Origin of the sequence: Chitinophaga sp. YR573 (genome assembly GCF_900110995.1) — a bacterium.
GTDB lineage: Bacteria > Bacteroidota > Bacteroidia > Chitinophagales > Chitinophagaceae > Chitinophaga.
In genome coordinates, this window is the sequence record NZ_FOJF01000003.1 from 1,326,443 (window position 1) to 1,384,113 (window position 57,671).

At 43.0% G+C, this 57,671-nt stretch carries 48 protein-coding genes (2 of these 48 running past the window's edge); 23 read left to right on the top strand and 25 right to left on the bottom strand.

Annotation, left to right across the window (positions count from 1 at the left end; genetic code table 11):
- A protein-coding gene (lepA, locus tag BMW86_RS31645; protein ID WP_089787861.1) for a translation elongation factor 4 crosses the window boundary here: on the top strand, nt 1-320 show its 3' portion. It extends 1,471 nt beyond the left edge of the window; only the last 320 of its 1,791 coding nucleotides appear in the window; its start codon lies off the left edge, out of view; its stop codon occupies nt 318-320.
- Between the two features lie 224 nt (nt 321-544).
- Here the strand turns inward: lepA and BMW86_RS31650 are convergent, their stop codons facing one another.
- A complete protein-coding gene (locus tag BMW86_RS31650) occupies nt 545-1,129 on the bottom strand; it encodes a DUF6580 family putative transport protein (protein ID WP_089787863.1) in 585 nt (194 codons plus the stop codon).
- A gap of 26 nt (nt 1,130-1,155) precedes the next feature.
- A complete protein-coding gene (manA, locus tag BMW86_RS31655) occupies nt 1,156-2,364 on the bottom strand; it encodes a mannose-6-phosphate isomerase, class I (protein WP_089787864.1) in 1,209 nt (402 codons plus the stop codon).
- Between the two features lie 62 nt (nt 2,365-2,426).
- Between manA and BMW86_RS31660 the strand changes: the two genes are divergently transcribed.
- Nucleotides 2,427-2,783, top strand: a complete 357-nt coding sequence (locus BMW86_RS31660; protein WP_089787866.1) for a YraN family protein — start codon at nt 2,427-2,429, stop codon at nt 2,781-2,783.
- A gap of 4 nt (nt 2,784-2,787) precedes the next feature.
- On the opposite strand, the gene purB is transcribed toward BMW86_RS31660, so the two are convergent.
- Nucleotides 2,788-4,125 carry an adenylosuccinate lyase gene (gene purB / locus BMW86_RS31665; protein ID WP_089787869.1) on the bottom strand — a complete coding sequence of 446 codons (1,338 nt, stop codon included), beginning with the start codon at nt 4,123-4,125 and terminating at the stop codon, nt 2,788-2,790.
- 106 nt (nt 4,126-4,231) lie between these two features.
- Between purB and BMW86_RS31670 the strand changes: the two genes are divergently transcribed.
- Together BMW86_RS31670 and BMW86_RS31675 are read left to right on the top strand one after the other, a co-directional pair.
- Entirely contained in the window at nt 4,232-4,969 is a 738-nt protein-coding gene (locus BMW86_RS31670) for a menaquinone biosynthetic enzyme MqnA/MqnD family protein (protein WP_089787871.1), read from the top strand.
- Between the two features lie 99 nt (nt 4,970-5,068).
- Nucleotides 5,069-5,731 carry an NADPH-dependent F420 reductase gene (locus BMW86_RS31675; protein ID WP_089787873.1) on the top strand — a complete coding sequence of 221 codons (663 nt, stop codon included), beginning with the start codon at nt 5,069-5,071 and terminating at the stop codon, nt 5,729-5,731.
- Here BMW86_RS31675 and BMW86_RS31680 read toward each other — a convergent pair whose 3' ends face one another.
- On the bottom strand, nt 5,732-7,366 hold the full coding sequence (locus BMW86_RS31680) for a M1 family metallopeptidase (protein WP_089787875.1): 1,635 nt from the start codon (nt 7,364-7,366) through the stop codon (nt 5,732-5,734).
- A 134-nt stretch (nt 7,367-7,500) separates the two neighbouring features.
- Between BMW86_RS31680 and BMW86_RS31685 the strand changes: the two genes are divergently transcribed.
- Both BMW86_RS31685 and BMW86_RS31690 read left to right on the top strand, forming a co-directional pair.
- Entirely contained in the window at nt 7,501-9,120 is a 1,620-nt protein-coding gene (locus tag BMW86_RS31685; protein WP_089787877.1) for an ABC transporter substrate-binding protein, read from the top strand.
- A gap of 145 nt (nt 9,121-9,265) precedes the next feature.
- Entirely contained in the window at nt 9,266-10,033 is a 768-nt protein-coding gene (locus BMW86_RS31690; protein ID WP_089787879.1) for an acyl-CoA desaturase, read from the top strand.
- Nucleotides 10,034-10,180: 147 nt separating this feature from the next.
- On the opposite strand, the gene BMW86_RS31695 is transcribed toward BMW86_RS31690, so the two are convergent.
- The 4 genes from BMW86_RS31695 to BMW86_RS31710 are packed head-to-tail and all read right to left on the bottom strand — an operon-like array spanning nt 10,181 to nt 13,746.
- Nucleotides 10,181-10,771 carry an HAD family hydrolase gene (locus tag BMW86_RS31695; protein ID WP_089787881.1) on the bottom strand — a complete coding sequence of 197 codons (591 nt, stop codon included), beginning with the start codon at nt 10,769-10,771 and terminating at the stop codon, nt 10,181-10,183.
- A 1-nt stretch (nt 10,772) separates the two neighbouring features.
- Nucleotides 10,773-11,504, bottom strand: coding sequence for an SDR family oxidoreductase (locus tag BMW86_RS31700; protein ID WP_089787883.1), 732 nt, complete (start codon nt 11,502-11,504; stop codon nt 10,773-10,775).
- Between the two features lie 20 nt (nt 11,505-11,524).
- A complete protein-coding gene (locus BMW86_RS31705) occupies nt 11,525-12,859 on the bottom strand; it encodes an FAD-binding oxidoreductase (RefSeq protein ID WP_089787885.1) in 1,335 nt (444 codons plus the stop codon).
- Nucleotides 12,859-13,746, bottom strand: a complete 888-nt coding sequence (locus BMW86_RS31710; RefSeq protein WP_089787887.1) for a decaprenyl-phosphate phosphoribosyltransferase — start codon at nt 13,744-13,746, stop codon at nt 12,859-12,861. Before BMW86_RS31710 ends, BMW86_RS31705 begins: the two co-directional genes overlap by 1 nt.
- Nucleotides 13,747-13,886: 140 nt before the next feature.
- On the opposite strand from BMW86_RS31710, the gene BMW86_RS31715 reads away from it, so the two are divergent.
- Nucleotides 13,887-15,569 (top strand): hypothetical protein, encoded by a 1,683-nt coding sequence (locus tag BMW86_RS31715; RefSeq protein WP_089787889.1) that lies wholly within the window; start codon nt 13,887-13,889, stop codon nt 15,567-15,569.
- A 327-nt stretch (nt 15,570-15,896) separates the two neighbouring features.
- Nucleotides 15,897-16,649: a TIGR03915 family putative DNA repair protein gene (locus tag BMW86_RS31720; RefSeq protein ID WP_089787891.1), complete on the top strand. Its 753-nt coding sequence runs from the start codon at nt 15,897-15,899 to the stop codon at nt 16,647-16,649.
- Here BMW86_RS31720 and BMW86_RS31725 read toward each other — a convergent pair.
- Complete coding sequence (locus tag BMW86_RS31725) at nt 16,638-17,837, bottom strand: DUF763 domain-containing protein (protein WP_089787893.1); 1,200 nt, start codon at nt 17,835-17,837, stop codon at nt 16,638-16,640. The genes BMW86_RS31720 and BMW86_RS31725 overlap by 12 nt on opposite strands.
- An 86-nt stretch (nt 17,838-17,923) precedes the next feature.
- Here BMW86_RS31725 and BMW86_RS31730 point away from each other — a divergent pair, with 86 nt between their 5' ends.
- Both BMW86_RS31730 and BMW86_RS31735 read left to right on the top strand, forming a co-directional pair.
- Nucleotides 17,924-18,178: a hypothetical protein gene (locus BMW86_RS31730; protein WP_089787895.1), complete on the top strand. Its 255-nt coding sequence runs from the start codon at nt 17,924-17,926 to the stop codon at nt 18,176-18,178.
- 236 nt (nt 18,179-18,414) lie between these two features.
- Complete coding sequence (locus BMW86_RS31735; protein ID WP_089787897.1) at nt 18,415-20,181, top strand: ABC transporter ATP-binding protein; 1,767 nt, start codon at nt 18,415-18,417, stop codon at nt 20,179-20,181.
- Between the two features lie 2 nt (nt 20,182-20,183).
- Here BMW86_RS31735 and BMW86_RS31740 read toward each other — a convergent pair whose 3' ends face one another.
- The gene (locus BMW86_RS31740) at nt 20,184-20,660 is read right to left on the bottom strand and encodes an acyl-CoA thioesterase (protein WP_089787899.1); all 477 of its coding nucleotides are present in this window, start codon (nt 20,658-20,660) and stop codon (nt 20,184-20,186) included.
- Between the two features lie 53 nt (nt 20,661-20,713).
- A complete protein-coding gene (locus BMW86_RS31745) occupies nt 20,714-23,182 on the bottom strand; it encodes a TonB-dependent receptor (RefSeq protein WP_089787902.1) in 2,469 nt (822 codons plus the stop codon).
- A 141-nt stretch (nt 23,183-23,323) separates the two neighbouring features.
- Between BMW86_RS31745 and BMW86_RS31750 the strand changes: the two genes are divergently transcribed.
- Together BMW86_RS31750 and BMW86_RS31755 are read left to right on the top strand one after the other, a co-directional pair.
- Complete coding sequence (locus tag BMW86_RS31750) at nt 23,324-24,085, top strand: DUF695 domain-containing protein (RefSeq protein WP_177189460.1); 762 nt, start codon at nt 23,324-23,326, stop codon at nt 24,083-24,085.
- 201 nt (nt 24,086-24,286) lie between these two features.
- Nucleotides 24,287-26,161 (top strand): BamA/TamA family outer membrane protein, encoded by a 1,875-nt coding sequence (locus tag BMW86_RS31755; protein WP_143056751.1) that lies wholly within the window; start codon nt 24,287-24,289, stop codon nt 26,159-26,161.
- On the opposite strand, the gene BMW86_RS31760 is transcribed toward BMW86_RS31755, so the two are convergent.
- Nucleotides 26,154-28,460 carry an FdhF/YdeP family oxidoreductase gene (locus BMW86_RS31760; protein WP_089787908.1) on the bottom strand — a complete coding sequence of 769 codons (2,307 nt, stop codon included), beginning with the start codon at nt 28,458-28,460 and terminating at the stop codon, nt 26,154-26,156. The genes BMW86_RS31755 and BMW86_RS31760 overlap by 8 nt on opposite strands.
- Nucleotides 28,461-28,462: 2 nt before the next feature.
- Entirely contained in the window at nt 28,463-29,266 is an 804-nt protein-coding gene (gene fdhD, locus BMW86_RS31765; RefSeq protein ID WP_089787910.1) for a formate dehydrogenase accessory sulfurtransferase FdhD, read from the bottom strand.
- Nucleotides 29,267-29,333: 67 nt separating this feature from the next.
- Between fdhD and BMW86_RS31770 the strand changes: the two genes are divergently transcribed.
- Nucleotides 29,334-30,185, top strand: a complete 852-nt coding sequence (locus tag BMW86_RS31770; protein ID WP_089787912.1) for a KPN_02809 family neutral zinc metallopeptidase — start codon at nt 29,334-29,336, stop codon at nt 30,183-30,185.
- A gap of 24 nt (nt 30,186-30,209) precedes the next feature.
- Here BMW86_RS31770 and BMW86_RS31775 read toward each other — a convergent pair whose 3' ends face one another.
- Nucleotides 30,210-32,246 (bottom strand): tetratricopeptide repeat-containing sensor histidine kinase, encoded by a 2,037-nt coding sequence (locus tag BMW86_RS31775; RefSeq protein WP_089787914.1) that lies wholly within the window; start codon nt 32,244-32,246, stop codon nt 30,210-30,212.
- Between the two features lie 189 nt (nt 32,247-32,435).
- Here BMW86_RS31775 and BMW86_RS31780 point away from each other — a divergent pair, with 189 nt between their 5' ends.
- The 3 genes from BMW86_RS31780 to BMW86_RS31790 all read left to right on the top strand — a co-directional run bounded on the left by BMW86_RS31780 (nt 32,436) and on the right by BMW86_RS31790 (nt 34,962).
- Nucleotides 32,436-32,714 (top strand): Rdx family protein, encoded by a 279-nt coding sequence (locus tag BMW86_RS31780; protein ID WP_089787915.1) that lies wholly within the window; start codon nt 32,436-32,438, stop codon nt 32,712-32,714.
- 41 nt (nt 32,715-32,755) lie between these two features.
- Nucleotides 32,756-33,886 (top strand): BamA/TamA family outer membrane protein, encoded by a 1,131-nt coding sequence (locus BMW86_RS31785; RefSeq protein ID WP_143056752.1) that lies wholly within the window; start codon nt 32,756-32,758, stop codon nt 33,884-33,886.
- A gap of 71 nt (nt 33,887-33,957) precedes the next feature.
- Entirely contained in the window at nt 33,958-34,962 is a 1,005-nt protein-coding gene (locus tag BMW86_RS31790) for an outer membrane beta-barrel protein (RefSeq protein WP_089787919.1), read from the top strand.
- Between the two features lie 67 nt (nt 34,963-35,029).
- Here the strand turns inward: BMW86_RS31790 and BMW86_RS31795 are convergent, their stop codons facing one another.
- Genes BMW86_RS31795 through BMW86_RS31805 form a run of 3 tightly spaced genes read right to left on the bottom strand, consistent with a single transcriptional unit; the run spans nt 35,030 to nt 36,335 of the window.
- Nucleotides 35,030-35,560, bottom strand: a complete 531-nt coding sequence (locus BMW86_RS31795; protein WP_089787921.1) for an NADPH-dependent FMN reductase — start codon at nt 35,558-35,560, stop codon at nt 35,030-35,032.
- Nucleotides 35,557-35,979 carry a helix-turn-helix domain-containing protein gene (locus BMW86_RS31800; protein ID WP_089788322.1) on the bottom strand — a complete coding sequence of 141 codons (423 nt, stop codon included), beginning with the start codon at nt 35,977-35,979 and terminating at the stop codon, nt 35,557-35,559. Before BMW86_RS31800 ends, BMW86_RS31795 begins: the two co-directional genes overlap by 4 nt.
- 23 nt (nt 35,980-36,002) lie before the next feature.
- Complete coding sequence (locus BMW86_RS31805) at nt 36,003-36,335, bottom strand: type II toxin-antitoxin system HigB family toxin (RefSeq protein ID WP_089787923.1); 333 nt, start codon at nt 36,333-36,335, stop codon at nt 36,003-36,005.
- A gap of 444 nt (nt 36,336-36,779) precedes the next feature.
- Here BMW86_RS31805 and BMW86_RS31810 point away from each other — a divergent pair, with 444 nt between their 5' ends.
- Both BMW86_RS31810 and BMW86_RS31815 read left to right on the top strand, forming a co-directional pair.
- The gene (locus BMW86_RS31810) at nt 36,780-37,076 is read left to right on the top strand and encodes a hypothetical protein (RefSeq protein ID WP_143056753.1); all 297 of its coding nucleotides are present in this window, start codon (nt 36,780-36,782) and stop codon (nt 37,074-37,076) included.
- Between the two features lie 185 nt (nt 37,077-37,261).
- Entirely contained in the window at nt 37,262-38,110 is an 849-nt protein-coding gene (locus BMW86_RS31815) for a DUF4349 domain-containing protein (RefSeq protein ID WP_089787927.1), read from the top strand.
- Between the two features lie 41 nt (nt 38,111-38,151).
- On the opposite strand, the gene BMW86_RS31820 is transcribed toward BMW86_RS31815, so the two are convergent.
- Nucleotides 38,152-38,508 (bottom strand): toxin-antitoxin system YwqK family antitoxin, encoded by a 357-nt coding sequence (locus BMW86_RS31820; protein WP_089787929.1) that lies wholly within the window; start codon nt 38,506-38,508, stop codon nt 38,152-38,154.
- Between the two features lie 589 nt (nt 38,509-39,097).
- Between BMW86_RS31820 and BMW86_RS31825 the strand changes: the two genes are divergently transcribed.
- Nucleotides 39,098-40,897 (top strand): ATP-binding protein, encoded by a 1,800-nt coding sequence (locus BMW86_RS31825; protein ID WP_089787931.1) that lies wholly within the window; start codon nt 39,098-39,100, stop codon nt 40,895-40,897.
- A gap of 20 nt (nt 40,898-40,917) precedes the next feature.
- Here the strand turns inward: BMW86_RS31825 and BMW86_RS31830 are convergent, their stop codons facing one another.
- A complete protein-coding gene (locus BMW86_RS31830) occupies nt 40,918-42,468 on the bottom strand; it encodes a hypothetical protein (protein WP_143056754.1) in 1,551 nt (516 codons plus the stop codon).
- 146 nt (nt 42,469-42,614) lie between these two features.
- Between BMW86_RS31830 and BMW86_RS31835 the strand changes: the two genes are divergently transcribed.
- The 3 genes from BMW86_RS31835 to BMW86_RS31845 all read left to right on the top strand — a co-directional run bounded on the left by BMW86_RS31835 (nt 42,615) and on the right by BMW86_RS31845 (nt 47,068).
- Entirely contained in the window at nt 42,615-45,212 is a 2,598-nt protein-coding gene (locus tag BMW86_RS31835) for a M1 family metallopeptidase (RefSeq protein ID WP_177189461.1), read from the top strand.
- A gap of 349 nt (nt 45,213-45,561) precedes the next feature.
- Nucleotides 45,562-46,617 (top strand): ParM/StbA family protein, encoded by a 1,056-nt coding sequence (locus tag BMW86_RS31840; RefSeq protein WP_089787935.1) that lies wholly within the window; start codon nt 45,562-45,564, stop codon nt 46,615-46,617.
- Nucleotide 46,618: 1 nt separating this feature from the next.
- Nucleotides 46,619-47,068 (top strand): bactofilin family protein, encoded by a 450-nt coding sequence (locus tag BMW86_RS31845; RefSeq protein WP_177189462.1) that lies wholly within the window; start codon nt 46,619-46,621, stop codon nt 47,066-47,068.
- A gap of 77 nt (nt 47,069-47,145) precedes the next feature.
- Here the strand turns inward: BMW86_RS31845 and namA are convergent, their stop codons facing one another.
- Both namA and BMW86_RS31855 read right to left on the bottom strand, forming a co-directional pair.
- Nucleotides 47,146-48,222, bottom strand: coding sequence for an NADPH dehydrogenase NamA (namA, locus tag BMW86_RS31850; protein ID WP_089787939.1), 1,077 nt, complete (start codon nt 48,220-48,222; stop codon nt 47,146-47,148).
- Between the two features lie 90 nt (nt 48,223-48,312).
- Complete coding sequence (locus BMW86_RS31855; protein ID WP_089787941.1) at nt 48,313-48,516, bottom strand: cold-shock protein; 204 nt, start codon at nt 48,514-48,516, stop codon at nt 48,313-48,315.
- A 280-nt stretch (nt 48,517-48,796) separates the two neighbouring features.
- On the opposite strand from BMW86_RS31855, the gene BMW86_RS31860 reads away from it, so the two are divergent.
- Entirely contained in the window at nt 48,797-49,900 is a 1,104-nt protein-coding gene (locus BMW86_RS31860; protein ID WP_089787944.1) for a fatty acid desaturase family protein, read from the top strand.
- A 142-nt stretch (nt 49,901-50,042) separates the two neighbouring features.
- Here BMW86_RS31860 and BMW86_RS31865 read toward each other — a convergent pair whose 3' ends face one another.
- From BMW86_RS31865 to BMW86_RS31880, 4 genes are all read right to left on the bottom strand, one after another.
- The gene (locus BMW86_RS31865; RefSeq protein ID WP_089787946.1) at nt 50,043-51,143 is read right to left on the bottom strand and encodes a family 20 glycosylhydrolase; all 1,101 of its coding nucleotides are present in this window, start codon (nt 51,141-51,143) and stop codon (nt 50,043-50,045) included.
- A gap of 128 nt (nt 51,144-51,271) precedes the next feature.
- Nucleotides 51,272-54,019, bottom strand: coding sequence for a glycoside hydrolase family 78 protein (locus tag BMW86_RS31870; RefSeq protein ID WP_089787948.1), 2,748 nt, complete (start codon nt 54,017-54,019; stop codon nt 51,272-51,274).
- 11 nt (nt 54,020-54,030) lie between these two features.
- Nucleotides 54,031-55,518, bottom strand: coding sequence for a RagB/SusD family nutrient uptake outer membrane protein (locus BMW86_RS31875; protein WP_089787950.1), 1,488 nt, complete (start codon nt 55,516-55,518; stop codon nt 54,031-54,033).
- 12 nt (nt 55,519-55,530) lie between these two features.
- Nucleotides 55,531-57,671, bottom strand: partial view of a SusC/RagA family TonB-linked outer membrane protein gene (locus BMW86_RS31880; RefSeq protein ID WP_089787952.1) — the 3' portion only. Its footprint extends 991 nt past the window's final position; 2,141 of the gene's 3,132 nt are visible here — the last part of the coding sequence; the start codon falls outside the window, past its right edge — the gene reads right to left on this strand; its stop codon occupies nt 55,531-55,533.

Sequence of the window (57,671 nt, forward strand, 5' to 3'; positions counted from 1 at the left end):
AAGTGGATGCTTTGAGTGCTTTGATTCACCGCGGTCGTGCGGCTGAATTTGGCCGTAAGCTCTGCGAAAAGCTGAAAGAGCTGTTACCACGCCAGCAGTTCCTGATTGCCATACAGGCAGCAGTAGGTGCTAAAATCCTTGCCCGTGAAAACATCAGCGCAATGCGTAAAGATGTGACGGCCAAGTGTTATGGTGGTGATATCTCCCGTAAACGTAAATTACTGGAAAAACAGAAAGAAGGTAAAAAACGTATGCGTCAGATAGGTAATGTGGAAGTACCACAGGAAGCATTCCTGGCAGTACTGAAACTGGATGATTAACGTCTTACATCAAATTGGGATAAAGTAAAAGGGAGCGCTTGTTATAAGCGCTCCCTTTTTATTTTGGGGTGCAAGGCGAAGCCCTGCAAAATCCCTTCAATCAATTTGTGATGGTGCGAAGCACCATCACAAATTGATCAATCTTTGCCGGTTTAACACAAAGAAGCCAGCTTAAAGTATAACTTCAAGCTGGCTTCTTATTAATTATTTATCAATGACTTATACTAAGCCAGTTGTTTATTTGGCTGAAGAGCAGTTTGTTTGATCAAAGCCCATGCTCCAAACAAAACTCCTGTAAAAAACACATTACCTAAAACAGTATTCAGGGCAAAACTTCCAAACAGATCATTTCTGTAAAAAGGAATAGCTGCCGCATAACAGGCTATAAATCCCTGCGCCGTATGAGGATACAACGGTGAAAGTATCCATACTCCCAGATTGGAAATAAGGAAGAACAATACCCCGGTACCAATAGCAGCCAGTACCAGATTCACCGTATTTGCCTTTTTGATATTAGTACCAATCCAGGTAATGAGCAGGAACGCGCCATAAACAAAGATCATCTGGTTACCATAAAATCCCTGAATATTGGTGAACAGCTGAAAGAAAACGTCTGTAATGAAGAGCGTTGCTAAAGGCAGTATATAAGCAAGACGTTTATTTCTGATAACAATCCCGCCAAATAATGCACTGGCTCCTATAGCGTTAAAGTTCCACAATTCCAGCTTGTTGGTAGCAAGCCGGCAGATAATTGCCAGGAATATTAACGAGGCGATAACCAGCTTTTCCTGTATGGAATCCTTCTTCATGGTGTTGATTATTTGAACAAAGATACTTATTTCACAGGTACACTTGCCTTATAAATAATGGTACCTGCCTGACTCTGAATATGATACCCGGCGTTATAATAGGTAACAACTGATTGTCCTTTCTTCAGGTCAATAGCTTCACCATCTTCTCCTGTAATCACTGCATCACCTTCCAGTACCAGCATAATCTCAGTAGCTTCACTGGTATGCTCATACTTCTGTCCGGCCTTCAAAGTTATCTTACTTACCACAAAATCAGGAGCAGGAGAGTTATAGATAATTTCCAATCCACCTTTCACTGTATCACCCTGAAGGATCTTAGGATGTACCGCTTCGAAACGCGTGTGTTTCAGCAACTCAGGAACATCAATATGTTTAGGCGTTAAACCACCACGTAAAACATTATCAGAATTAGCCATCAGCTCTACATTCTGTCCTTCCAGGTAAGCGTGAGGAATACCCGCATCCTGGAATACCGCATCACCAGGATGTACTTCCATGATATTAAAGAAGTAGATAGAGAAGATACCTCTATCCAGATTATCCAATCCTTTAGGATCGTTTTCAATCACTCTACCTGTCCAGAATGCCGGATCTGACTTTGACAGTTTATCAGCCTCATAAGCAGGGAATGCTCTTTCTGCCAAAGGACGTAACACTTTGTTCACTTCTTCCTGTGGCATTTCCATTACCACCTTATACAGGCCATAATATCCCTCTTTCTCAAACACCGGTAACAGGAAAGAAAATTCTGGGACAGTCTGTAAAACGTGTTTCAGTTTGTCTTCCGGTAAAAAACCATGCAACAGCCAGAACTCGCTGAGTGCCACCATGATCTCCGGTTTATGATTATCATCTTTATAGTTACGGTTAGAAGCATTCAGTGCAATACCTTCTGCATTCTCACGTGCAAAACCCTTCTCTGCCTCCACTTTGGTAGGATGTACCTGTATAGATAACATATCATTTACATCCAGTATTTTCAACAGGTACGGCAGTCCGCCAAACCGTTCCCATACTTTAGCGCCCAGTACTTCTTCAGGATTAGCTTTCACGAGTTTATCCAGCGTTGAGCCATTTACTACAGAGGGAGCGCTCTGGTGTGCCCCCATCCAGTATTCAGCGCTGGGTTCTCTGCTTTCAGGACGCCCCAGCAGGGAATTAATATAGTACATGCCGCCCCAGGCATAGTGTTGAACCTTACCTTCCAGTCTGAATAATTTCTTCTCACTCATATAATATTGTTTGTAATTTCAATGATTGTTAACCACAGCGGCTCAAAATTAGTCAAATTTAAATGGCATCCCACCTCGATTTAGGTAAAAAAGGAGAACTCCTGGCACAGGAATATCTTTTGCAGCAGCATTACCATTTATTGCATACCAACTGGCGGCATGGCCGCCGGGAGATTGATATTATTGCCAGTCAGCCGGGCTGCCTGGTATTTATTGAAGTCAAGACCCTGTCAAATAATCTGTACGGTTGGCCCGAACAAAAAGTGAATGCCGGTAAAAGGCGTTATTTACAGGCGGCAGCTGAAGCCTATATTGATCGTATGCTTCAGCCACCACCCGCCATCCGTTTTGATGTAATATCTATCACATTTCAGCCGGATGGGACTCATGAGTTGTTACATATGGAAGATGCTTTTTAGCATACTACCAGATGCCTGTATAATTATGTGGCGTAATCGCCTTTAATTCTTTTTTGAGAGAAGCACTGATCTTCAACCCCTCTATAAACTTATGCATCGTCTTCTGTGTAATCTGCTCTCCGCCACGTGTCAGCGCTTTCAACGCCTCATAAGGCTGCGGATAATTCTCCCTGCGCAACACCGTCTGTATAGCTTCGGCTACAACCGCCCAGTTATTCTCCAGGTCATCATGCAGCTTCGCTTCATTCAGGATCAGCTTATCCATCCCTTTCTGTACAGACTTCATCGCCAGCACCGTATGCCCAAAAGGCACACCCACATTCCTCAGTACTGTAGAATCGGTAAGATCACGCTGTAAACGGGAAACAGGTAATTTAGCGCTCAGGTGCTCAAACAGGGCATTCGCCAGTCCAAGATTACCTTCTGCATTTTCAAAATCAATAGGATTCACTTTATGTGGCATCGCGGAAGAACCTACTTCATTGGCCTTAATCTTCTGCTTGAAGTAATCCATAGAGATATACTGCCAGATATCCCGGCAAAAATCCAACAGGATAGTATTGATACGTTTCAGGGTATCAAACTGCGCTGCCAGATTATCATAATGCTCTATCTGTGTAGTGAATTTCATACGCTGTAATCCCAGTGTATTATTCACGAACTTATCGCCAAAACGCTCCCAGTTAGTCTTAGGGAAAGCTACATAATGCGCATTGAAGTTGCCGGTCGCGCCGCCAAACTTTGCCGCAAAAGGAATCGCACCAAACAACTGTATCTGTCCTTCCAGCCTTTCCACAAATACCAGTATCTCCTTACCCAAAATAGTCGGAGACGCTGGCTGACCATGTGTACGAGCCAGCATAGGCACCTTCATCCATGATTTTCCCATCTTCTTCAACGCCAGTACCAGGTTGGAAATAGCCGGCATATACACATGCTCCACCGCTTCTTTCCAGAACAAAGGCGTAGCTGTATTATTAATATCCTGGGAAGTAAGCCCGAAATGCACCCATTCCAGCCTGTCTTCCAGTCCCAGTTTCTTCAATTCATCTTTTACAAAGTATTCAACTGCTTTCACATCATGATTAGTGATCTTCTCAGTATCCTTGATCTGTTGGGCATTCTCAATAGTAAACTCCTGGTAGATCTTGCGCAACGCCGCTGCCTGTGGTTTAGGCAAAGTGAACAGCTTCTGTTCAGACAATGCAATGAAGTATTCAACTTCTACCAGCACACGGTAACGGATGAGTGCAAATTCTGAAAAATAAGGGGCCAGTTCTTCCAGTTGTTTACGGTAACGCCCGTCCAGTGGGGAAATAGCAGTTAAAGATTGTAATTGCATAATGTTATTTTATCTATTGATTTCCAACCTGCAAGATGAGCTCTTTCAAGGAGACTAACCGCCGGTAGCTAAAATTTGCCTAATTTAGCCCGCAAAATTACTGAAATTGGAACGGAAAGTAAAAGTAGCGGCAGTAAGTTATTTGAATACCAAGCCATTATTATACGGATTCAAGGATCACCAGGTGATGAAAATGATCGATTTAAGCATGGATTACCCGGCAAAGATAGCGCAGCAACTGATTGACGGAGAGGTAGATGTAGCGCTTGTACCGGTAGCAATTATTCCAAAATTAAAAGAGTATCATATTATTTCTGATTATTGTATAGGAGCGGAGGGACCAGTAGCATCTGTTTGTCTTTTCAGCGAAGTACCCCTGCATGATATCAAACGTATCTTCCTCGATTACCAAAGCCGCTCCTCAGTGGCTCTGATAAAGATCCTGATCCGCGACCACTGGAAGTTAAATGTAGAACTGGTAGAAACGATCGGCGGTTACGAAGAGAGGATCAAAGGCACCGACGCCGGACTGGTTATCGGCGACCGTGCACTGGCCCAACGCCGCATCTCCCCATACATTTACGACCTGGCCGAACACTGGATACGCTTTACCAACCTTCCCTTTTTGTTCGCAGCCTGGATCAGCAACAAGGCCCTGCCTGTTGAATTCATTCAGCAGTTCAGTAATGCAAACGCTATCGGTATCAACAACATACCGGCAGTAGTAGCAGAAAACCCTTACGCTGTTTACGACCTTTCCACTTACTACACACAAAACATCAGCTTTCCGCTCACCCCGGCTAAAAGACAGGGTTTGCAGAAGTTCCTGAGTTTTTTACAATAGAACAGCACTTAATAGTAAAGCTGAATGTATACTGTGGGCATACATTCAGCTTTTTTATTTATATTAGTTGTCCTTTCTGTTCACTCAAATACCTGACAAATGAAAATTGGCATCCTTGGCAGTGGCCCGGTAGGACTTACGTTAGCTGAAGGTCTGGTGATGGCAGGTCATGATGTTGTTTTGGGTACCCGCAATCCCTCTAAAGATTCACTACAACAGTGGTTAAAGAAAATAGGCCCAAAGGTAACTACCACCACTTTCCGCGAAGCAGCTGCCCAGGGAGAACTACTTGTCATATGCACCAGTTGGGCAGGTACCCAGAAAGCAATTGAAGCTGCCGGTTTATGGAATTTCAAGAATAAAGTCGTTGTAGATGTTACCAACCCTCTGGATGGTAAAGGTCCGGATAAACAGGGACGCTTATCTTTTTCCCTGGGGCATACTAATTCTGCCGGTGAACAGCTGCAGGCCTGGTTACCCCCAGACTCCCATGTAGTAAAGGCGCTCAGTTGTATAGGTCATGAGTCCATGTTCCGTCCAATGGAAGAACAGAACGCACCTACGATGTTCATCTGCGGGAATAAACGCGCTGCCAAAACAGCGGTTACCACACTACTGGCTGAGATGGGCTGGCATGATGTGGTAGATATGGGCAGTATAGAAATGAGCCGGAACATAGAACCGCTCAGTATCCTCTGGTATGCCTACGGCTTCAGAACAGGCACCTGGACACATGCCTTTAAGCTGGTCTTAAAGGGATAATTATCTCTCCTTTATATTGATAAAGAAATTAGGATCTACCTTAAACTGCTTTTTATCGGACATGGTGAAAGTCGTTGTCTGCCACTTCTTTCCAGGATAAATAAACCGGTAACCATCATCACTCAGTGTCACCTTCACAGGCATATTAAAGTCAATAACGTCCGTCACCCAACGGAACTGTAACTGTGTTCCATTAAAGTGATATTCCAGAGTAGGGATAGAGGTATGCAACAGGTATTGCTCAAATACCTTGTCGAAATTCATACCGGTCATCTCGTTAAAATAATCCGTTATCTGCCTGGCAGTCACTGTCTGATGATAGAATCGCTGGTTCATACCCCGCAGAATATCCCGGAAAACATTGTCATTGTTGACGATCTGCCGGATAGTATGGATCATGTTAGATCCCTTATAATACATATCCCCGCTACCTTCCTTGTTCACATCATAAGGCCCTACGATCGGGATATCATTCTTAATATTCTTACGGATACCGGTTACGTATTCAAATGCTGCTTTAGGGCCATACTCACATTCAGTAAACAGTGTTTCCGAATAGTTGGTAAAGCTCTCATGGATCCACATATCAGCAATATCCTTACTGGTGATGTTATTCCCAAACCACTCATGCCCGCTTTCATGTATGATGATGAAATCCCATTTTAATCCCCATCCACTGGCAGAAAGGTCCCTTCCGGAATACCCCATCTGGAACTTATTACCATATGCCACAGCACTCTGATGCTCCATACCCAGGTAAGGTGCTTCCACTAATTTGTAACTGTCCTGGTAAAAAGGATACTTCCCGAACCAGTATTCAAAACAGCGAAGCATAGGTTTTACCACCTCAAAGTGTTTAGTAGCTGTATCCTTGTTATAATCTATTACCCAGTAAGAAAGATCGAGTTTTCCGCCTTCTCCCTGGTAAGAATCTTTGATCTCTACATAACTGCCCACATTCAATGCAACGTCATAGTTATTGATTGGGCTGCTCACATACCAGACGAAAGTGGTGGTATAGTCCTTATTATCAAACTGCTTTTTCAAGCGGCCATTAGATACTGCTGTCATCAAAGGCGGCACGGTGATAGAGATGGTCATATCATCCGGCTCATCACTCTGATGGTCTTTATTAGGCCACCAGGCACTGGCGCCTAAACCCTGACAGGCAGTCGAGATCCAGGGCCTGTTCTGTTCATCCTTTTTCCACATAAAACCACCATCCCAGGGTGGGTTGATGGCAATTTTAGGTTTGCCCCGGTAGTAAATGCCAATCTTTTTAGAAGTAGAGGCCAGCTGTTTCGCCAGAGTACGTACAAAGATGGCACTGCCTTCCCGCTCATAAGCCAGCTTCACACCGTCCTGGGTAATACTGTCAACTTCCATTGGCGGCTGCAGATCAATCTGCATGATACTGTCGGTTTTTAATATCTTGTAGGTTATTATGTTGTAACCGGTAATGGTACTGTCCCCGGTAAATACATTTACGTGCAGGTCGTAATTCTGTACATCCCACCAGGCACGTCCAGGTGTGATACTGCCTCTTAACGAATCTGCACGGGTGAATGTTTCCTGCTGGGCATTAGCTGTCAGCGCTATCATCAAAACCATAAAAAGCATAGGAATGCCACGCATAGAAAATGGTATTTTATAACGGAAAGATAATTAATTTTCATTTGAATGCTAAACGGTTAAGAATAAATGCACAACATAATGCTAAATATTAGATTTAATCCGTACTTCACATTTTACATGAAGCTAAACAGAATATGCAGGTAAGAGCACTCATTATCATATTAATTAGCACTTTAGTTGCCTGTAAAAACACGCAACGGACTGATAAACAAGTGTTCAGGTATAATGTAACGGAAGGGATCGCTACTATGGATCCTGCTTTTGCTAAAAACCAGTCCGTTATATGGGCTGTAAAGCAAGTATATAACACCCTCGTAGAGCCTGATAATCAGTTAAATATCCGTCCATGTCTGGCTAAGAGCTGGGAAGTGGCTGTAGACCATAAAACCTTTATATTTCATTTAAGAACAGACGTTTACTTTCATGATAATGAATCATTTATAAGAGGAGAGGGGCGTAAAATGGACGCTCATGATGTGGTATATAGCTTAAAACGTATCATGGACCCTGCCACAGCCTCTCCGGGTGCCTGGATCTTCAATGGAAAAGTAGATATCAATAAAGGATTTACTGCGCTCGACGACTCTACTTTCCAGCTCACCCTGCTACAACCTTTTCATCCCATCCTGGGTATTCTCAGTATGCAGTACTGTTCCATTATCCCGCATGAAGTAGTGGAAAAATACGGTAAAGACTTCCGTAAACATCCCTGCGGTACCGGACCCTTCCAGTTCCACCAATGGGAAGAAGGGCAAAGCCTCATCCTGCATAAATATCCCCGTTACTTCGAAAAGGACAGCGCTGGCAATCGCCTGCCTTATCTGGATGCGGTAAAAGTGGGCTTCCTGGATAATAAAGCCACAGAGTTCCTCTTATTCCGGCAGGGACAGCTCGACTTCATGAATGATATTGATGCTTCCTTCAAAGACGAAGTCCTTACTAAAAAGGGATCACTGAAAAAGGAATGGGCAGGTAAAATGGTACTGGAGAAAGGGCCTTACTTAAACATAGAATACCTCGGCTTCCTGTTAGACAGCACAAAGGAAGTGGTAAAAGGATCCCCCACACGCCTGAAAAAGATACGACTGGCCATCAACTACGGCATAGACCGCGTAAAAATGATCACCTATCTCCGTAACGGAGTTGGCACACCTGCCAATGCTGGTTTCGTCCCTGCGGGTTTGCCTTCCTTCGACACCACTAAAGTAAAAGGGTACGCCTACAATCCGGCACTCTCAGCCCGGCTCTTAAAAGAAGCCGGTTACCCGGAAGGCAAAGGACTGCCTGTAATAAAGCTCTTATCGATCCCCATTTACGAAGACTTTGCCAATTACGTGGCCAACCAGTTACAGCAGGTAGGCATTAAAATACAGGTAGAAGTGATGCAAAAGGCCTTATTACTGGAGCAAACGTCCAAATCAGAAGCGCTTTGTTTCCGGGGTAGCTGGATGGGAGATTATGCAGACGCGGAGAACTACTTAGCCGTATTCTATAGTAAAAACCCGGCTCCACCCAACTATACCCGCTACGCAAACCCGGTTTTTGACCAGTTATATGAACTGTCGCTCCAGGAGAATAACGACTCCATCCGTTACAGCCTCTACCAGCAAATGGACCGTATCATAGTGGCCGATGCCCCTGTAGTACCGCTGTTTTATGACGAGGTCATCCACCTCATCCAACCCAATGTACATGGATTGGGTAATAACGGGCTCAACTCATTAGAGTTAAGAAAGGTTTACATCACCCGGTAAATTTAACATTTTATCAACATGGCTATAGTAGCTATTTGAGGTAGTATATAAACCATATCTATCCGGTGTACGTAATTATCAATATGATTTACAATCATTTTGGGCTACCTTTGGGCCCTAATTATTTACATTTTATAAATTTGAAATGACTGCGATTTTAATATTCTTTTTTGTACACTGGTTCATGTCCTTGTTTTTTCACACCTTTTTCCTTCATAGGTATGGATCCCACCAGATGTATACAGCAACTAAAGGTTGGGAGAGAGTGTTTTATTTTAGTACATGGTTTTTCCAGGGTACCTCTTATTTAGTGCCACGCGCTTATGCTGTGATGCACCGTATGCACCACGAGTACAGCGATACTGAAAAAGACCCGCATTCTCCACACTTCTTCAAAGACGTATGGCATATGATGGTACAGACCCGTGCTATGTACAACGACTTCGTTACACGTAAAAACACACCTGATCCTAAATTCACTGAAGATCCATTACCAGAGTGGGATGCAATGGACAAATTTGGTGATCATTTCGCTACCCGTATCGTATGGGCAGCAATATATATCGGTTTCTATATCGTATTTGCTCCAAGCTGGATCTGGTTCCTGCTGTTGCCAATCCACTTCCTGATGGGCCCGATCCAGGGTGCAGTAGTAAACTGGTGCGGTCACAAATACGGTTATAGCAGCTTCGATAACCATGATCAGTCTAAAAACACCAGTCCCTGGGGTATCCTGTTAATGGGTGAGCTGTTCCAGAACAACCACCACAAATTCAAAGACAGTCCCAACTTCGCAAAGAAATGGTTTGAGTTCGATCCAAGCTATCAGGTGATGAAGGTGTTTAACTTCTTGGGCATCATTAAACTGAAAACAGCAAAAGTTAAAGTAGTGAAGATGAAGGCAGCTGCCTGATGCTACTAAAGATAAACTGAAAGGCTCCGTTCATTTAGAACGGAGCCTTTTTTAATTTTATTCCCGGTATAAGACCTGGCTAATGCATACCTGCGTCATGTCTCCTTCATGTCTCCGTCGTACCTGAGCCATATTAACCGCGCACTTTTAGAATCTCCTGAAGTACCCATAAGTTGCCATCTGCAACATCGGTTTATCTCCAACAGTATCCCCGTAAGCATAAATATCATCATACCCGGAGAGATCAAACTGCTGTTTAATACGGTTCACCTTTTCAACCCCGTTACAATTCACCCCATATATCCTGCCGGTAATCTTTGAATCCCTGATCTCCAGACGGGTGCCGATACACCCGATCCCCAGACTTTCACACCAGGGCGCTACCCACTCCTGACCAGAAGCCGTTACCACACTCACCTGATGTCCTTTGGCCAGATGCTGCCGGATAGCATTCAACGCACTATCCCGTACAAGAGAAGGCAAACGCTCCCGGCAAAACTCCGCACAGCGCTCACGAAAAACTTCTTCCGGCATATTCCGGAAAAAGTATTGCAGCACTAACTGCTTGATAGCCTGGTTAGAAACCAGCTTCATCTTAAATAATACCAGCGCAGGGGAAAGGATCAGCAGCCCTGTATACAGAGACGCTTCACCCTTATGAAAGCGGATGATCTCGAACAGTGTATCCTTCCGCGTAATAGTACCATCAAAATCAAAAAAAGCAATAGATGGTTTCATATCAGAGCTTTAATTTTTTGAAAATACCTTCCGGTACAGATTTGATAATCAGCATAATATAACGCCAGAACCATTTGGTATAAACCGTATTCTTTTTAGCCTTTGCTGCTTTATAAACAGCCACAGCTACCTGTTGTGGCTGTGCCGTTAATAGCGGCGGTAAGGTGAGATTTTCTGTCATACGGGTATATACGAAACCAGGTTGTACACTCAGCACATGCACGCCTTTGTGAAACAGGCGGTTACGTAAGCCACTGAGATAAGCAGTAAAACCTGCTTTGGCGCTTCCATATATATAATTACTCTGTCGTCCACGCTCACCGGCTACAGAACTGATGCCAATGATAGTACCATTTCCACGGGCGGCATAATCATCAGCTACGATATTGAGTATAGAAACAGCGCCGGTATAATTAGTATTGATAATGCGGGTAGCTTCGGTCCAGTCGGATTGTGCCTTTTCCTGGTCGCCCAGGTATCCGAACACACAGACAGTGACATCCGGCTTCACCGGTAAACCCGCATAAAAAGCAGCATGACTGGTAAAATCAGTGGCATCAAAACTATAAGAACCTGCCTTCACATGATAACGGATCTGAAGGTCCTGTTGCAGGGCATTCAGTGAAGCGCTATTACGGGCAGCTAATTGTATATCGTATTTTTCAACGGCAAACTGACGGGCGATGGCTATCGCCATATCGGAGCCAGCTCCCAGAATAAGAACAGTAGGCATATAAAATATTTAAAATCAGGCTATTTTTCGGTTAGTAACAGCCTGTCAGATTGTACGGAGCGGAATAACTGATCTCCATTATACGTTTTAACAATAGCAGCGAATTTCTGTGCATTGGGGTAACTGCTCCAGAACACTTCCTGTTTCATTCGCGCGTCTTTAGAGAGATACAACCGGCCACCATATTGCAGTACCAGGGTATCCAGCTCATCCAGGAAGGCAAAAAGACCTTTCCGCACCGGGAAATCCAGCGCAAGGGTATAACCCTCCATTGGGAAAGAAATCAGGCTTTCCTGTTTGCCGAATACCTTTAGTACAGCCAGGAAAGATCCCCAGCCTTTGTCGCTGATCCTTTGGAGAATCGCAACCAGACCGTCTTTCTTTTCCAGCGGTAATACAAACTGGTATTGTACAAAGCCTGCCTTGCCATAACCACGGTTCCAGTGCAGGATCGCATCCAGTGGATAGAAAAATGGCTCGTAAGGCACTACATTGTTGATCTCACGTTTGGTATTCTTGTTATAATATAACCAGTTGAATGCCTTGACCGTGAACGTATTAAGTATAAAGGACGGGAGATTAAACGGAACTCTCAGTTTGCCTTTGCCCGGAACTTTTAAAATAGCTTTCCGCTGGCTTTCGCTCAACTGATCTGCAGTGGCATGTTCGCCTACTATCAGGATACTCCGGCCAAAAGCATCGCCTTTCTTCAGGCAATCAATCCAGGCCATGGAGTAAGTGTAATCATTATATTCTTCAAACAAACGGATCAGGTCTTCCAGGTTACGGGCCTTGATCTGTTTTTGTTTAATATAAGCAGTTTCAACCTTCTTTAAATAGAACTTCACCCGCGTAATGATACCCGTTAATCCCATACCGCCACAGGTAGCCCAGAACAGATCTGGTTCCACCAACGCGGAACAGGTAATAGTATCCTTATTACCGGTAATCACGTCCATACTGATGATATGACTGGAAAAAGAGCCATCCACATGATGGTTTTTACCATGTACGTCAGAGGCTACCGCGCCACCTACCGTAATGAATTTTGTACCAGGAGTAACAGGGAGGAACCAGCCTTCAGGAACGATAATCTCCAGGATCTGGTCTAAAGTAATACCGGACTGGCACTCAAAAATACCATTGACGGTATCAAAAGCCAGTACTTTATCATACTTAAGGGTAGATACACTGAAAGTTGCCAGAGAGGCGTCTCCATAGCAGCGGCCATTGCCACGCGCTATTATTGATGAATGAGAGGATATAAAATCCTGTATCTGTTCTTCCTGCGAAAATGTTGTTTCATCGCAGGAGAGAGCTGGGTAGTTGCCCCAGTTTGCCAACCGTTTTTCCATTACTCAAAAAAACTTTTGTTAGTGGGTAAATAAATAAGCACATAAAAACTAAGCACCCACAGGAGTATGGTTAATTGAATAAAACGGTCTTTATATAGGATTTTGGTGGGAGAACCTGTATTGTTCTCTACGTATGTTATTTGCAAATATCGTAATAATCCGCCAATAACAAAAAGGCAGGTATAGTAAAGGCGATAAGTATGAAAACGTTCCATGGTCTCCGGCGCCATGGTATACATCAGATAAGCCACAATGATCACGGCAGATACCAGGGCCAGCATCACATTCATGAAATCCATATTGTACCCTTTGGACGCTTTCCGCATGTCTTTTCCCAACTGACTCTTGATCAGCACATCATCCCTGCGTTTGGCGATAGCCATAAACAATGCCAGCAGAAACACCATGATCATCAGCCATTCAGACACCGCAACATTAGCAGCTACACCGCCCGCTTTGATCCTCAATACAAATCCAATTGATAAAATCAGGATATCCAGGATCGAAATATTCTTCAGTCCAAAAGTATATAATACATTGATAACAAAGTAAATACCTACAACGAATGCGAATTTTGGTTTCACATGCCAGGCCAATGCGCCACCTATTACAAGGCATAACACAAAGAAGATCAATGCCGCCGGTTTGGACACCGCTCCGGATGCCAGAGGGCGTTTACATTTAACCGGATGGTTCCGGTCTGCCTCTATATCCTTATAATCATTGATGATGTAAATGCTGCTGGCAATCAGACTGAATGCGAAAAACCCAATCAGTATTTCAACTATTTTTGACAGATCGAAGATTTCTCCGGCAAAGAACAGCGGTATATACAAGAAAAGGTTCTTTACCCAATGGGAAGGTCTAAGTAATTTAAAGTATTGCACGGGGATTAATCTTTATATCTTGCCGCCAAGATACGATGGATTATGGAACAAATGGTAACTAAAAACATCATACTTCCGTTAATTCTACTATTTTTGAGGCCATTCTGATAAATTATTCATCAATATTTCCCCCTTTGGTTATGCCACCAGTTTATACTCCATTCAGTAAAAAAAGCGCTTTCATCACTGAATTGATCATCATTATAGGATTGGCGCTTGTACCCCTTTTTGTTACATTCCCTTACCGCGTGAACATTTTTCTCTCCTGGGAAGGAGCTTACCGCCTTTCTCAGGGACAGGTTCCCTACAAAGATTTCGGATTACCATTAGGATATGGCTTCTGGTTAATGCCTGCCTTATTCTTTAAACTCTTTGGCGCACAGCTCATTTCCCTGGTAAAAGCCCAGGTATTAATGAATATCCTGGCAGGATTGGCTTTCAGATCTATTCTTAAAAGCCTGGATGTTAAGCCGGTACTGCGTATCGTTTCAGTATTACTCTTCGTATTATCTTATTCCTTCTTCAACTTCTGGCCCTGGTATAATCAGACGGTCATTGTATATGAACTCATAGGACTGGCATTCCTGTTCCGTTTCCTTACAGGTTCCAAAGGCCGTATACAGTTCCTCTTTTTATTCCTCTCCGCATTTTTCACCTTCCTGTCTTTCTTTACAAAACAGGATGGGGGTGGACTCGCACTCTTACTGTCTCTTGCTTTACTGGCCTGTAACAGCTTACAGGAAAAGAGATGGTGGGACATCCCTATGTTCCTGATTTTCTACGGATTAGTGGCTGCTATCATCATCCTGCCTTTAGTCCCTTATGGTTTCGGTTACTGGTTCAATCACGGACAGGCACCACATAATTCCCGTTTATCTTTATATGATATCATCTCCGAAATACTGGCCCAATCCCAGTGGATCAAGTTATATGTGTTGTTGTTGGTATTATGTTTGATCCCGGCTTTCCGTGAATGGAAATCCTTCTGGAGTAACAAGAAAGAAGTATTATTCGCATTGCTCACCCTGGGCATTCTGGCAGAAGCAGCCATTTTCCAGGTAACCAGTTATACTCCTCCTGATAATAACATCTTCTTCCACGCCTTTGCCTTTGCATTTATCGCTTCCCGTTTACAGGAACAATTGAAAATCAATCTTTCAACCTGGAAACCTTTTGCTATAATGACCTTGCTGGTAATGTTCTGGTGGTCCGGCACATTCTGGAAATACCTGGATAAAGTAGTGTCCCGTGTATTACCACCAAAAGGGCAGGTGAAGGAAAATGCAGATGCTGATACCACTTATGCAAAGTTCAATCCCCAGGTAAGTAAAACTGGTGAAAACGTGGTTTCCCGGAATAACTATATGAATGAAGGAGATCCGAATGATGTACCTGTTTCCGAATGGATTTTCTCAAAACTGGAGCCTTTCAAACATATCTATATGCCACCTTCTACAGTATATGGTATGGAAAGAGTGATGGCATTGCCTATTGTAAAGGAAAAGAAGGATAGCCTTAAGATGTTGAATATGACTGAATTAACACCATTGGCTAAAGCGATGCCTTACAAACTGGAAACAGGATCTGATATTCCTTTATGGTATCATCTGGGTGTAGGGATGTTCAATCAGCAGTTACACACTTACGCACAAAAGATCAGGGCGCATCATTACGATATAGTCTTATACGAATATGCGCCCGCCAATAATAACTTTTATCCTTTCGCTATTCAGCAGGAGCTGAGGGAGAATTATCACAGGATAGATACCTTCCTGGCTCCGCGTCGTCCAACCAATGCTACTATTGAAGTCTATGTGCGATAAGCACCTGAACTCTCTCTGAACAGTATTATCCAATGCCCGTTCTTCGCTTTTTAGCGAAAGATGGGCATTGGATAATATTCTTTTAAAGCCTTTTAGAAGCTTTTCAGATACTGATCATCTACTTTCTGTGAATAACTTATTTGCCAAAATAATTAGTAATACTAAATTAATTAGTATTTTCGCATTATGATAAGTGCGGAACGTTAGCACCCTTTATTGAAAAACCGACCTCTTATTTAATGATAGATTGATAATAAACTTCAATATCCATTAATTCGCACAAAAGATTGTCTATTAATTTATTAGATTAATTTAATACCTGCAATAATGACTACGTGGTTGTATGATGGCACTTTTGACGGTTTCCTATCCTGTGTATTTGATATGTACTGGCAGCGGAAAATGGACATCCGTATCCGCAAGGAACAGGAACATATCCGTGGCGCTTATGAAGATGTAATTTTCATGCCTACCATTATCGCAAATGCTGAACGTGTATGGGCCGGTTTAAATAAGAAAGTATCTCCGGATCACCTGCAGCAGTTCTTCTCCTGTTACCTCTCAGAGCTGCCTGCTGAAGAGGATAACATGGTAGGATACATCCGTTATGTACTTGGTAATAAACTATCTGATGAAAGTAACTTACATAGCAACCACATAGCGCAGCTCTCTAAAAAAGTATACCGGGAAAAACACCGTATGGAAAGCCTGGTGAGCTTTCAGCTGACCAAAGACAATATCTATTATGATATTATCTCTCCGGATTATAATGTATTACCCCTTATCGCCGGGCATTTTAAAGAACATTACACAGATCAATACTGGCTGATTTATGATAAGCGCCGCCGCTTTGGTATCTATTATAACTTACAGCAGGTAGAAACGGTGAGATTACAGTTTAATGAGAACCAGGAAGCCCGTTACCATCATTCAGGGAACATCTGGGCCCCGGAAGAAGTATTTTATCAGCAGATATGGGAAGCCTGTTATAAAGATCTGCCCATTGGTAACCAGCGCTTACAGATGCAGCATATGCCCAGGAGATACTGGAAGTACCTGGCAGAAAAATCAATCAAATAAACTCAACTGCGGGTCTGGTGGTTTGGATTTCCCCATCACCGTCCTGCCGCCATGCCTCCAGGAATCATTCCTTTCCCTGGCTATCACCTGATCAAAATTCTCATTCGGGATAAAGTCCTTTTCAAGCTGTTGAGATAACACAGATAATTTCCGGATCGCATCCTGTTTATCCGTCTGCCCAATCTTGGCCTTATTCACCGCATCCCGTAACGTATTAATTGTCTCATCATACACATTCACCGGTACCGGAAAAGGATGCCCATCCTTCCCGCCATGCGCAAAGGAAAATCTTGCAGGATCCGTAAACCGGGAAGGCGTACCATGAATCACCTCACTTACCAGCGTCAACGACTGCAAAGTGCGGGGACCTAACCCTTCCAGCAACAACAAAGACTCAAAATCAAGCAGTTCTCTTTCATGTGCCAGCGCCAGCACACTTCCTAATCGTTTCAAATCCACATCCTTCGCCTTTACATCATGATGTGAAGGCATCACAATACTCCGTATTTCAGGTAGTAGTTTAGCAGGGTTCTCCTTCACCAGTTGTAACAACCCCGCTTTGGTAGACATCGCGTCCTTATCCGTTAAGTTAAGGATCAGCCCCTGGTTCTGTCCATATATAAAAGTATGTGGTGTCTCCGTAAAGTGCTGAAAAGCAGCAGAATGCCAGTGATAACGTCTGGCCATGCCGCTGGCATCATTCATTCCCTGCTGTACCACAGACCAGTCGCCTTCATCAGAGACAATAAAAGAGTGTAAATACAACTGAAACCCATCCTGCACGGCCGTATTATCTACTTTAGCCGCCAGTTTGCTGCTACGCACTAACATCTGGGCATTCAACCCCGTCTTCTCCGCCACCAGCAACAATTCTTCCGGTGTTTGTTTGGAATGTTTCCCTTTACCGCCACAAATGTAAATCCCGAACTCCTTTGCATGCGGGTTCACGGCCTTCTTCAACGCACCCATCACACTCGTCGTAATCCCGGAAGAGTGCCAGTCCATTCCCATTACACAACCCAGGGCCTGGAACCAGCAGGGATCACTCAGACGGCGCAATACCTCCGCCTTACCATAATCCGCAAGGATGGTTTCCACAATGGCGCCACCCAGCAGGCTCATTCGTTTTGCGAGCCAGAGGGGAACATGACCATAATGAAGGGGGAGATCTGCGTAAGCACGTGACATAGGTTACAAAAATACGCATTGGCACAATTCTTTCCAGCATTGGGGGTAATCATTCAATTATTGTTTTAACCTGATAATAAGAACTCATGAAAATGCAAACGAGGGATCTCAACAACAAATCAATAACAGTACGTCTCGCTTTATATAAGGTAGGTATCACTGCCTGTCTGGCCATCATCATCAGTATATTCCTTTTCGCCTGTGGTAGCGCGAATAACAGCAGCAATACAGATACTACTGCTTCTATGCAGAGCGATACATCCTCCATTGCGCCGGTAGATACTGCAGCCGTGTATCCGGACACAACAGGAGTGAAGCCAGATACCACACCTGTACACTAATTGTGCGCTAACGTCTACTAATTGTGGAATTTGGTTCCACCAATGTGTTGACCTTTATAAGATCTTGTTGACTGTAAAAAAAAAATATTTGTGTGCGATGCACACTATGTAGAGAAAGGTAAAAGAAGGGGACCATATTGGTTCCCTTTCTTTTTTTGTACAGGCTAAAATATTTACCTTTCCAGCCCGTCATAACCTATAGTACTTCTTTCAGAAGTTATCCCTAATAACAGCTCATGCAACAAAATACTAAGGTTAACATCAGTTCATTTAAGAAAACGTTTCGCTTATACAAATACGTAAAGCCTTACTGGCCAGCCTTCAGCCTGGGTTTGCTGTTCCTTTTCCTCTCAAGCATAGCCAACCTGGCCTTCCCAAAGCTACTGGGCCAACTGGTTGATTCCGGTACCGGTAAACAAATGGCTGAAGCCATTAATCATACAGGTCTGCTGCTGGTTGGAATACTGTTAGCACAGGGCGTTTTCGGTTACCTGAGGATCATCCTCTTCGTAAATGTGACAGAGAAATCGCTTGCCTCATTACGACAACACATTTATAACCACCTGATCCAGCTGCCAATGCGTTTCTTCTCCGGCAGGAGAGTGGGAGAGCTGGGCAGCCGTATCTCTTCAGATATTTCCCTCTTACAGGAAACATTCACCACCACCGTCGCAGAATTCATCCGTCAGCTGATCATCATTGTAGGAGGAATTATCCTGTTGCTGCATACTTCCCTGTATCTGACACTGCTGATGCTCTCATCTCTTCCCGTAATCATGGTAATCGCCTTTTTCTTCGGACGTATTTTCCGCCGTTATTCTAAAAAGGCACAGACACAAGTGGCTGAAGCTAATACGATTGTAGAGGAAACCTTACAGGGAATTCTCAATGTGAAAGCCTTCGCGAATGAGTTCTTCGAAATGAAGCGCTATAAGAAGAAAACGACCGAAGTTGCCCATACCGGTATCAAAGCGGGTACCTTCAGAGGGGTGTTTGCTGCCAGTATGATCCTTGGTATTTTCGGCGCCATGATAGCCGTCATCTGGCAGGGCGCATTGATGATCGCTGCTGGTAAACTGGCTGCGGGAATGCTCTTTTCCTTCATTCTCTATTCAAGTTTTATAGGTGCCTCTGTAGCGGGACTGGCAGAAGTATATGCCAGTATTCAGAAAAGCATTGGTGCTACAGAAAACTTACTGGAGATCCTCGATGAACCGGCAGAACCTATTACAGACAGCGCTAAAATTGCCCCTGAACATCAGCTTACTGGTCAGATCTCTTTTAATCACCTTACGTTCCGTTATCCTTCAAGAGATGATTTACAGGTATTGGAAGATATCTCTTTTGATATCACTGCAGATCAGCAGGTTGCATTAGTGGGGCCAAGCGGTGCGGGCAAGAGTACCATCGTATCCTTACTGTTACGCCTGTATGATCCTGTTGCCGGTAACATACTATTCAATGGGAAAGATATCAGCTCATTCCCTTTATCTGCTATCCGTAGCCAGATGGCCATCGTTCCTCAGGATGTATTCCTGTTCGGTGGTACTATCCGTGAGAATATTGCCTATGGCCGGCCGGATGCTCCTGTAGAAGAATTGATAGCGGCTGCTGAAAAGGCCAATGCCTGGGAATTCATACAACGCTTCCCGGACGGACTGGATACGATTGTTGGCGAACGTGGCGTACAACTTTCCGGTGGCCAGCGCCAGCGAATTGCTATCGCCAGGGCGGTACTTAAAAACCCCCGCATCCTGATCCTGGACGAAGCTACTTCTGCCCTCGATGCTGAATCCGAAAGACTGGTGCAGGATGCACTGGAGAAACTGATGGAAGGAAGGACCTCTATTGTCATTGCTCATCGCCTGAGCACTGTACGTCAGGCAGATAAGATTATCGTACTGGATAAAGGGCAGATTGTAGAGCAGGGCACCCACCAGGAACTGGTACTAATGGAAGGCGGACTGTATAAGAATCTCAGCGAAATGCAATTCACTCACTAAGACTACATATACGGTTTCATCTCATCCTCAATATTTTGTCTCAGGTCCATTAACTTTCTTGCATAAGCTTCCATTTCCCTGGCAGCAGGTGTTTGCGGTGTCCACTTAGGTACAGCAACCGTTTTACCTTTATCATCCACCGCAGCAAAAACCATCACACAATGCGTGGTTTTAATCCTCGTCTGATGACGGGGATTTCCCGCCTGTACATTGATAGCAATATGCATACTGCTATTCCCTGTAAGGATAATAGTAGCTGTAATCTCTACCATATCCCCGATAGCGATCGGCTTAAAAAAACGGATCCCCCCAACATAAACGGTTACGCAATATTGCCCGCTCCAGTTGGCGGCACAGGCATAACCTGCCTGGTCAATCCATTTCATTACTGCACCTCCATGTACTTTGCCTCCAAAGTTCACATCAGATGGTTCTGCCAGAAAACGTAGCGTAACGGTGTTTGTGGTGGTATCTATCATCAGCCCTAAAATAATAAATGCAAGTTAATAACTTGCATTTATTATATAATGTTTTAAATATCATTATTATTCTCCGGCTGATCCTCTTTCTTATTCTTTTTCTTCGCCGTTTCCATCTTCCCGAACCTCCATGACATATTCAACCGCAGTTCACGACTCGCTCTCTTCCTGTAATACTCCTGATCCGACAAGTCCGTAGTAGTATAAGAAAGTGTTCTATCAGTGTTAAATATATCATTCAAACCCAGGGATATAGCCAATGTACGTTTCTTCAAAAACTCCTTCCTTACCGCCATATCCACACTGTATTTAGCAGCTCTTTCTCCCTGTGGCAATATCTGCTTCGACTCATAATTCCCCGTTACCTGCAAACTTAAATTATACGGCAGTTTGGTATTACTGTTGATCTTACCAAACCAGGCAAATCCCTGGTTAGATAAATTACTCTGTAAATTCCCCGCATTGATCTTAGTTTGAAACAGGTTGAGGTTAGTCGTTACATCCCAGTAACTTGTGATCTGATCACGTACTGTAAACTCAGCTCCATAAGCATTCCGCGTATCCGCATTTACAGGATAAGTCAAGACCACTTTCTGAGATTGCCCATTAATCGTCAACACCGTATCTGTAGAGAAATCAGTAATCGCATTATTCGTATTTCTATAATAAAGTGATACTAAAACATTATGCTTCTTATTGAAATCCTTCAGATAACTCATCTCAAAAGAGTTGGTATACTCCGGTCTGAGTGCCGGATTACCACGGCTCGCACTCTGCGCACTATATTGAAGATCCGGCAGCAGATCCCTGAACCATGGACGTCTCACACGACGACTATAATTCAACTGCACCTCATGATCTCCTTTAAACTTCTGGGAAAGGAATAAGCTGGGAAACAAGCTGATAGGATATTTTATCTCATAATTGTTTTTACCAATACTTTTCATCTCTCCGTTATAGTTAGACTGCTCCGCACGTAAACCCGCCATGTATCCAAAGCTACCCGCACTACCGGTATAACTTACATAAGCTGCATTGATCGTTTCACGATAATGATAATCATTGGAAAGAGAAGAGTCTAAAACATAATCACCGGAAGAGAAATCTTTCCCCATAGTATTCAGCTTATTATTGAAAATACGGCTGGTAGTACGTAACCCCGCTTCCAGTTTAGAAGTCTCTGAAAAAGGATTCACATAATCAATCTGGCCGGTCAGGTAAGTGGTATTTCCTTTACCAACACCATAACGGGTCTCTGGCTGATTAGGCGTATCAATGGCTACATGGTCCATCGTATAATACTGAAGATCATAGTTAGAACCATCTTTACTGGTAGCATAGTTATAAGTGAAATCACCGGTCAGTTCATGCCCCTGTCTGGCAAAAGTATGTTTGTAACCCATCTGGGTTGTATAGTTACGCCAGCTATGTGTACCATTATCTATACCGGTACCAAAACGTACCTGCTGTTGTTGCTCGTTTAAATTATATAAAGTGAGATTACTGTAATCATTAAAATCTCCTCCCATAATTCCCTGGGAAATACTGATAGTATTCCGGTTATCAGCAAACCAGTCAAACCCTATACGTCCAAACTGGAACTTCCTCGTATTATCGCCATTATTGTACTGGTCCAGGTAAGTGGTCGTATCCGTACCAATATTCTTACGGAACAAATGTGAATTGGTAGCACCTTTACGGGTCCTCATATTCCAGCTCAGGGAAACAGCATATTTCTCACGGCGAACGTTCAGATCTAAACCGCCATTCACACCACCCAGAGTAGAAACACCTGCACTTACCTGTCCGTTAATCCCCGCTTTCCTGTTCTTTTTCAATACGATATTGAGGATACCGCTCACACCTTCCGCATCATATTTCGCTGAGGGATTAGTCACCACCTCTATATTGGCGATGGCATCTGCAGGGATCTGATCCAATGTAAGCGTGGTAGGACGCCCATCCACAAATATAGTAGGCGTACCATTTCTTACACTCACATTACCGTCTATATCCACACTCACAGATGGCACCTGTTTCAACACATCAGTAGCCGTACCGCCAATACTTGACAGGCTCTTTTCTACATTAAAGACACGTTTGTCAATTGCCATAGTATAAGCAGGTTTTTCACCCACAATTTCCACCCCGGCCAGCGACCTTACATTTGCCTTCAGTTTGATATTCCCAACATCAATACTATTAGTTTTAGCGTTGAGGCTAACTGTTTTATAAACGGTTTCATATCCTATGAAATTTACCTTCACCAGGTACTTGCCAAAGGCTACCTCAGGAAAATTGAAGTCTCCGTTTGTTTTAGATAACATCCCCGTAAGTGTAGTTGAATCGGCAGAACGTAATATAGATACGGACGCATATTCTACCGGGGCATTGGTTTGTGCATCCACCAGTTTTCCGTATAGAACACCGGTCTCCACCGGTTTAGACCCTGATTGCTGGGCATAGGAGTGAAAAAAGAATGATAATGTCATTCCCAAACATAAAGTGACAACTTTCTGCATGATTCAAAATACTTTTCTAAAGTGAGCCTGTAACGGTATTAAAAGTAATAGTAATTGGAAAAAGAAAACACGACTTTTGGATGAATGGCGGTAAGGGTTCTGTATCTTTGCAAGCTCTGTTATTTTCCGAATCAATGCTTTATGCCAAACGACTACCGACCGGACTGGGACATTTATACCTGTCACATAGAAGATAATCCAGCTATTATTGGACTGGATCTTGACTTACGGCGTTTCGCTCCTCTCAATAATAAACCATTCGCGGTACACATTTCTGTATACCTTAATGACCCGCGGCCTGACGGCTTTCCAAAAGGAACAGAGTTTGAAATATTAGGGGAGATAGAAGACCACCTGGTACAACAGTTAGAATTAACCTTACACGCCCATTTTGCCGGCCGGACCATCTCCGCCGGTGTTCGTGATTTCTACTTTTATACTGCCGATCCCTTACTCCACGATAAATTTATCACAGATGCCATGACCCGCTTTCCCGGGTATAAATATGACTATGGAGTAAAAGAAGATAAAAACTGGGAACTGTACTTCGACTTCCTCTTTCCGGATATCCAGGAATTTCAGCGCATACAGAACCGCAAAGTGTTGCGTACGCTGAAACAACAGGGGGATATCCCGGAAAAAGAACGGCATATCGATCACTGGATCTTCTTCAGCACCGAAGCCGACAGGGACCGGTACTGGAAAACGATCCAGTCTCAAAGATTTACAGTAGAAGGCTGGCCCCTGGAAAAAGATGGAGAGCTGCCCTACGGATTACAGATTTCCAGGAATGATAAAACCGACGAAGATAGTATTGATATAACAGTCATGTACTTATGGGAGTTAGCCCGTGAAATGAATGCACGTTATGATGGGTGGGAAACCGTAATTGTGGCACAATAATTAAGTACTTTATGAGTTGTTTCATTATAGGGGCAAGAAATTGCCCGTGATGATTCATTAATTTTTTTTAGATTACATACGAACTGTTACAACTGTTATGTATACTTTACGTATGTAAGTATACAGCCATCTTATTAGCTACCGGAAAGAGTGGAAACGTGTTTTAAAATATTACCTGGTTTTGTAGTTTACTGTTGCCTGATGATGCTGTTCCATACCGCAAATGGGAAAGCTATATCCTCATACAGCTGTTACCAGGAGCAAGCACAACCTACTGATACTGTACCTCCCAGACAGGCTTCGAAGGGCTGGTTAAAGCGGATGAGAGAATACCGCAACTCTATGCGGAACAAGCAATACCGCGATTCCGTTATCCGCAAAGTAACCCGTCAGAACGTTCCCGAACCGGAACTTAATGATAGTATCATCAATAAAAGTGAGAAATACTTTACACCTTTCTCCGGAAGGGTGATCCGCAATATTTACTACCGGAAGGTAAATGTATTCGGTCCGGATAACATCAGCGATACCACCTTCACCACCAGCATGAAACTGGTGCATTTTGCGAACCGACTGCATTACAACTCAGAAGAGTGGGTAATCCGGCAATCCCTGTTCTTCCGGCGGAACGATACCATCAATCCTTTTGAACTGTCGGACAATGAGCGTTACCTGCGTAACCGTCCTTTCATATCAGATGCCCGTCTGTATATTATTAATGCTGCTGCCTCTCCGGATTCAGTAGACTTACTTGTGGTAACCAAGGATTTATTCGAATACGGCCTGGATCTTTCGGAGGTAACTCCCACAGCCTTAAGGACTTCCGTCACCAATAATAACCTGTTTGGGGCCGGACAGGGGTTAAGGATAGGTGCCGCATGGCATAATACCTACAATCCACCCTGGGGAACAGAGATAAGATATACCAAATACAATGCGCTGGGTACCTTCATAGATTTCAGTGCAGGGTATACTGCCCTCAATAACTATAACCCTTTGGACTCCGGTGTATATGAGGGCGCTTATTACATCAGTCTGAACCGTCCTTTATACAGGAATGCGGCCAACTGGGTGGGAGGGATAGATCTGTCCCGACACTACTCTATCAATAACTTCGGTAGAACAGATACCTTTTACCGCGATTACCGCTACCAGGTCATCGACGTATGGGGTGGTTATAACTTCCTGAAACAGGACGACAGGAATGGGTCCCGCCGGCCAAACCTGGCATTCCTTGTCCGGCATAATAACCTGTTCTTTACAGAACCTCCGAAACAGGAGATGTTTAAGTTAAACCCGGTATACAACGACCGCCGTTTTTATCTGGCAGAAGCCATTGTTTTCAAACAGGACTTCTTCAAAACACATCAGTTCTTCGGTTTTGGCAGAACAGAGGATATTCCGCTGGGGTATTCCGCTTCCATTTCAGCAGGATGGCAGTCCTGGAATCACCGGCGAAGGGCTTATACTGGTCTGGAAGCTCAGAAATTCTGGACTACCCGTTTACAGGGAATCATCAATGCCAATGTAGGAGTAAGTACTTTCTGGCTGGATAATGTGGCAGAAGATCCGGTAATCCACGCAAAAGTGGAATATTACAGTCGCCTGTTCAAAATCAGGAAAGACGTGTTCCGCCAGTTTACTTCTATAGATTACCTGGGTAACGTAAATCCGTATCTCTACAGGCCATTGGATGCTAATAATGAAAACGGGGTATGGGGATATCGTGGGACCCTGATGAACGGTTACCAACGTTTGAACGTCAGATCTGAAACAGTGTATTACAGTCCGCTGAAAATACTGGGCTTTAAATTCAACTTCTTCACGTCGGTGCAGGCTTCGCAGCTCACTTCTAAGAGTAATAATATCTTCAAGAACCCGATTTATACCGGTATCGGGTTTGGCTTCAGGGTAAAGAATGAGAATCTGGCAATTAATACGATCAAGGTCTCAGGTAACTATTACCCGAACCCACCAGCCCCGGTAAAACCATTCTTCCTGGAAATCACAACGATCATCGATTTCCGTTTTGATATCTACGCCCTGAGGGCACCGGCTTTCCTCAATTTCAGGTAGACTTCTTAATCTTCAGGATTACCAGTTTGGAAGTAGGAGTATTGCTTTTATCCGCTACACTATTCAAAGGCACCAGTGCATTGGTCTCCGGGAAATAAGTAGCCGTACATTTTTCAGGAATATTATATTCCACTACGATGAATTTATGTACCACTCTTTCCGTTCCACCAAACTCATTATATAAATCCACTACATCTCCCGGTTGTAAACCGGCAGAAATAATATCTTTAATATTCATGAGGATCACCCTTCTTTCCTGGTAAATCCCCCGGTAGCGGTCATCCAGCCCATAAATAGTTGTATTAAACTGATCATGGCTCCGGATCGTCATCATCATAAACTCATCTGCCGCCAGCTGTTGTGTCGTCACATCTGCCACATTAAAGTGTGCCTTCCCTGTTTTGGTATTAAAGCGTCCTTCTCTGGCGCCATTAGGCAGGTAAAACCCACCCGGATGTCTCACCCTTTCATTATAATTATCAAATCCCGGGATCACCTTTTCTATATCTTCCCTGATATGATCATAATGCTGACTATACCTTTCCCAGTTCACAAGGGATTTGCTTCCCAGCGTTGCCTGTGCAAGTTGGCATACAATAGCAGGCTCACTTAACAAATGTTCGGACACAGGTTTCAGATTACCCTTGGACATCTGTACCACACCCATGGAATTCTCGCAGGTAACAAACTGCTTTTCTCCATTAATAATATCCTCATCACTGCGTCCGTAACAAGGCAGGATAATCGCCTCTTTACCGTGCACCAGATGACTGCGGTTCAGTTTAGTGGACACATGTACCGTCAGATCACAGTTACGGAGTGCCTGTGCTGTTACTTCCGTATCCGGAGTGGCGGAGAGGAAATTCCCGCCCATCGCAAAGAATACTTTTCCCTTTCCATCCCGCATAGCTTTGATAGCAGATACTGTATCAAATCCATGCTCCCGTGGCGGTTCAAATCCATATACTTTCTGAATAGCGTTCAATAATTGCTCGGATGGCCTTTCGAAGATGCCCATAGTACGGTCGCCCTGTACATTACTATGCCCGCGGACCGGACAGGTACCCGCTCCGGGTTTGCCGATACTACCTTTCAGCAGCAACAGGTTCACCACTTCTTTAATAGTGTCCACCGCATTTTTATGCTGGGTAAGCCCCATCGCCCAACAGGTAATGATCTTCTTTTTATGCATGATGGCCTTTGCCGCCAGCTCTATCTGTTCCAGCGGCACACCACAATCAATCACTAATTGTGAAAGGTCCTGTTGCCTTAAATGCGCAATATATTCCGCATACCCCAACGTATCAGCAGCAATAAATTCCGCATCGAAGACCGTCCCGGGATGTTTATCTTCTTCCTGTAACAACAGTAGGGTCAATGCCTTTAGCAATGCAAGATCTCCATTGATCTTTACCTGCAGGAAAATATCAGTAAGATGAGTTTTAATATTGAGGAATCCCTTTACCGTTTGCGGGTTCAGGAAATTGAGCAATCCTGTTTCATGTAATGGATTAACCGCAATGATAGTAGCGCCATTAGCTTTTGCTTTCTGTAAAGCACTCAGCATACGGGGATGATTGGTACCTGGATTTTGTCCCAGGACGATGATCACCTCTGCCATATATAAATCATCTAACGTAACAGAACCTTTCCCTATGCCAAGGGATTCTCCCAGGGCCACACCACTGGATTCATGGCACATATTGGAACAGTCGGGCATATTGTTCGTACCATATTCCCGTACGAACAACTGGTATAAATAAGCAGCCTCATTGCTGGTCCTTCCCGAAGTATAAAAAATAGCTTCATTAGGAGAAGACAATGCATTCAGATGACCGGCAATTTTTTTAAAGGCTTTCTCCCAGCTGATAGGCTGATAATGTGTAGCACCTTCCGGCAGATAAACCGGTTCTGCCACCCTTCCTTTTTTCCCTATTTCAAAATCCGTTAACTCTGCCAGGCCGGCCACACTATTTTCTGCAAAGAAAGAAGCCGTCAGCTTTTTACTGGTAGCCTCTTCGGCCACCGCCTTTGCACCGTTCTCACAGTACTCTCCAAGAGAAGAGCGGTCATCATCAGGATCAGGCCAGGCACAACCAGGGCAATCAAATCCATCTTTCTGGTTTAATTTAATGAGTGCCTTAAACCCACGTGCAGCATCCATTTCTTCCAGGATATGTTTAGCGCTGGATATCACTGCCGGTATACCTGCTGCTGTTGTTTTAGGCTTCCCCAGTCTTAAATCGCCTGTAAATTTCTCCGGGTTCTCCGCGTTGGGAACAATTGATGCTTTAGCCATAATTAAACGGTTATTCTTTCTTCTCCTGTATAAATATTAAATCGTTGCTGGCGTAAAAAACCTACCAGTGTAATATCCCATTCATGGGCCATTTTCACCGCCATACTGGAGGGCGCACCTACTGCGGCAATTATTTTAATCCCTGCCATGGCAGCCTTCTGTATCAGCTCAAATCCTGCACGTCCACTCAGTAATAATATATAATTATGCAGCGGAAAAAGTTTCTCCTGCATGGCAGTTCCCACTAGTTTATCCACTGCATTGTGCCTGCCAATATCTTCCCGCATAATCAATAAATTCCCTTCATTATCAAACAGTGCAGACGCATGTAAACCACCGGTATCTTCAAACACAGCCTGTTGCTTACGTAATAGTCCAGGTAACTTCAACAGCAAAGAAGCCCTGCATTGTATCTCAGTTGCTGCTATATTCACTGGTGCATAAATAGCCGTGATCTCTGTTTTTCCACACACGCCACAACCAGAATTTGCAAAGAAATTTCGTTGGGCAGGCTGTAACAGAGGCACCACGTTTTTCTGTAGTGTAACGGTAGCTATATTATCCGCATAATTAATCTCCGCTATATCATCCACAGATGTAATAATTCCTTCTGTAAAAAGAAACCCCGCTGCCAGTTCCTGGTCCTGTCCGGGAGTACGCATGGTCACCGTAATACTTTGTTGCTGGCCCCCGTGTACCAGTCTGATTTCCAGTGGTTCTTCCGCTGCAAGGGCATCTTCTGTATCAGTAACAAGTGTATCTTGCACTCTTGTTATACGTGTGTAGGAAACGGCCGGATTTAACATAGTTAAAGTTACGTAAAGAATGGCATCAAATTTTCAGTACATTAGGCACAAATAAAAAACCTCATATATGCGCTGGAACGACCGTAGATTAAGCGATAATGTAGAAGACCGCCGTGGTGGCGGTGGTATGCGAACTTTAGGTGTGGGCGGAGGTATAGGCGGTGTTATCATCGTCGTACTGGCCCTGTTGTTTAACCGGAATCCCCAGCAGGTACTGCAACAGGTACAGCAGGGGAGTGGCGGAACTACCCAATCTGAGAAAGTGACGGCCAATAGTGATGAAAATGCGCGTTTTGCTTCCACAGTGCTCGCAGATACGGAAGACGTGTGGACCAAGCTCTTTAACGACATGCATAAGCACTATCAGGACCCCGGCATGGTGATCTACAGCGATATGGACCAATCTGGTTGTGGCTCTGCCCAGGCTGCAATGGGACCATTCTATTGCCCCGCAGATGAAAAGGTATACCTCGATCTTTCCTTCTTTAACGAGATGGAACAACGCTTCCATGTAGTAGGCGATTTTGCGATGGCATACGTAATCGCTCACGAAGTGGGCCATCACGTACAGAACCTTCTGGGCATTACCAAAAAGATGGATGCCATGCGTTCCCGCCTGAGTGAAGAAGAATATAATAAATTGTCCGTGAAACTGGAATTACAGGCTGATTTCCTGGCAGGCGTGTGGGCCCATCACGCACAAAAAATGCAGAATATCCTGGAAGAGGGTGATATAGAAGAAGCGCTAAACGCTGCCAGTGCAGTAGGGGATGATAAACTGCAGAAAGCTGCCCAGGGGTATGTTGTACCGGATGCCTTTACACATGGTACTTCTGCACAACGTATGCACTGGTTCAAAAAAGGATTTGAAAGTGGAGATATTAAAGACGGAGATACATTCAACTCATCAGAATTATAAATAAAAAAAGCTGACTCATTCGGGTCAGCTTTTTTCATTTACCGCAGATACCTGCGTCATATTTTTAAGTTGATCTGTTGTAATTGTAAACATATATCCTCTTCTCGTATTATTTTCTTCTTCGGATAATGGTAAGGTAAAATGGAAACTTGTTCCTTTGCCTACCTTACTGTCAAACCAGATCTCTCCCTCATTCCGCTCTATAAAATCTTTGGATAAAGGCAATCCTAATCCGCAGCCTTTCTCATTCTGGGTTCCTCCTGTAGAATAATAAATATTGGATAAAACTTTATGTTGATCTGCTTCCGCAATACCTATTCCATTATCTTCTACAATCAGTTCTATCTTTTCAGATAACATCAGGTAACGAATATTGATATTACCATGAGCAGGAGTAAACTTGATAGCATTGCTGATCAGGTTACGTAATACAAGCCTGATCATATCAGGATCTCCGTACACCATAATAGCATGAGATAACTGGTGAGTAAGCGAAATATCTTTTTGTCTTGCCAGCGATAACAACAGCTCAAATTCCCTGTTTAAAATAGCGGTAATATCAAAATCATCTGCATTCACCCGTATTCCTTTCATCTGGCTGCTGGCCCATTGTAACAGGTTATCCATCATGGCCGAAGTATTCTTCATATCCCGCCATAATTCATCAATAAAAAATTTGAATTGTTGCGAAGACATTTTATCATCTCTCAGCAAAAACAACATCCCTTCCAATATCGCCAGGGGAGAACGCAGATCGTGAGAAATAACAGAGAAGATTTTATCCTTCACCTGGCTTGCACTTTCCAGTGCTACATTCTGTTCCAGTATAATCAGGTTTTGCTGTTGTACTTTTTTATTACGGTTGTTTAACTGAAGATATAAGTCCTGCTGACGCCTGTACATACGGAAAAGAACGCTCGTAATCACGGAGAGTACGAAGAATAACATGATACAGAAGATCACAAACTTCTGCTGTATTTTGATGGTGGAAAGATGTAACAGCTGCTCCTTTTTTAACATCTCATTTTCACGCTGTTTCTTCTCAGATTCATACTTCTCTTTTGTACTGGCAATGAACTTCGTTTTCTCCACATTAAAATACTGCTCACTCAGCCTGGAGAACTCTTTATAGCTGGACATGGCTGCTATATAATTACCCCGCGCAGAATCTAAAGACGCCTGGTATTTATAATAGATCATATTATTCTTGGCATTCTGCAAATGTTCATTCAGTTTGGCAGCATCACTGAGGTTCCGGGCGGCATCCGTATATTTTCTTAAGGCTGTATTTACTCTTCCCAGGTTCAGGTATGCTTTGGTAAGCCCCGGTATATTATCGGATTCCCGGTAGTATTTCTCAGAGATTTCATAATACCGGAATGCTTCCTGGTATTGTCCCTTATCAAATAAAATATGACCAATATTCTCATAAGTAAAAGCCAATCCTTTATGATCATTCAGCGACAGCTTTATTTTTTCAGATTCATAGAGGAAAAATAAAGCGGAATCCGGTTTATGCATAAGCAGGTAACAGGAGCCTATACTGTTTAATGAGCGGGACACTTCTCCCTGATCATGTAAAGATTGTTTAAGGTATAATGCTTTTTTCTGATAAGGTAATGCGAGTTCGGGTCTGTTTTGTTCTATAAATATATTACCAATGTCTGCGTTCAGCACACTAGTTGCATGAATATCATTTAGTTGATCTGCCAGTTTCAGTGCATCTATGGTAAAATCCATCTGTTTATCCAGGTTGCCGCGACTGTTTTCCGCCAGTGCCATATTGCGTTTACCCCACATTGCACCGGATATATACCCGAGGCTGTCGCTGATATGAATGGCTTCTCTGCCATACTTTTCTGTCAGTACAGGGTCCTTTGTAAAATAGAGTCTCCCCAGCTTGTTCAGCAGTATTACGCGGTCTGTATCTCTCTGCGGATGCATGTCTATGGCACGCAACAGACTATCTGTGCTACCTGACTGCGCAAGAAGCATGTACGGTAATCCACATAGGATGACCATGTAAAGGAAGGGGCGTACTCTAAATCGGACTATCTGCATAGAAAGTCAAGTTGTTGACGAAGCGTTCATTTAGGGTTACCTGAATGCAGCGATAAAAATATGAAAAAAACAGATGCAATTTTTTGAAATTTGAACATCCTATTCAAACATTGTACCACAATAAGTTATATAGAGAAAACATTCTTGTGTGTTAGTACTTTATCATCTGAAATTTTGTACTATTACACTATGAAACCTACTGTTACCATAGAATATTGTCCAAAATGCGGTTGGCTGATGCGTGCTGCATGGATGGCGCAGGAGCTACTGACAACTTTTGCTGATGACCTGCGAAGTGTAACTTTACAACAGAGCGAAACTGGTGGAAGTTATATTATTTATGTAGATGGAGAAATCCTGTTTAACCGCAAGGATGCCGGTCATTTTCCGGAGATAAAAGAATTGAAGCAACTGGTAAGGGATAAAGTAAATCCTGAAAAAAGCCTGGGACATTCCGACAGAAAATAATTTTGAAGGCATAAAAGTTGTTTCTTTGCATCCCGATGAGAATGCAAAGAATTATATCTGTTACGGTTATATTACTAATCGTTTGTTTGGGGTTGAAGGCCCAGGATAGTGTTATTGTACACAAACCCAGCTTTTTCCCATTACCGGTATTAGGTTATTCCCAGGAAAAAGGTCTTGAAATAGGGGCTGCTATGCTCTATTCCTTCTACACAGGCAAAAGTTCTGAATTACGCAACTCTACCATCAACCTGATACCCAGTGTCACTACCAAAAACCAGTATAAGATCGATCTTAAAACTGATATCTGGACAGACAACAACAACTGGCACTTCAAAAGCAACCTTCGTTACCACGATTTCCCGATCTATTTCTACGGAATCGGTGATACTACGCATAAAGCAGATGGTACATTAGTAGATAACATCCGCTATAAAGTACAACTGGAAGCAGAACATCGTATAAGCGGCCATTTCTACGCCGGACTGCTGCTCCAGTATCAGAAAGACGACTATCGCGCCAAAGAAATCAAAGGAATTTACCCCGGACTACCCCTCACCGATAAAGATGGGGGCTACGTAACCTTCATAGGAGCCTCCGGGATCTTCGATAACAGGGATAACCAGAACTACACCACCCGTGGCACCTGGATGCGTTTAAACATCGCCTACGCGCCTTCCTTCATCAGTAAACACGAACTATGGAAGCTGGATGCACAAGCCCGGCATTTCATTCCATTATCCCGCAACAGTACCCTGGGCCTAAACGGTGTTTTTAACTCCCTGCAGGGCTCAACATTACCGTTCTACCTCTTACCTGAGATGGGTAATGATCTCATGATGCGGGGCTATTACACAGGCCGTTACCGCGATCAGAACTACCTGGCTTTACAGGCAGAATACCGCTACTTCCTTAACCCCCGTATTCCCATCAATATCTGGTTCGTACACATGCAACCCAAGTTTGCACTGGCAGCGTTCGGTGGAACCGGAGCTGTATTCAACAACCACGATATCGGTTTATCTCACTTTAAACCAGATTACGGTTTGGGTATCCGCTGGTTCTACGACGAAAGCGCCCGCCTGACTATTCGTATAGACTACGGCTGGGGTGAAAAGCGTGCCGGAGAACAAAGACAATCAGGGCTTTATCTGTCGCTTGCAGAGGCATTTTAATCTTTTTGACTGTATCATCAGTATTTGTTAACTTCAGTTACAGCTTAGTTATAACCCGATAAATTCCATGTATGAAACGCATAACCCTCTTATGTACGTTGTTTTTCGCAGTGGCAATATCCACCACTGTCACAGCCCAGAAAAAAGACAAAAAAGCCTCTAAATTTTATCTCAAAGTAGCTGGCGGATATTTCTTCAGTGTATTCCCTGGTCAGTTTCCTAAAGTAGGCCCTTATGAACCGCATGACGAACAAAAACAATACAGTTCGACAGACGGTACCACTACTGTAATATCCGAAAAAGTACTCACAGGTTCTTACGGAGCTGGTGGCAGGGGAGGACTCTCCCTCGGATGGAATCTTAACAGGTATATGGCCGTAGAAGCTACTTTCAATTACTACCACAGTAAGAAAAACCTGATGACAAGGGAAGTAACTACATTGGCTGGCAGCAGCACCGTACTGGGGAAAATCGAATCTCACGGTTACGTAAATGCTATCGACTTTACACCAAGTTTTATCATTTCTCCCGGTTACGAAAAAGTAAATCCGTATTTACGCCTCGGTTTTGTCATTCCTTTATGGGGCCGGTTGAATATCGAAACAGATGCAAGTCAGAGTGGCTCCACTGTTTTAGGCGGACAAACATTCCTCACTCAAACAACTATCCATCGTGAAGAACAGGTGAAACCCAATATTACACTGGGTTTTCAGGGGGCCTTTGGTGTTGCCTTCCCAATCTCTCACAAGCTTGACGTTTTTGTTGAAGCAGAATACAAGAATGTTCCTGTAAAGAGCAAGGAAAAAGAAGTAAAGGCTTACGATGAAAACACCAAAGTAATCAATCCTACTACAGGCGCTGTAGTTGCTACGCAGCACCGTGGCCTGGGAGATCTTTCTACTGCTGAAAGCCATACGAAATATGTAACCACCCTGGACCAGAGTTCTAATACACCTGTTAGCCAAACTGGTGCAAAAGTTACTTACAAACACGACGATCAGCCATCCAACGATCTTAAATCCTACATCAATATTGGTGGTTTAGGTGCAAACGCTGGTTTGCGCTGGCACTTTTAATATTACATATAAATAGTAATGCCGGGCATTTTAAATACCCGGCATTACTATTTATATTTGAAATAAGTTATACTAATGAACGGATCACCTGCGCTAAGGCCGTTTCCAGCTCTTTATCAATAACATTCCCCGCTGCATCCATCTTCGTACGAACAACAGGAATCAGCAGTTTATTCCCTTCTTTAATAATTGCAGACATAACAGTCAGCGTTTGTACAAGCGAAGCATTCGCTTTATCACCGCCAGTCGCAAGGGGAGAGGCACTGATAACTGCCGTTGGCTTATCATAAAACTCCCCTGACGAAACAATCCAATCCAGGGCATTCTTCAAAACACCCGGTACTCCAAAAGCATACTCCGGCGTACAAAAAATCACAGCATCTGCTTTCTTCAACTGCTCTCTGAGATCCTGCACAGTTGGCGCTGGTACAGCACCTTCACCATCCAGTTCAGGACTAAAATACGGCAGTTTATCCAACCCTTCATACAGCGTAATTTTTACATCATCCGGAGCCAGCACTGCACAGGCTTTCAAAACATTCGTATTAGAAGACGTATTCCTGAGGCTCCCGGAAATCGCCAGTATATGTTTGATCATGCGGCCAGATTATTTACTTTTTTTTTATTGGTAGCCGGTTGATCCAACTCATACGGCCGGTTAAAAGCTTCCTGAGAAACTTTAAAATGGCCAGCCAATACACGGATCACATCTTTGGACAATCCTTTTTTATAGTGAAGAATATCTGAAAGATAACCTTTGCTGACATCCAGTATACCCGCCAGTGCAGTAGCATTTAAACCATGTTCCTGCATCAGAGACTGTAGCAGTTCTATAGGATCGAGCTCCATAAAGGTATTATGATCCTCATCCCATTTTTCTATAAGTACAGTAAGCAGCTCAATCTCTTCCTTTATGCCACTGCTTTTAGAACCAATATCTACAAGCTCTTCCAGAATTTTGCAGTACGATTTATACTGACTTTTACTTTTGATAACTTTATATTTTAAGCTTTCCATAACCAGTAAATTAATTTTTGCTATCAATAAATACTTATAGAATATTGTTGTTTACTCTTACATAATTCATCATACGCTGCATGTGTACCAATCCAGCATACAAATAAATGCACCTCGGTATCTCCAAACGCATATTTACACACTATCCTGTAATGATTACCACCTACATCAAAAATCACTCTGTTAGAGCCATTCCCTAATAAATCGGCGCTTCTGAATGTATGCCTGATATCTGCTGTATTTTCCCAGTTTGCGTATTTTATTTTTTCCAGCCATTCTGTGAAAGAACTCCGGCTGCCCGGGTGTAAATTTACAAACAAATCAATGCTCTGTTTTTTTACCAAATGAATTCTCATACAAATATAGGTTAACTTTTTGAGTTCTCAAATAGAGAACAATTTTTTTTTCTTCCCACCGCCAAATTATTTTTTTATATCTAATAATGTGCTGTTCATTTTATTCATTTTGATTAAAAGGTGATAAGACTTTGCTGTGTAAAAAACGTGCTAACTGCAACGTCAATTCAATCGTTTATTCGTATCTTAAAGATCACAGGAATTGACCCCATATAAACAAACTCAGCTTTTAATCCTGGTAATCTAAACCTTCCACCAGTCTATATTCTCTCTTTCCTTTTCTTCTCATAATTTATATTATGTTAAATAGGATATTGCCATTCCCAGCTATCCCTTTCTCTCTGATATAGCGCAGGTAAAACTACTTAGCGTTGATAGATGATCGTTGAATTATCACAGCAGTATCTCTGTATATATTTGATCACATTAATAACTATCAAAATTATGAGAACAAAATTGCTTTACTTTCTTTCTTTAAGTTTTACTTATTGCCTGCTTAATGTAACTGCTTCAACAAAGGCAACTAATGAACTTCCTCCGACTATTACTAAAAGCAAAACGAACATGGTCGTAAAGCCATTCGTAAGTTGCTTAGGTATTCCTCCCTTCGCGTATGGTGCTTATTATTATCCGGGCGCACGGGTTGTATATGTCGGTAATTTGTATATAGCTACACAGCAGAACCAGTTTCAGTTTCCGGCTGCAGGACAATATTGGGCACGGATAGGTCCTTGTAACTGATGACAGATTTTAATCGTATCAAAGCCAGGTAAACCCTACAATTTACCTGGCTTTTGAATTTATATGGGCCGACAAATAAAGAAGATCCTCTTTAATACAGCCACACTCCCTCATTGTGTTTTTTTTAACATTCAACCCCGGGTTACCTTTCCCGCATTCCCAGTATAAAATGTAAACAACACACTATGCGCCCTTCACCATGTTTGCTGGTAATAATACCGGCCCTGACTCTCTTTGCCTGTTCACCATCATCTACCTTTCATGAAGAAACAGCAACAGCAGATTCTACCACGTTTTCAAATGAAATTACTAAGCTGAATTCACCCTCCAGGAAGCGCGTACGAACTGCGGATGTACGTTGCCGTGTGAATAACGTATTCAGTGCTGCATCAGCCCTGGAACACGTCGTAAACAGCATAGACGGCGTTATTGTAGAAAGCACGATGCAAAACGATTTCGGCGTAAGCAAAGAAATCCCTTACTCCGCAGATTCCCTGAAACGTATTCAGATCTACTCGCCTACCGCCAATCTTACCTTACGCGTACCGGCTGCTAAACTGGATTCTGTCGTAGAATCCCTCACCGCTATGGCTGCATTTATAGACTACCGTACGCTGAAAAGCCAGGATAAAACCCTGGACTATCTCTCAAACGCATTAAAAAATAACGAACAGGGAAATGTGGAAGAAACCGCACCCGCACCGGTTAACAAAAAAACGCCATTGGACGTTATCGCTTATGAAGACAGGAAAAAAGAAAATATAATCGACCGTAAGATTGTTAACATGGCTATCCTGGATGACGTGAATTACGCTACATTCTCCGTACAATTATTCCAGTCACAATTAGCAGACGTACAGGTAATCGTAAACCCGGACCGCGTAACCCGTGCCGGATTTGGTGCAGAATTACTCTCTGCCCTGCGTAATGGCGTAGATATCTTTAAAAACGTTTTACTATTTTTCCTTCAGCTGTGGCCTTTCCTGTTGCTGTTAGCCGGCGGATGGTTTGGTTATAAGAAACTATCCGTATAACAATAGGAGTCTGTCTTTGAGACAGACTCCTATAAAAAATCTTACTTAAAAGGATGCATATCAATCACCGTATCATTCCGGTAATAAGTTCCCAGTTGCGGAGCCCCGTTTTCATTATACGTAATCGTCGGCCCATGTTTTTTCCCGCCTTTATAAAACTGTACAGCTGCAACTTTCTTCGTATAACTATATACTTTAACATATGAATACGCCGTATCATCTGTGTTCACATATGTTTCCGTTTTAAAGAAAACACCGCCTCCCCCCTGTTGCGTCTGGGTAAGTTTATAATTAACAGTGTCCTCTAATGAATAAGGATCTTTGTTGTGATGCGCAGCGCTGTTACACGCACACAGACCCGCAAGGAATAACGAAAAAGCGACTAATTGGAATTGCATACAATGTATTTATAATAGCCAATCTATTAACTATTTTTTAAATAGAGAAAATTTAATCATTAACGAGGTATTAACTAAATCCTTAACCGATTGAACTATTTTGCAGTAGTGTGTGTTAATAGTGAGATGCAAAATAACTATACAACTGTTTATGATTCCTTCTACGTTAGTACCACCCTTAACCTGGTATCAGAAAATGCAAATGGACAACCCTGTACATTATGATCCTGATTTCAGTTTTTATTATGGAACGGGGGAAACCTGGCAGATATTCTGTTATAAAGATGCACGATGTGTACTGACTGACTATGAAATATGAGTATATGCCAAAATCGCCAGGCCGGTATGCCGTCTGTTCCGGATGTTAGTACAATTGTGGCAGGATTTCAGGATATGTATGTTACATTTGATAAGAAATAGCTTAATTAATACTGGACTGTACAATGTTTTAAATCGCAAGTATAATCAAGACCCCAAAATCTGATTCAGGAAGCATGTTATCTGAAATAAGGGAACACCAGAGGGACTATATGTAGCAAACTGGGAACTTGCTATAATTATAAGTTCCATATATGTAAATTATCCGGGCATGAACCTACTACAACTTACCGTTACTACTGGCTGCAGTAACGTGTTGGATGAGAACAAAAAGCGTACAATACGCATAGTGAACCTAGTCTGTCTCACTACTGCGCTTATGTCAATCGTATTTGGCCTGGGTTGCTATTTTCTGATGGGCGGAGCCCTTATTTATTTACCGGCAATTTTAGAAACCATTTTATTATTGTCAATGATCTACGTTAACAAAGAAGGCTGGTTTACGGCTGCCAGCATGGGTACTATCTTAATTAACAACCTCACCATTCAGTATTATAGCGCCGTCCTCGGAAGAGTAACAGAAGTTTACCTGCTGTTCATATTCCTTGTCGGATTATCTATGCTGATCTTTGATAATAAACGCCTCAGGATTATCAGCATAGGTCTCACCATTGCCTGTTTTCTGGCTGGAGAAATAAATATTTACAACGGTTATGTTCCCAAATTGCTGATAACGGGGGATCATAATTTAACAGCACAGTTTGTTATAAGATGGGTTACCATTCCTGGCATTCTTGGCCTCGATCTGATGGTGATTTATTACTACATGAAAAACATCGACAGACTAAGGAAAAACGCACTGGAACATGTAGAGAATAAATTACGCTTAGCAAAAGAATATAATGCAGAACTATTAAACCTTGTTGCACAACTGGAAAAAGCAACAGATGCCAAAAGCATCTTTGTTCGTGAAACCAGTCATGAGATCCGAACTCCCTTAAACGCAATATTTGGTATCAGCCAGTTATTACAACTAAAGGTGGAACAAAATAAATCCCTCGCCCCTATTCGCTTTCTCGCAGATCATTTATATGCTGCCAGTTACAATACAAAAGAAATTATCAATAATATCCTGGAATTCTCTAAAATAGAAGCAGGGAAACAGGATAAAGCACAACCGGCTGTTTTTAATATAAGAGACTGGATAGCAGATACCGTCAATATGCACCAGTATGTTGCTATCATAAAAAATGTAAAAATAAAATTCTCTGTTGATGACGAAATGCCGGAACAACTGAATGCCGACAAAATACTACTCTCTAAAACACTTAATAACTTACTGTCCAATGCAATAAAGTTTACTACACAGGACAGTCATGTTACCTTAAGGATTTTCTCCAGCAATAAAAAATGGTATATACAGGTCACGGACCAGGGTGCAGGTATCCCCGAAGATAGACTCCGTACCATTTTTGATGCATTTGTAACAGAAAGAAATATCTTCCTGGAAGGTACCGGCCTGGGGTTACATATCACCCAGAAACTGGTAGAATGCTTACAGGGACGAATTGAAGTATCCAGCATCCTGGGAAAAGGTACCACATTCACTGTCATTCTTCCATTAATAAAAGCAGGGAAATCAACAGACACTGATCCTGATAACAGACCGGAACAATTAGTCAATCTCAATGATACAACCATATTAATTATAGAAGATGATAAGATGTGCCAGTTGGTATTGTCCAGGTTCCTGTGTGGACTGGGTAGCAGGGTAATGCTGGCAGAAGATGGATTAGAAGGATTATTACTGGCGAAGGCATCAAGACCAGATGTCATCATACTGGATTCTCACATTCCGGGCATGAGCGGAAAAGAAACCCTCGCCTGCATCCGTGAAGATACCCTGCTGAAGAATATCCCGGTAATCATTGCCAGTGGAGATCCGTTTAAAGAAGCCAGCGATGAACTGCTAAAAGCAGGTGCCAATGAATATATGCTCAAACCAATAGAGTTCAAAACACTGCATACCACACTCTCCAAATATATAAAACAACGAATTACTCATCCCTGAGTACCAGGGATGTACAACAATCAAAACTCTACCCAGGCAATACAGGCCTTTTTCTCTTCCCCTTTCCGCGTAATCATGATAGTCGTATAAATGGATTTATCATTCTGATAATCAGAGGCTCCGAGCATACAATAATAACCCTTGAAAGTTTCAGGATTACCAAACAGGAAAAGTCTTTCCTGCGTAGTATCCGTGCAACGGTAACATACAATATTTGCTTCTGTCAGATACCTCATTGGTTTTTTATCAGTATAAGAACCACCGGGGTCAAGATACTGGAGATAATCATTGAAAAGAATATAAGTACCATGGGCTGTTGGTAAATATTCGTAGGATAAATACGGCGTTGTGTTTAATGCCTGGATACGGTTACGGAATACCCACTGTCCTTTCTGTTTGCGTTGCAGATACATTGGCTCATATATGCCATTTGCTACCTGCATTTTTACCAGCGAATAACCGGATTGATCCACCCCAGCCGTATCTATATGACGCACGCCAATATCATTCATATTCGTATGCATCCTGTTCCATGCATTCGGGTTATTTCCCTGCGAAAATTCAGTCATATTTTCCAGTAACAAAGTGGCGCTGCCATCCTTATCCGGTAGTAACAACTGCGGCTGACCAGGCGTCTGCATTGGCTGTGTATGCAGCACCTGTAAAGTACCTGCATCCAGGGAATTCATAAAGGTTGATTTACCATTCTTATTACTGCTGATCAGCAATAACTGCAGGCGTTGTATAGATGGTACACATTTTATAGATGCATGTACATCAGAAAAGTTGGCCGTATAAGGCAACAGCTGATGCGTAAATGTGCTGTCACCGGTTTTCAGAGAAGAGACCACTACACAGCTGGCGGTATCCTTATTGTTTTTACGTAAGGCCGCTGTGGTAATGAACACCCGTTCTCCACCCTGCACTGTCATATCCAGGAAGGAATAATACGGGAACTCCGGCAGGTAATAAGCCGCCTGTTGAACAAGGGTATGATCCGGAGAAAAAAGGGAGATCTGTATTCTTTCATGGCCATTTTCATTCCGCTGCAATTCTCCCCCTCCAAACATGGCGACCGCATAATATCCGCTATTGGGATCTTTTGCTGTATAGAAATCATGAGAGGCAAAGTTATTCTGTATAAATACATCCCTGTGTAATACAGTAGACAGTTCTCCGAGTTTATCTTCCCTGAGTAGTTTACCGTTCGTCCCATCCAGTACCAGTCTGAACATACAAGGCTTGTATTTAACCAACTGCTGCAGGAAGATCACCACCTGCCCGTTAATCCCATAAATCCCGTCTATTTCCGTATCGTTGATGTTACCGGCATCCCATAAGGTGCCAGTCACAGTTTCAGTAGCAGATACTTCCCGCTTCTGATTATATATCGTTACCTGTATCCCCAGTTTCTTGTCAAAATGAAGATAGCAGGTGTTTTCGTTATCCAGTAAAACTATTTTTTCGAAGCCTTCACCTGGTTCGGGAAACGGCTGACTAAGCTGTACTTTAGGTACCTGGGCAAATAAATGGGTGGAAATCAGCAATACAAACAGCCAGAAATATTTCATAGGTATTCTTGTCTTCAGGCCGTAAATGTATAAATATTTTTCAAAATGTGTGCAACGTACACTCATTTACAGCCCTCTCGTCCCTTTTTCCTTTTTCGTTTTAAGCCTTTTCTTATATTTATGGCCATTTCCAAACAAACGAGCAAATGAATATCAACAAAATTCTTTTTTTATCCTGCTTATTCTGGGTCTGCTGCATCGGAATGAGTGTAGCGCAAACTACCTCTAAGTATGACCAGCATGAAGCATTTGCGCCCCTTTTTTATCCCACTAACGGTAACGAATATCGCAGTGCCGGCGGAGCTCCAGGTAATAAATACTGGCAGAATCACGCCGATTACGTACTGAACGTTTCCCTGGATACCGCCAAACATCGTGTAAGCGGTTCCGCTTTGATAAAATACAAAAACAACAGCCCCGACGAGCTTCCTTTCCTCTGGCTGCAACTGGATCAGAACATCTATAAGGCTGATTCCCGTGGTACCGCAACTTCCTTTGTGAATGGCGGCCGTTTTGCTACCAGCAAATTCACTGATGGCAGTGAAATCAAATCCGTAAGCGTTATCAGCAACGGAAAACCATTAGCAGTTAAATACATCATTAACGATACCCGCATGCAGATTCAGCTGCCACAGGCTTTAAAAGCTAATGGCGGTGCATTGGATATCAAAATAGAATACGCTTTCAGCATTCCGCAGGAAGGTACCGACCGTATGGGCCGCCTGCTTACCCGCAATGGCTGGGTATATGAAGTGGCACAATGGTATCCCCGTATGGAAGTATACGACGATATCCTGGGCTGGAACTCCATCCCTTACCAGGGCGCTGCGGAGTTCTACCTCGAATATGGCGACTTTGACTACACCATTACCGCTCCTGCCGGCCTGATTGTAGTAGGTTCCGGCCTGCTGCAGAATGAAGCTCAGGTACTGACGCCTAAGCAATTACAAAGCCTGGCGAAAGCACGTACAAGTGAAACTACTGTAAACATCCGCGATAGCAGCGAAGCTGCATTGGGAACCAAACAAAAGGGAAACCTTACCTGGCATTTTGCCTGTAAGAATGCCCGCGACGTTTCCTGGGCTGCTTCCAAAGCATTCATCTGGGACGCTGCACGTATCAACCTGCCAAGCGGTAAAAAAGCCCTGGCACAGTCTGTATATCCTGTAGAAAGCATGATGTCTTCCAATGGCTGGCAGCGTTCTACCGAATTCGTTAAAGGATGTATCGAAATCTACTCTAACCAATGGTTTGAATATACCTACCCGGTTGCTACCAACGTAGGTGGTATCGTGGGTGGTATGGAATATCCCGGCATCGTATTCTGTTCTTACAGAAGTACCGGTGGTGGTTTATGGAACGTGACTGACCACGAATTTGGTCATAACTGGTTCCCGATGATAGTAGGTTCCAACGAAAGGAAATATGCCTGGATGGATGAAGGCTTCAATACTTTCATCAACCACGGCTCCGGTAAAGTCTTTAATAAAGGAGAGTTTAACCAGAAGATGATCAATCAGAATATGGGTCGCTCTGTTTACGGTGTAGATCCTATCATGTCTACTCCGGATGTAATCCAGAGCAGCTACCTCGGTATCGCTGCGTATTACAAACCTGCTATGGGCCTGGAAATCCTGCGTGATCAGATTCTTGGTAAAGAACGTTTTGAACTGGCTTTCCGCACTTATATTAAGCGCTGGGCATTCAAACACCCTACTCCGTGGGACTTCTTCCGTACTATGGAAAACGTAGGTGGTGAAGATCTCAGCTGGTTCTGGCGTGGCTGGTTCCTGAACAACTGGAAACTGGACCAGGCAGTGAAAGGTGTGAAATACGTGGACAATGATGCTTCTAAAGGCTCTCTGATCACTATTGAAAACCTGGAACAACTGGCATTACCTGTTGTAGTGGCTGTCACAGACAGCAAAGGCAATACAGATACCGTAAGACTACCGGCAGAAATCTGGCAGCGTGGCGGTACCTGGACTTTCAGACATAACTCTACTTCCAGGCTTACTAAAGTAGTGATTGACCCTGAAAAAGCTTTCCCGGACGTAGATCCTTCCAACAACACCTGGGCCGGAGAATCTAAGAAAGCTCCAGCTGGTCTTACTGCGAAAGATGTAATCAACAATTATCTCACTGCTATTGGTGGTGCGGATAAATTGAAAGCGATAAAAGATATGTCTATGTCTGCTACCGGTAGTGTACAGGGTACAGATATCCAGATGACAAGGAAATTCAAGGCACCGGATAAGTACCTGCTGGATGTATTCATCCCTGCGATGGATACTCATGCCAGCAAAATACTCATCAATGGTGATAGCGTAAAAATGATACAGATGGGCAACGCTGTACCGGTAGACGCTGCAACAAGGCAGAAAATGAAAGCTAACCAGCAGATCGTACCTGAACTCAGCTACCTTACTGATGGTTCTACCTTTACATTATCTCCTGATATCACTACAGATGATACGGGTAATGATAGTTACGTGGTAACTGTTGTAACTCCTGACGGACAATCCATCGTATTATACTATGATGTAAAAACCGGCTACCGTATAAAAACTGAAACCCATGTTGGCGACCAGGTTGCTTCTGTAGTGGAATCAAGCGATTACAGAGATGTATCGGGCATCAAATTCCCTTATTCTCTTAAGAACTTCATCAGTGGTCAGGAACTGAACTTCAAAGTGACAGATCTCAAAGTGAATAGCGGTCTTAGTGATGAGGAGTTTAAATAATTAAATAAGTACATTATATAGTTAGAGGGACTGGCAAATGAAGCCAGTCCCTTTTTTCATGGCATAATCCGCTGTAGTGGCCGGTAGTAGTGAGTAATAAAGTTGTCAAGTGAGTGTTAGTAATAATTTATTAATGCAGGATATAGTTGATTATCAATATATTTAAAAAGTATATTAATTTTCTGCTTGGATATGTTTAGAATTATTTTATATATTTAATGGTATTGTTGTGCGGGAATAGCAGAAACCCTCCCGGACATTAGATTGGAGATCCCTTTGTAGCATCAGATTGGCTTGGAGTGTTAACTTGATAAATAAGAATAAATTTTAATCATATAATCCTGCTATCATGAAAGTATTACCCATCAGCTTTCCCAGCGTTTTTGAAACAGCGTATGGCAACACTGAGAATTCAGCTAAAGACTTGCTGAATGGTTTGAAAATAAAGAAAGATGAGAACTGGTATATCGTTGGAAACCTGGCCAGAAGAGGTGGTATAAATCCCGGAAGAATCACGAACGCTACTCCACAGGAAGACGATTACGAAATCCTGTTCAAAGCAGCCCTGGTAAACGTATTGGACAAAGTACAGCAGCCACTGTCCATTACCATGGGATTCCCTTTTTCTACTTATAATATTTACAAAAGCGCGGCAGAACAATTCCTCACCAAGCGTCACTTCCTCATAGAATACGATACCCATACTTTTAATAATAAAGGCACCATTAAAAAAGGGATGCTGGATATAGAACGCTTTGAAGTAATTCCTGAAATAGTAGGTGGTATTATTGGCTTAAAGAAAACTGTGAATGATCCCAAACTGGAGAATTTCATTGCTGTGAGCTTTGGTTTTGGTACCATCGAAGGTGGTATGGCTACGGCAGACGGGTTAATAAACCGTACCTGCTTCAGCTCCCATGGTATCAAGTATGCTATCAATAACCTGGCGCGTGAACTGAACAAACAGTATTACCTGGATATGAAGAATGAGCATCACCTGGATGATGCCTTCATGAAGGGATCTATATTCACCAACCGTAAGCGTATAGACCTGAAAGATATGCGCAAGGCGTTATTGACGCATTACTATAAAGAAGTAGTTTCTCCACTGATGCGCAATTATTTTAGCGATCAGGATTATGAAAATTGCAGCAAAATCTACCTGATGGGTGGCGGCGCTCATTATAAGGAACTTACAGATTGTTTCATCGAAGAATTCAGGGACTTTATCCCCGTAGAAGTGGCACCAGAGCCGGAAAACCTGGTGAGTGCAGGTTACCTGTATAACTCGCTCAGGATTTCTGATGATAAGCACCTGCGTAGTGTAGGGCTTGATCTAGGCAATGCCTCATCTATTATCTCTGTTTTTGAAGAAGGAACCCCATCTGTTAGCCCAAATCTATGACGTGTCTGCTATAATTGAAATATTTAGAAAGGCCTTCCGCAAAGGCATGTTCCTGATACCAGAACAGGTATCAGTACAGGGTACTATTGAATCTCCCCTTCCCGGGCGCGTAGACGGAAACGTACGTGGAGATGTGAATACCACTGGTATGCTCATCATTGGTAAAACCGGGAACATCCGTGGAAATATCCACGCTACAGATTTAATCGCCTATGGAAGAGTGTTCGGGGATATTTTTGTAAGTAATAAAGCTGTGATCAGCAACAAAGCTTATATAAAAGGAGATATCACGGCATTGATTCTTGAGGTAGAAGAGGAAGCTGTTATTGAAGGTGCCATCCGCAAGAATGTGGCTGATCCTGAAACAATTATGCCCCTCGATCCTGAAAGCGAAGCAGATAATAACCCTGCTCCCGATCTTAATGATGAAAAAACCACCACCTGGTTTTAATATGAAAAAGGCTCCGTTGGGAGCCTTTTTTTATATGACCATGCATCAGGTATGAAGGAGCTATGCATTAGCCATGCTTAATGTCTTGGTTTAGCTCTTTCGTATTGTACCGGCCATTTTACACTCTCATCTTTTAATGTATGTGCTGCATGTATAGGGAAATAAGGATCCCTCAGCAGTTCTCTTGCCATAATTACCAGGTCGGCTTTACCTTCGCTGATGATTGCTTCACCTTCTGCCGCAGTCGTAATCAAACCTACTGCACCGGTCTTAATACCTGTTTCCTTACGGATATGTTCCGCAAAAGGCGTTTGGTACAAAGGACCTACCGTTATTTTCTGATGAATGGCCAGTCCCCCGGAAGAGCAGTCAATCAGATCTACACCCCTGCCTTTCAGAATAGTGGCCAGTCTGGTAGATTCTTCCAGGTTCCATCCGCCTTCTGCCCAGTCAGTGGCTGAAATACGTACAAACAAAGGATGATCTGCCGGCCATACTTCACGTACCGCTGCTATTACAGACAACAATACTTTGATCCTGTTCTCAAAACTGCCACCATATTCATCAGTACGTAAATTACTTAAGGGAGATAAAAACTCATGGATAAGATAACCATGTGCCGCATGGATCTCTATTACCTGGAAACCCGCTTCTAAAGAGCGTTTCGCTGCTGCTTTAAAATCGGCCACTACCTGGTTAATGCCTTCGGCAGTTAATGCGATGGGCATACCATAGTGCTCTGAGAAAGGAATAGCGCTGGGTGCATAGATTTCCTTCCAGCCTCCTTCTTCAGGTGGAATTACTTTACTTCCTTTCCAGGGTACTGTTGTACTTGATTTACGTCCGGCATGTGCCAGTTGTATACCTGCAGCACAGCCCTGTTCCTGTATAAACTGTGTAATGTTACGGAGATTGGTAATATGTGCATCATCCCATATCCCAAGGTCTGAAGGAGAAATGCGTCCTTCCGGAGATACGGCGGCCGCTTCTGTGATGATCAGTCCGGCTCCACCTACCGCTCTGCTGCCAAGATGCACCAAATGCCAGTTATTGGCAAATCCGTTTTCAGCGCTGTATTCGCACATCGGTGATACAACAATCCTGTTTTTAAGTGTAACTGCTCCTATCTGTAATGGAGTAAACAATGCTGCCATAAATCCATTTTTTGTATCTCGAATTTAGACAAAAAAAAAGATCCCGGCATTTGCCGGGACCTTTCAAATTAAGTGTATGAAAAAGCGAGCTTAGTCGATACGTCTAACGTTAACGGCATTCATACCTTTCCTACCTTCCTGCAGTTCAAACTCAACTTTGTCATCTGCCTGGATCTCGTGTACAAGACCGTTTACGTGTACAAAAGTTTCTTTATTGGATTCATCATGCTTGATAAAACCAAATCCTTTTGTTTCGTTAAAGAACTTTACAGTTCCTTGAAATTTTGTGTTCATTTGTGTAAAATTATAAATTTGTAAAGGTCAAAGGTAAGGGTTATATATTCCAGTGCCAAATAAAAATAATCTTTAATGGTTATTGCTTTATAAATTAACATTAACACATTTATAACATTTGTATATATAAGCAGTAAAGCGTACATTGTGCTATATAAAAATGTGGAATGCAATTTTATTTGATTCGTATAGTAATGAGTGTCTTTTCAATTAAGCTTCTAATGCCACTTTTTATGTTACCTAACAACTGTTTCGCGTTCTTAATTCAATTCAATCTATCATGGCGAAAGTAATTTTCAACAACAAGAAAGCCTTATTCTTCCAATCTCTTAAGGCCGATGTGGAGTCGTATTTTGTTAAAAATAACATAAAAAAGACGGGTAACTGGAAACTGTATTCGAAAACATTAGTACTGATCCCTGCCGCTACGCTCACATACGTTGCTTTATTAGTATTCCCGATGACCCCGCTGCTGGGTATCGGATTGAGTGCTTTTCTTGGTTTTACGCTCGCCTGCATCGGGTTTAACGTGATGCATGATGCCTGCCATGGTAGTTATTCTACTAATAGTAAATTAAACGACCTATTGGGATTATCACTGAATGCTTTAGGTGGTAATGCTTTCATCTGGAAACAGAAACATAACGTGATTCACCATACCTACACCAACGTAGATGGTATGGATGAGGATATTGCAAAAAGCCCTTTAATGCGTCAGTGTAGCACTCAGACATGGACGCCAATGCACCGTATTCAGCATATTTATGTAGTACTGGTGTATGCGATCTCTTCTTTTGCATGGGTATTCATCATGGACTTCACTAAATACCTGACCCGTAAGATTTACAAAACACCTTTACAGACAATGAGCAAGGGTGATCATTTTGTATTCTGGGCAAGTAAAGTGTTATATGCGCTCTTTTATATCGCTATCCCGGTAATGGCAGTAGGCTGGCAGGCATGGGCAATTGGTTTTGCCGCTATGCATGTAATACTGGGCTTTACCCTGGCGATCGTTTTCCAGCTGGCTCACGTGGTAGAAGAAACTACCTTCGAAGTAGTTGGTGAAGAAACTGTTGTTATCGAAAACGAATGGGCTATTCACCAGATCAACACAACTGCAAACTTTGCTCCTGATAATAAAGTGATTTCATGGTTCGTAGGTGGTCTGAACTACCAGGTAGAACATCACCTGTTCCCACGTATCAGCCACGTACACTACCCTGCTCTCAGCAAAATCGTTGCTGCGAAATGCAAGGAGTTTGGTGTACAGTATAATAGCATGCCTACTATGCAGGCAGCTGTTAGGTCTCACTTCCGCTTTATGCGTCAGTTAGGTAGAAAACCAGAAGCTAAACCAGCTTCCCTGGCAGTATCTGCTTAAGCAATCAAACTTATTTAAGAAGGGCGGTCTCAGTAAATGAGACCGCCCTTCTTAGTTAGTGATATCTTGTTTTTTTATAATGGTGCTTCGCACCATCATAAAAAAACTGAAGGGGTTTTGCAGGGCGAAGCCCTGCACCCGATTATAGCTTGTTAATATCATCATACAACGCCTTAAAACATTTGGTAGGAGTCTGCAGTGTATCCTTTCCCGGTTTCTTCCTGCCATAATATTCATCCAGGAATGCTTCCGGACCAGACCACACTGTCTGCATCATCCCCTGATACCTGTCTTTCATCTCCGGAGTAGCCGTTTCTCTGAATGAAATCATATCCTTCAGCTGCTGCTGTGCAAACAATGGCTTACGCCATGGACAGGTAATCACCTGTAACCCCTTCATTGCAAAATACACAGGCGTCTTATCAGGACGATCATAATGCCAGTCGCATACTACCACATCTTTAGGAATCAGGTCAATGGCACGGTAAGTATTATTATAACTGGCTTCCCATTCACCCAGTCCGGTAGACTTACCATCCAGCAACCGATCTCCCCAGATCCATAAATTACGGCCTTTATCAGCCAGATGATTACGCAGCAGGGTCAGCTCCCCGGCAAACAGTTCAGCCTTATCACGGCCCCCGCAACGCGGACATTTAGCCTCTCCTATATAGAACACCTCATCCATCCCTGCATGAAACGCCTTTGACTCAAACACATCACAAATCTCATCTATAAGATCAAATACCACTTTATGCACTTCAGGATGTAAAGGACAATAACTTTTGCAATACAAGCCATCCGCATTCGGCCATACATATTTCCCCGTATCCTGCATCTTTACCCAGGGAGTTTCATCAAACTGAGGATATACAGATAACAATTTATTGGTCTGAAAGGCCCATGACTGATGCCCCAGCAAATTCACCTGTGGGATCAGGTTAATATGAAACTGCTTACAAACCTGCACCAGCTTCTTAACATCCTGTTTGGATAACGCACCTTGCTCACTGAGTTCAGGATGACTGGCATACTGATAATTATAATCTATTCTCAGTATAAGCGTATTCACATGCCTTGGAGCCAGTTCTTCTTTGATGAATTTGATAAATTCATCCAGACTGGCAACATGTGGTGCCCCGATACAAAATCCCCTTACCGGCAATATGCTGTCCGGTGGCGGAGAGGCAAAAGCAGTAGTAAATAACAATAAGAAAATTGAGACGATACATACATTTTTCATGGGTACTTCTTTAAACGTGAAAAGACTACATGAATGTAATAAATGAAGATCGTTTATGCCAGCAGAATTTGTTAAATGGAAAAGGGCCGTCTTATAAAGACAGCCCCTTTCCACAAAAAGAATATTAATTACTGTTGAGAAGAAAATACATACTCTCCGGATCCTACCGTATACACAGCAAACCCTCCTTCATTCCTCAAAAACTTCACACCATCATCCCCGTTAATAGCCTGATTCCCTTCTTTTACCTGCTTGTCAGAAGCAGCAGGAATATACACTTCCGCCTGTGTATTCACAGGAATACCAATCTTCCACGTAAATGTTTTGCCATCCACTTTCCAATCACTGTTAATCCATCCATAAGGAGAATGATACGCCGCATTTACTTTCGTTAAATTACCTACCACCAACGGTTTCATGATAATCTTCTTATATGCAGGTGCATCTGGTTTTATCGCGCCCAGATACTCATAATACCATACCACAAGATCCCCCAGCAGCATTACGTGATTACCGGAATTCATAGACGGATCAGCCGTATTCCCGTTCCACAGTTCCCAGATAGTAGTAGCGCCATGTTCCGCCATATAACCCCAGCTTGGATAAGTGGTATTGGTAGCCAGCTGGTAAGCAATATCCCCTCTCCCATTATCAGACAACGTACGCATCAGCCACTCTGCGCCTACAAGGCCAGTGCTGATATGCCCGTTATAACTGCCAAGCGTTTTACGCACTATATGCTGGAATACAGAATCCTTTACATTATCAGGTGCCAGCTTATACGCTAAAGAAAAGATATTCGCTGTAGGCGTATTATTCGCGTAATATCCGTCATGCAGGAACTTATTGTTAAACGCAGTCCTGATCCGCTCTTCCTGTGCTTTATAATCAGCTGTATTATCACCCACAATGGTAGCAAAACGTTCCATTAAAGTAAGCATATGATAATAGAATGCAGTACCCAGGAAATCACCAGCTGTTCTTCTCGTAGAGTCCTTCGAGTGAATCAGCTCAGGAGACTCAGGAGGTACGCACCAGTCGCCATAAGTATCCTTGGTAAGGATATCATCCTTCATATACTTCCCTTTCATATAATTCATCCATTTCTGCATAGAAGCATAATGCTGACGGATAGGCTGATCATCTCCATACTGCTCATACAGTAAATTGGCAACGGTGAGATAAGCAGCAGGCCAGGTCATATTATCGGAGTATATTTTCCAGTAAGTAGGTGCTACGTCCGGGATACTTCCTTCCGGTGATTGTGCATCCTCAATATCCTGCAACCACTTGGCATACATGCTATGGTTATTGAAGATGAAGCTCTCCCCTCTTGCTCCTGCAGCACGGTCGCCCAGCCATCCCATACGCTCATCACGCTGAGGGCAGTCGGTTGGCATACCACGGTAATTACCACGGATGCCCCAGTACGCATTATTGTAAATCTGGTTCAATACTGCATTAGAGCTTTCAAATTTACCGCTGGTTTCCATATCATCATACACTACACGGCCTTCAATATCAGCCAGGGAAGGCTTACCAGGATAACCTGTTACTTCTACATAACGGAAACCATGATACGTAAAACGTGGCTCCCAGTTTTCTTCTCCATCACCTTTCAGTATATAGTTATCTGTTACTTTAGCACTACGCAGATTAGCGATATACAAAGTACTGTCATCCTTCAGACGTTCAGCAAAACGCATCGTTACTTTATTACCCTTAGTGCCCTTTACTTTCAGATGTACCCATCCTACAAAGTTCTGCCCCATATCATAAATAAATACACCGGGTTTGATCTCCGTAATATGCATCGCCTTCACGGTGTCCATCACTTTAATGCCATTGTTAGGCTGTGTCACCAGCTGCGATGTTTGTGTCACCAATTGTGCTGGTATCCATTTACCGGCATCATAACCAGGCTTATTCCATCCTGTCAGCTCTTTGCGGGCATCATAATCCTCTCCGTCATATTCACTGTTAGCAACAATAGGCCCCTCTCCTGTTAACTTCCAGCTGTTATCTGAAATCACTTTATCTTCAGTACCATCTTCATAAGTAATATTAATCTGACTGATTAACTTCGGATATCCATAATTAGTATTCTGTGATAATCCCGGGCCATTACCACGCATAGTAAAATAACGGCCATTACCTAATATTACACCTGCGGTATTCGCGCCTTCTTTCAGTTGCGACGTAACATCAAACGTATTATAAAATACACGTTTGTTATATTCCGCAGGACCAGGAGCCAGTACATCATCTCCTATTTTCTCACCGTTGATATACAACTCATACAACCCTAATCCACTGATATAAGCAGTCGCTTTTTTTATCTTTTTCGCCACACTGAAATCCTTACGTAAATAGCGTGCAGAAAGACTGGTAAACGTATCTGTAGGTTTTGCTTTCTCCCATGCAAAAGCAGAATCCAGTCCTATCCATTTCGCCTGCCAGTCGCTTTTCTGTAACAACCCCGCACTCCATTTAGCAGGTTTACTCCATGTGGTTTCTTTGCCATCGCTGGTCCACACTTTTACTTTCCAGTAACAGGTAGCACCACTTGTCAGGGGCGTGCCAGCATACTTCACTTCAATAGATTTATCGGAACTTACTTTTCCTGTGTTCCATAAATCCCCTTCATCTTTACCCAGCTTTTCTTCTGAAGAAGAAGCTATAATCTGGTAAGCCTGTTGTAAAACGCCCCTGCTGCTGCTTTCAATTTCCCAGCTAAGTCTGGTTGCAGGTACATCAATACCCATCGGATCTGTACGGTATTCACATTTTAAATTACTGAGTGAATTTCTTCCGTTTTGCGTACAGGCATTGAGTAATACCACCGACAGGGAAAAGAGAATAATTCGTTTAATCATAATATTGGATTTTATTGCGGGTTCTGAGTCAGATTATCAAGGTTTACATCAGTTTGTGGAATAAGTAACAGCAACTTATTAGGCGTTAACTGGTAGCCGTTGGCAGGTATAAGAGTACTTATCGCCTTTTGCTTCACACCATGCGCATTCATTACCTCTACTGCTTTACCGGACCTTACAAGATCATACCAGCGATGATTTTCAAATGCGAGTTCCACCTTCCTTTCCTGGAAGATAGCGTCGCGGAAAGCATCCTGACTGGTAACCCCTGTTTTAGGTCCCAGTCCGGCTCTTGCTCTTACGTCATTCAGCAAAGTGAAGGCTTCGCCACCAGCTGCAAATGCCTGTTCATTGAGGCATTCTGCAATCATCAGCATTACATCTGCATAACGCAGTACCGGGAAGTTATCATTGGTACGTCCTACATCTGTAAAGCCGTGGTTATACTTTTTGACGTAGGGTATGGCCACAAAATTGCTATCTGCATCTTTATAACCGGTACCCATGGAAATATCTTTACGCTTATCCCCTGTTTCATAGGAGTCGATCATATCCTGCGTAGGAATATTCCAGCCGGAGCCACTTCCGCGAATAGATGTTTTACTGTCGCCTGTAACATAACTACCCGATGTATAGGGTGCGAAGATGTACATGAAAGTACTATAGAGACCTGCCTGAGAACCAAGATACTGAATCTCGAAGATAGATTCTGCACCATTTTTCTTATTCGGATCAAAAACATCTGCATAGTTTGGCAAGAGGGAATAACCCAGTCCCTGTACCTTACGCAGCTCTGTAAGTGCATCCGTGAAATTCTTCTGCGTCATATACACTTTAGCCAGTAAAGTGCTGGCAGCACCCTTGGTAGCCCGGCCTACATTAGAGCCAGCATAAGAAGCCGGCAGTTTATCAGCCGCATCTTTCAGGTCGGCAATAATAGCGGTATACACCTCATCTACTGTAGCCCGGCCTTTAGATGATGCAGCATCAGGAGACTGAGTGGAAGTCAGCCTCAAAGGCACACCACCAAACTGTCTCACCAGATTAAAGTAATGAAAGGCACGTAAGAATTCCGCTTCTCCTTTATACTGATCACGCGCAGCATCCGTCCATCCGGTTACATTGGAAATATTATCCAGCACATCATTACTGCGGGAGATACCGATATAACTGTTCTTCCAGAAATTACTGATACATTCAGCAGTAGCAGGCACCAGGAATTCATCTACGAATTCCCACTGCTCACGCCCCCTGTCTGCATTATTATACTGGAACCAGGTATTATCAGATCTCATCTCTCCAAAGATCCAGTAGCTTTCATTAGCCAACGGTTGCAGTATGCTGTAAGCGCCATTCACCGCCTGCTGTATCTCTGTTTCTGTTTTATAAAAAGTACTGCCGTTAATGCTGGTTTCCGGGTTCAGGTCCAGGAAACTTTTACTACAACCACCAGCAAGCAAACCTGCCAGTACGGGAACAAGAATATATTTGATTTTCATGAGTCTTAAATTTTAGAATGACAGATTAATGCCCAGTGTATACGTACGTGCCAGCGGATAGTTGGTAAAGTCTTCACCCGGTGTTAATCCTACATTAGACGCATTTCCTGAAGGGGATTTACGGCTGACTTCCGGATTGGCTCCACTGTACTTTGTGAACGTAGCCAGGTTCTGTACACTGGCATACAAACGGGCAGTACTGATAAATTTGGTATGCTCCAGTAAACGCCTGCCGAAGTTATACCCCAGTGCAATATTCTGTATCCGCATGAAAGAGCCACTCTCTATCCAGGAAGAGTTCACATCGCGGTATATCACCCTGGCGCCATTAGTAGTAGGCGTTTGCCCGTCTCCCGGATTCTCCGGAGAACGCCAGCGGTTTAATACACTACGGTCTACGTTAAAGATGCCATCTATATTCTGTAAGTATTGTTTGGATGTTTTCATGACCTGTCCACCCTGTGAACCAACCAGCACTATACCTAAATCAAGACTCTTATAATTGAAATGGTTTGTTAATCCCCAGATGAATGTAGGATTAGGATCACCGATGATCTCGAAATCATTCACCGGTTCTATTACGCCATTTCCATCTACATCTTTATACTTGATAGAACCTACTACAGATGTTACATTCTTTGGAGATTTATCAAAATCGGCCTGGTCTTTATATACACCCAATACTTTATAGCCATAGAACAGCCCTATAGGCTTACCTACTTCCGTGATATGTGTATAAGAACCCTCTCCGCTTCTACCGCTGTAAATAGGGTCGTTTTTGTCATTCAGGGCCAGTACTTTATTCCGGTTAAAGGCAATGTTGGCGTTGGTTGTCCATTTTAATTCTCCGGATAAGTTATCTGTATTGATACCAAACTCAAATCCATGATTTTCTATTTTACCTGAGTTGATGATTACATTGGTATAACCAGAGGATAAAGGAATTTCTGAGTTATACAACATGCCCCTGGTGATACGCCTGTAATAATCAGCTGTTACATTCAGCCTGCCACCAAAGAACCCTGCATCAATACCTGCATCCAGTTGGGAAGATTCTTCCCAGGTAAGATTAGGATTCCTGAGGTTCGAGCTGCTACGGCCGCTGGCTACACCACCACCAAATACATAGTTGGAGGAATTGATGTTGGACACGTACGTATAGTTACCGATATTATAATTACCGGAAAGACCATAACTCACTCTCAGTTTCAGATCGCTTAACCAGGAAACATGCTTCAGGAATTCTTCTTCAGATGCCCGCCATGCAAACGCTCCGGAAGGGAATGTACCAAAGCGGTTGTTGGTACCAAAACGGGAAGAACCATCAGAACGTACTGTACCTGTCAGCAGGTATTTACCTTTATAAGAATAGTTGATCCTGCCCAGGTAAGAAAGTATAGCCCACTCCTGTACATCCTGGGTATAAGTTGGAATAGTAGCCGCTGCATTGATAGGCTGAATCAGATCATCAGGGTAATTAGTAGCATCAATCCGTAAATAGTCCACTCTTTCTTTCTGTGCAGTATATCCTAATACCACATTAATCGCATGATCTTTTCCCAGCTTTTTATCATACGACAATAACATCTCGGATAACCAGTTTAAACTATTGGCTTTAGATTGAGAAGAGTTAGGAATACCAGGAGGAGGATTGTTTACCCCACCCAGGATAGAGGGATTAAATACAAAAGAAGATCCGTTACCGTAGTTCACATTAAAACTACCCCGGAACTTTAATCCATCAATGATTTCATACTCTCCGTACACACCACCTAAACCGGAGAAGCTGGTCACTTTTGTTGCGCCATATTCCAGTGAATTCAAAGGGTTAGCGGCACTAAACATACCAGGGGAAGCAATGTAAGGTGTACGTTTTCCGGTACTGTCTGTAACCGGTATCAGCGGACTTAACCACAGACTACGGGTAAGCACATCCGTAAACCCGTTTTCGAAATCATTTATATGCTGCTGACTGTAAGTAGGTGCCAGGTCTATACCTATCTTTACTTTACGGCCTATTTTACTTTCAATATTTGCTCTTACTGTATATCTCTTATAATCAGTATAACGTAATACCCCATCCTGGTCAAAATAACCAACGGAAAAGTTATACTTCGTATTCTCTGAACCACCACTTACACCCAGGGAAGTAT

Bases quoted from the DNA above. Each gene is read 5' to 3' on its own strand.
- BMW86_RS31780 (WP_089787915.1), top strand. From the start codon at position 32,436: ATGAAACCTACTGTTACCATAGAATATTGTCCAAAATGCGGTTGGCTG.
- BMW86_RS31725 (WP_089787893.1), bottom strand. From the start codon at position 17,837: ATGTCACGTGCTTACGCAGATCTCCCCCTTCATTATGGTCATGTTCCC.
- BMW86_RS31650 (WP_089787863.1), bottom strand. From the start codon at position 1,129: ATGAAGAAGGATTCCATACAGGAAAAGCTGGTTATCGCCTCGTTAATA.
- BMW86_RS31875 (WP_089787950.1), bottom strand. From the start codon at position 55,518: ATGAAAATCAAATATATTCTTGTTCCCGTACTGGCAGGTTTGCTTGCT.
- BMW86_RS31775 (WP_089787914.1), bottom strand. From the start codon at position 32,246: ATGCAGATAGTCCGATTTAGAGTACGCCCCTTCCTTTACATGGTCATC.
- BMW86_RS31735 (WP_089787897.1), top strand. From the start codon at position 18,415: ATGCAACAAAATACTAAGGTTAACATCAGTTCATTTAAGAAAACGTTT.
- BMW86_RS31805 (WP_089787923.1), bottom strand. From the start codon at position 36,335: ATGAGAATTCATTTGGTAAAAAAACAGAGCATTGATTTGTTTGTAAAT.
- BMW86_RS31825 (WP_089787931.1), top strand. From the start codon at position 39,098: ATGAACCTACTACAACTTACCGTTACTACTGGCTGCAGTAACGTGTTG.
- BMW86_RS31675 (WP_089787873.1), top strand. From the start codon at position 5,069: ATGAAAATTGGCATCCTTGGCAGTGGCCCGGTAGGACTTACGTTAGCT.
- BMW86_RS31815 (WP_089787927.1), top strand. From the start codon at position 37,262: ATGCGCCCTTCACCATGTTTGCTGGTAATAATACCGGCCCTGACTCTC.
- BMW86_RS31745 (WP_089787902.1), bottom strand. From the start codon at position 23,182: ATGCAGAAAGTTGTCACTTTATGTTTGGGAATGACATTATCATTCTTT.
- BMW86_RS31660 (WP_089787866.1), top strand. From the start codon at position 2,427: ATGGCATCCCACCTCGATTTAGGTAAAAAAGGAGAACTCCTGGCACAG.
- BMW86_RS31810 (WP_143056753.1), top strand. From the start codon at position 36,780: ATGAGAACAAAATTGCTTTACTTTCTTTCTTTAAGTTTTACTTATTGC.
- fdhD (WP_089787910.1), bottom strand. From the start codon at position 29,266: ATGTTAAATCCGGCCGTTTCCTACACACGTATAACAAGAGTGCAAGAT.
- BMW86_RS31800 (WP_089788322.1), bottom strand. From the start codon at position 35,979: ATGGAAAGCTTAAAATATAAAGTTATCAAAAGTAAAAGTCAGTATAAA.
- BMW86_RS31700 (WP_089787883.1), bottom strand. From the start codon at position 11,504: ATGCCTACTGTTCTTATTCTGGGAGCTGGCTCCGATATGGCGATAGCC.
- BMW86_RS31730 (WP_089787895.1), top strand. From the start codon at position 17,924: ATGAAAATGCAAACGAGGGATCTCAACAACAAATCAATAACAGTACGT.
- BMW86_RS31695 (WP_089787881.1), bottom strand. From the start codon at position 10,771: ATGAAACCATCTATTGCTTTTTTTGATTTTGATGGTACTATTACGCGG.
- BMW86_RS31790 (WP_089787919.1), top strand. From the start codon at position 33,958: ATGAAACGCATAACCCTCTTATGTACGTTGTTTTTCGCAGTGGCAATA.
- BMW86_RS31770 (WP_089787912.1), top strand. From the start codon at position 29,334: ATGCGCTGGAACGACCGTAGATTAAGCGATAATGTAGAAGACCGCCGT.
- BMW86_RS31840 (WP_089787935.1), top strand. From the start codon at position 45,562: ATGAAAGTATTACCCATCAGCTTTCCCAGCGTTTTTGAAACAGCGTAT.
- BMW86_RS31750 (WP_177189460.1), top strand. From the start codon at position 23,324: ATGCCAAACGACTACCGACCGGACTGGGACATTTATACCTGTCACATA.
- BMW86_RS31835 (WP_177189461.1), top strand. From the start codon at position 42,615: ATGAATATCAACAAAATTCTTTTTTTATCCTGCTTATTCTGGGTCTGC.
- BMW86_RS31855 (WP_089787941.1), bottom strand. From the start codon at position 48,516: ATGAACACAAAATTTCAAGGAACTGTAAAGTTCTTTAACGAAACAAAA.
- BMW86_RS31760 (WP_089787908.1), bottom strand. From the start codon at position 28,460: ATGGCTAAAGCATCAATTGTTCCCAACGCGGAGAACCCGGAGAAATTT.
- BMW86_RS31785 (WP_143056752.1), top strand. From the start codon at position 32,756: ATGCAAAGAATTATATCTGTTACGGTTATATTACTAATCGTTTGTTTG.
- BMW86_RS31860 (WP_089787944.1), top strand. From the start codon at position 48,797: ATGGCGAAAGTAATTTTCAACAACAAGAAAGCCTTATTCTTCCAATCT.
- BMW86_RS31830 (WP_143056754.1), bottom strand. From the start codon at position 42,468: ATGAAATATTTCTGGCTGTTTGTATTGCTGATTTCCACCCATTTATTT.
- BMW86_RS31795 (WP_089787921.1), bottom strand. From the start codon at position 35,560: ATGATCAAACATATACTGGCGATTTCCGGGAGCCTCAGGAATACGTCT.
- BMW86_RS31720 (WP_089787891.1), top strand. From the start codon at position 15,897: ATGACTACGTGGTTGTATGATGGCACTTTTGACGGTTTCCTATCCTGT.
- BMW86_RS31680 (WP_089787875.1), bottom strand. From the start codon at position 7,366: ATGCGTGGCATTCCTATGCTTTTTATGGTTTTGATGATAGCGCTGACA.
- BMW86_RS31690 (WP_089787879.1), top strand. From the start codon at position 9,266: ATGACTGCGATTTTAATATTCTTTTTTGTACACTGGTTCATGTCCTTG.
- purB (WP_089787869.1), bottom strand. From the start codon at position 4,125: ATGCAATTACAATCTTTAACTGCTATTTCCCCACTGGACGGGCGTTAC.
- BMW86_RS31740 (WP_089787899.1), bottom strand. From the start codon at position 20,660: ATGATAGATACCACCACAAACACCGTTACGCTACGTTTTCTGGCAGAA.
- BMW86_RS31715 (WP_089787889.1), top strand. From the start codon at position 13,887: ATGCCACCAGTTTATACTCCATTCAGTAAAAAAAGCGCTTTCATCACT.
- BMW86_RS31755 (WP_143056751.1), top strand. From the start codon at position 24,287: ATGATGCTGTTCCATACCGCAAATGGGAAAGCTATATCCTCATACAGC.
- BMW86_RS31865 (WP_089787946.1), bottom strand. From the start codon at position 51,143: ATGAAAAATGTATGTATCGTCTCAATTTTCTTATTGTTATTTACTACT.
- BMW86_RS31705 (WP_089787885.1), bottom strand. From the start codon at position 12,859: ATGGAAAAACGGTTGGCAAACTGGGGCAACTACCCAGCTCTCTCCTGC.
- namA (WP_089787939.1), bottom strand. From the start codon at position 48,222: ATGGCAGCATTGTTTACTCCATTACAGATAGGAGCAGTTACACTTAAA.
- BMW86_RS31870 (WP_089787948.1), bottom strand. From the start codon at position 54,019: ATGATTAAACGAATTATTCTCTTTTCCCTGTCGGTGGTATTACTCAAT.
- BMW86_RS31820 (WP_089787929.1), bottom strand. From the start codon at position 38,508: ATGCAATTCCAATTAGTCGCTTTTTCGTTATTCCTTGCGGGTCTGTGT.
- BMW86_RS31685 (WP_089787877.1), top strand. From the start codon at position 7,501: ATGCAGGTAAGAGCACTCATTATCATATTAATTAGCACTTTAGTTGCC.
- manA (WP_089787864.1), bottom strand. From the start codon at position 2,364: ATGAGTGAGAAGAAATTATTCAGACTGGAAGGTAAGGTTCAACACTAT.